61 protein-coding genes and 5 pseudogenes (1 of these 66 cut by a window edge) are annotated in these 57671 nt (G+C 31.2%); 48 read left to right on the plus strand and 18 right to left on the minus strand.

Annotated features, from left to right (window positions below):
* The 11 genes and pseudogenes from HMPREF3265_RS13010 to HMPREF3265_RS10515 all read left to right on the plus strand — a co-directional run.
* Positions 1-285, plus strand: a pseudogene (locus HMPREF3265_RS13010) (pathogenicity island protein); the annotation flags it as partial.
* On the plus strand, positions 285-497 hold the full coding sequence (locus HMPREF3265_RS10475) for a hypothetical protein (protein ID WP_053020713.1): 213 nt from the start codon (positions 285-287) through the stop codon (positions 495-497). The pseudogene HMPREF3265_RS13010 and the gene HMPREF3265_RS10475, both read left to right, overlap by 1 nt.
* A gap of 51 nt (positions 498-548) precedes the next feature.
* Positions 549-986: a pathogenicity island protein gene (locus HMPREF3265_RS10480; protein WP_053020714.1), complete on the plus strand. Its 438-nt coding sequence runs from the start codon at positions 549-551 to the stop codon at positions 984-986.
* Positions 983-1321 carry a helix-turn-helix transcriptional regulator gene (locus HMPREF3265_RS10485; protein WP_070650034.1) on the plus strand — a complete coding sequence of 113 codons (339 nt, stop codon included), beginning with the start codon at positions 983-985 and terminating at the stop codon, positions 1319-1321. Before HMPREF3265_RS10480 ends, HMPREF3265_RS10485 begins: the two co-directional genes overlap by 4 nt.
* Position 1322: 1 nt before the next feature.
* Positions 1323-1895 (plus strand): terminase small subunit, encoded by a 573-nt coding sequence (locus HMPREF3265_RS10490; RefSeq protein ID WP_070853782.1) that lies wholly within the window; start codon positions 1323-1325, stop codon positions 1893-1895.
* A 279-nt stretch (positions 1896-2174) separates the two neighbouring features.
* Positions 2175-2684 (plus strand): Panacea domain-containing protein, encoded by a 510-nt coding sequence (locus tag HMPREF3265_RS10495; protein ID WP_002492698.1) that lies wholly within the window; start codon positions 2175-2177, stop codon positions 2682-2684.
* Positions 2677-3285, plus strand: coding sequence for a hypothetical protein (locus HMPREF3265_RS10500; protein WP_070861647.1), 609 nt, complete (start codon positions 2677-2679; stop codon positions 3283-3285). Before HMPREF3265_RS10495 ends, HMPREF3265_RS10500 begins: the two co-directional genes overlap by 8 nt.
* Positions 3286-3489: 204 nt before the next feature.
* The gene (locus tag HMPREF3265_RS10505) at positions 3490-3717 is read left to right on the plus strand and encodes a hypothetical protein (protein WP_002445380.1); all 228 of its coding nucleotides are present in this window, start codon (positions 3490-3492) and stop codon (positions 3715-3717) included.
* A gap of 77 nt (positions 3718-3794) precedes the next feature.
* Positions 3795-3905, plus strand: a pseudogene (locus HMPREF3265_RS13015) (hypothetical protein); the annotation flags it as partial.
* A gap of 254 nt (positions 3906-4159) precedes the next feature.
* The gene (locus tag HMPREF3265_RS10510; protein WP_002445383.1) at positions 4160-5074 is read left to right on the plus strand and encodes an iron-hydroxamate ABC transporter substrate-binding protein; all 915 of its coding nucleotides are present in this window, start codon (positions 4160-4162) and stop codon (positions 5072-5074) included.
* Positions 5075-5131: 57 nt separating this feature from the next.
* The gene (locus tag HMPREF3265_RS10515) at positions 5132-5962 is read left to right on the plus strand and encodes a class I SAM-dependent methyltransferase (protein ID WP_002445384.1); all 831 of its coding nucleotides are present in this window, start codon (positions 5132-5134) and stop codon (positions 5960-5962) included.
* Positions 5963-6512: 550 nt separating this feature from the next.
* Here HMPREF3265_RS10515 and HMPREF3265_RS10520 read toward each other — a convergent pair.
* Both HMPREF3265_RS10520 and HMPREF3265_RS10525 read right to left on the minus strand, forming a co-directional pair.
* Positions 6513-6812 carry a hypothetical protein gene (locus tag HMPREF3265_RS10520; RefSeq protein ID WP_070582071.1) on the minus strand — a complete coding sequence of 100 codons (300 nt, stop codon included), beginning with the start codon at positions 6810-6812 and terminating at the stop codon, positions 6513-6515.
* Positions 6813-6927: 115 nt separating this feature from the next.
* The gene (locus tag HMPREF3265_RS10525) at positions 6928-7323 is read right to left on the minus strand and encodes a hypothetical protein (protein ID WP_141764282.1); all 396 of its coding nucleotides are present in this window, start codon (positions 7321-7323) and stop codon (positions 6928-6930) included.
* Between the two features lie 348 nt (positions 7324-7671).
* On the opposite strand from HMPREF3265_RS10525, the pseudogene HMPREF3265_RS13155 reads away from it, so the two are divergent.
* Together HMPREF3265_RS13155 and HMPREF3265_RS10530 are read left to right on the plus strand one after the other, a co-directional pair.
* Positions 7672-7850: pseudogene (locus tag HMPREF3265_RS13155) on the plus strand (hypothetical protein); the annotation flags it as partial.
* A 104-nt stretch (positions 7851-7954) separates the two neighbouring features.
* A pseudogene (locus HMPREF3265_RS10530) lies at positions 7955-8491 on the plus strand (ClbS/DfsB family four-helix bundle protein).
* A gap of 369 nt (positions 8492-8860) precedes the next feature.
* Here the strand turns inward: HMPREF3265_RS10530 and HMPREF3265_RS10535 are convergent.
* Complete coding sequence (locus HMPREF3265_RS10535) at positions 8861-10147, minus strand: aminotransferase class I/II-fold pyridoxal phosphate-dependent enzyme (protein WP_070861649.1); 1287 nt, start codon at positions 10145-10147, stop codon at positions 8861-8863.
* A gap of 466 nt (positions 10148-10613) precedes the next feature.
* On the opposite strand from HMPREF3265_RS10535, the gene HMPREF3265_RS10540 reads away from it, so the two are divergent.
* The 6 genes from HMPREF3265_RS10540 (at position 10614) to HMPREF3265_RS10565 (ending at position 14533) form a co-directional block, all read left to right on the plus strand.
* A complete protein-coding gene (locus HMPREF3265_RS10540; protein ID WP_141738631.1) occupies positions 10614-10790 on the plus strand; it encodes an SE1626 family protein in 177 nt (58 codons plus the stop codon).
* Between the two features lie 188 nt (positions 10791-10978).
* Positions 10979-11359 carry a PSM export ABC transporter transcriptional regulator PmtR gene (locus tag HMPREF3265_RS10545; protein WP_011275327.1) on the plus strand — a complete coding sequence of 127 codons (381 nt, stop codon included), beginning with the start codon at positions 10979-10981 and terminating at the stop codon, positions 11357-11359.
* Positions 11356-12255 carry a phenol-soluble modulin export ABC transporter ATP-binding protein PmtA gene (locus HMPREF3265_RS10550; protein ID WP_070582073.1) on the plus strand — a complete coding sequence of 300 codons (900 nt, stop codon included), beginning with the start codon at positions 11356-11358 and terminating at the stop codon, positions 12253-12255. Before HMPREF3265_RS10545 ends, HMPREF3265_RS10550 begins: the two co-directional genes overlap by 4 nt.
* Positions 12252-12935 carry a phenol-soluble modulin export ABC transporter permease subunit PmtB gene (locus HMPREF3265_RS10555; RefSeq protein WP_053025114.1) on the plus strand — a complete coding sequence of 228 codons (684 nt, stop codon included), beginning with the start codon at positions 12252-12254 and terminating at the stop codon, positions 12933-12935. The genes HMPREF3265_RS10550 and HMPREF3265_RS10555 overlap by 4 nt, the downstream gene beginning before the upstream one ends.
* On the plus strand, positions 12932-13804 hold the full coding sequence (locus HMPREF3265_RS10560; RefSeq protein WP_011275330.1) for a phenol-soluble modulin export ABC transporter ATP-binding protein PmtC: 873 nt from the start codon (positions 12932-12934) through the stop codon (positions 13802-13804). The genes HMPREF3265_RS10555 and HMPREF3265_RS10560 overlap by 4 nt, the downstream gene beginning before the upstream one ends.
* Positions 13805-14533 carry a phenol-soluble modulin export ABC transporter permease subunit PmtD gene (locus tag HMPREF3265_RS10565; RefSeq protein ID WP_053025112.1) on the plus strand — a complete coding sequence of 243 codons (729 nt, stop codon included), beginning with the start codon at positions 13805-13807 and terminating at the stop codon, positions 14531-14533.
* A 79-nt stretch (positions 14534-14612) separates the two neighbouring features.
* Here HMPREF3265_RS10565 and HMPREF3265_RS10570 read toward each other — a convergent pair whose 3' ends face one another.
* A complete protein-coding gene (locus HMPREF3265_RS10570) occupies positions 14613-15173 on the minus strand; it encodes a thioredoxin family protein (protein WP_070441509.1) in 561 nt (186 codons plus the stop codon).
* A 211-nt stretch (positions 15174-15384) separates the two neighbouring features.
* Between HMPREF3265_RS10570 and HMPREF3265_RS10575 the strand changes: the two genes are divergently transcribed.
* From HMPREF3265_RS10575 to HMPREF3265_RS10585, 3 genes are all read left to right on the plus strand, one after another.
* Positions 15385-15870 carry a hypothetical protein gene (locus tag HMPREF3265_RS10575; protein WP_053025110.1) on the plus strand — a complete coding sequence of 162 codons (486 nt, stop codon included), beginning with the start codon at positions 15385-15387 and terminating at the stop codon, positions 15868-15870.
* Between the two features lie 84 nt (positions 15871-15954).
* The gene (locus HMPREF3265_RS10580) at positions 15955-16512 is read left to right on the plus strand and encodes an HAAS signaling domain-containing protein (RefSeq protein ID WP_070861650.1); all 558 of its coding nucleotides are present in this window, start codon (positions 15955-15957) and stop codon (positions 16510-16512) included.
* Entirely contained in the window at positions 16509-17351 is an 843-nt protein-coding gene (locus HMPREF3265_RS10585) for a DUF4097 family beta strand repeat-containing protein (RefSeq protein WP_070582075.1), read from the plus strand. The genes HMPREF3265_RS10580 and HMPREF3265_RS10585 overlap by 4 nt, the downstream gene beginning before the upstream one ends.
* A gap of 71 nt (positions 17352-17422) precedes the next feature.
* Here HMPREF3265_RS10585 and HMPREF3265_RS10590 read toward each other — a convergent pair whose 3' ends face one another.
* Entirely contained in the window at positions 17423-18463 is a 1041-nt protein-coding gene (locus HMPREF3265_RS10590; protein ID WP_070441515.1) for a C45 family autoproteolytic acyltransferase/hydrolase, read from the minus strand.
* A gap of 336 nt (positions 18464-18799) precedes the next feature.
* Between HMPREF3265_RS10590 and HMPREF3265_RS12495 the strand changes: the two genes are divergently transcribed.
* Positions 18800-18973: a hypothetical protein gene (locus HMPREF3265_RS12495; RefSeq protein ID WP_011275337.1), complete on the plus strand. Its 174-nt coding sequence runs from the start codon at positions 18800-18802 to the stop codon at positions 18971-18973.
* Positions 18974-19114: 141 nt separating this feature from the next.
* Positions 19115-20149 carry a 6-phosphogluconolactonase gene (locus HMPREF3265_RS10595; protein WP_070861651.1) on the plus strand — a complete coding sequence of 345 codons (1035 nt, stop codon included), beginning with the start codon at positions 19115-19117 and terminating at the stop codon, positions 20147-20149.
* 52 nt (positions 20150-20201) lie between these two features.
* On the opposite strand, the gene HMPREF3265_RS10600 is transcribed toward HMPREF3265_RS10595, so the two are convergent.
* From HMPREF3265_RS10600 to HMPREF3265_RS10610, 3 genes are all read right to left on the minus strand, one after another.
* Positions 20202-21584 (minus strand): aldehyde dehydrogenase, encoded by a 1383-nt coding sequence (locus tag HMPREF3265_RS10600; RefSeq protein ID WP_070839460.1) that lies wholly within the window; start codon positions 21582-21584, stop codon positions 20202-20204.
* A 166-nt stretch (positions 21585-21750) separates the two neighbouring features.
* Positions 21751-22680, minus strand: coding sequence for a manganese-dependent inorganic pyrophosphatase (locus HMPREF3265_RS10605; protein WP_070861652.1), 930 nt, complete (start codon positions 22678-22680; stop codon positions 21751-21753).
* Positions 22681-22730: 50 nt separating this feature from the next.
* Positions 22731-23291 carry a cysteine hydrolase family protein gene (locus HMPREF3265_RS10610; protein ID WP_053025103.1) on the minus strand — a complete coding sequence of 187 codons (561 nt, stop codon included), beginning with the start codon at positions 23289-23291 and terminating at the stop codon, positions 22731-22733.
* Positions 23292-23459: 168 nt separating this feature from the next.
* On the opposite strand from HMPREF3265_RS10610, the gene HMPREF3265_RS10615 reads away from it, so the two are divergent.
* Positions 23460-24542: a glycosyl hydrolase family 28-related protein gene (locus HMPREF3265_RS10615; protein ID WP_053025102.1), complete on the plus strand. Its 1083-nt coding sequence runs from the start codon at positions 23460-23462 to the stop codon at positions 24540-24542.
* Positions 24543-24699: 157 nt separating this feature from the next.
* Here HMPREF3265_RS10615 and HMPREF3265_RS10620 read toward each other — a convergent pair whose 3' ends face one another.
* Positions 24700-25500 (minus strand): prephenate dehydratase, encoded by an 801-nt coding sequence (locus tag HMPREF3265_RS10620; protein WP_070861653.1) that lies wholly within the window; start codon positions 25498-25500, stop codon positions 24700-24702.
* Positions 25501-25529: 29 nt separating this feature from the next.
* Entirely contained in the window at positions 25530-26597 is a 1068-nt protein-coding gene (locus HMPREF3265_RS10625) for a nitric oxide synthase oxygenase (RefSeq protein WP_053025100.1), read from the minus strand.
* 179 nt (positions 26598-26776) lie between these two features.
* Here HMPREF3265_RS10625 and HMPREF3265_RS10630 point away from each other — a divergent pair, with 179 nt between their 5' ends.
* The 10 genes from HMPREF3265_RS10630 to HMPREF3265_RS10675 all read left to right on the plus strand — a co-directional run bounded on the left by HMPREF3265_RS10630 (position 26777) and on the right by HMPREF3265_RS10675 (position 38261).
* Positions 26777-28246, plus strand: a complete 1470-nt coding sequence (locus HMPREF3265_RS10630) for a nicotinate phosphoribosyltransferase (RefSeq protein WP_070441532.1) — start codon at positions 26777-26779, stop codon at positions 28244-28246.
* Positions 28239-29060 (plus strand): ammonia-dependent NAD(+) synthetase, encoded by an 822-nt coding sequence (gene nadE, locus HMPREF3265_RS10635; protein ID WP_053025098.1) that lies wholly within the window; start codon positions 28239-28241, stop codon positions 29058-29060. The genes HMPREF3265_RS10630 and nadE overlap by 8 nt, the downstream gene beginning before the upstream one ends.
* Positions 29061-29143: 83 nt before the next feature.
* Positions 29144-29752 (plus strand): DUF2179 domain-containing protein, encoded by a 609-nt coding sequence (locus HMPREF3265_RS10640; RefSeq protein WP_053025097.1) that lies wholly within the window; start codon positions 29144-29146, stop codon positions 29750-29752.
* Positions 29733-29903 carry an NETI motif-containing protein gene (locus HMPREF3265_RS10645; RefSeq protein ID WP_070861654.1) on the plus strand — a complete coding sequence of 57 codons (171 nt, stop codon included), beginning with the start codon at positions 29733-29735 and terminating at the stop codon, positions 29901-29903. Before HMPREF3265_RS10640 ends, HMPREF3265_RS10645 begins: the two co-directional genes overlap by 20 nt.
* Before the next feature lie 276 nt (positions 29904-30179).
* A complete protein-coding gene (purB, locus tag HMPREF3265_RS10650; protein ID WP_070861655.1) occupies positions 30180-31475 on the plus strand; it encodes an adenylosuccinate lyase in 1296 nt (431 codons plus the stop codon).
* Positions 31476-31569: 94 nt separating this feature from the next.
* A complete protein-coding gene (locus HMPREF3265_RS10655) occupies positions 31570-31872 on the plus strand; it encodes a YerC/YecD family TrpR-related protein (protein ID WP_011275350.1) in 303 nt (100 codons plus the stop codon).
* A 276-nt stretch (positions 31873-32148) separates the two neighbouring features.
* A complete protein-coding gene (locus HMPREF3265_RS10660; protein ID WP_070861656.1) occupies positions 32149-32844 on the plus strand; it encodes a heptaprenylglyceryl phosphate synthase in 696 nt (231 codons plus the stop codon).
* Positions 32841-35036 (plus strand): DNA helicase PcrA, encoded by a 2196-nt coding sequence (gene pcrA, locus HMPREF3265_RS10665; RefSeq protein ID WP_070861657.1) that lies wholly within the window; start codon positions 32841-32843, stop codon positions 35034-35036. The genes HMPREF3265_RS10660 and pcrA overlap by 4 nt, the downstream gene beginning before the upstream one ends.
* Positions 35037-35039: 3 nt before the next feature.
* Complete coding sequence (ligA, locus tag HMPREF3265_RS10670) at positions 35040-37043, plus strand: NAD-dependent DNA ligase LigA (RefSeq protein WP_070582078.1); 2004 nt, start codon at positions 35040-35042, stop codon at positions 37041-37043.
* Positions 37044-37055: 12 nt separating this feature from the next.
* Positions 37056-38261, plus strand: coding sequence for a CamS family sex pheromone protein (locus HMPREF3265_RS10675; RefSeq protein ID WP_070861658.1), 1206 nt, complete (start codon positions 37056-37058; stop codon positions 38259-38261).
* Positions 38262-38320: 59 nt separating this feature from the next.
* Here the strand turns inward: HMPREF3265_RS10675 and putP are convergent, their stop codons facing one another.
* The gene (putP, locus tag HMPREF3265_RS10680; RefSeq protein WP_053025091.1) at positions 38321-39859 is read right to left on the minus strand and encodes a sodium/proline symporter PutP; all 1539 of its coding nucleotides are present in this window, start codon (positions 39857-39859) and stop codon (positions 38321-38323) included.
* 465 nt (positions 39860-40324) lie between these two features.
* Between putP and gatC the strand changes: the two genes are divergently transcribed.
* The 7 genes from gatC to dinB all read left to right on the plus strand — a co-directional run bounded on the left by gatC (position 40325) and on the right by dinB (position 48101).
* A complete protein-coding gene (gene gatC, locus HMPREF3265_RS10685; protein ID WP_011275356.1) occupies positions 40325-40627 on the plus strand; it encodes an Asp-tRNA(Asn)/Glu-tRNA(Gln) amidotransferase subunit GatC in 303 nt (100 codons plus the stop codon).
* 1 nt (position 40628) lies between these two features.
* On the plus strand, positions 40629-42086 hold the full coding sequence (gene gatA / locus HMPREF3265_RS10690; RefSeq protein WP_070582079.1) for an Asp-tRNA(Asn)/Glu-tRNA(Gln) amidotransferase subunit GatA: 1458 nt from the start codon (positions 40629-40631) through the stop codon (positions 42084-42086).
* Between the two features lie 12 nt (positions 42087-42098).
* Positions 42099-43526, plus strand: coding sequence for an Asp-tRNA(Asn)/Glu-tRNA(Gln) amidotransferase subunit GatB (gene gatB / locus HMPREF3265_RS10695; protein ID WP_053025090.1), 1428 nt, complete (start codon positions 42099-42101; stop codon positions 43524-43526).
* 248 nt (positions 43527-43774) lie between these two features.
* Positions 43775-44767 carry a diacylglycerol kinase gene (locus HMPREF3265_RS10700; RefSeq protein ID WP_037537988.1) on the plus strand — a complete coding sequence of 331 codons (993 nt, stop codon included), beginning with the start codon at positions 43775-43777 and terminating at the stop codon, positions 44765-44767.
* Positions 44768-44869: 102 nt separating this feature from the next.
* Positions 44870-46234: a 23S rRNA (uracil(1939)-C(5))-methyltransferase RlmD gene (rlmD, locus tag HMPREF3265_RS10705; protein WP_070861659.1), complete on the plus strand. Its 1365-nt coding sequence runs from the start codon at positions 44870-44872 to the stop codon at positions 46232-46234.
* 126 nt (positions 46235-46360) lie between these two features.
* A complete protein-coding gene (locus HMPREF3265_RS10710) occupies positions 46361-46909 on the plus strand; it encodes a DUF3267 domain-containing protein (protein WP_053025088.1) in 549 nt (182 codons plus the stop codon).
* 115 nt (positions 46910-47024) lie between these two features.
* Positions 47025-48101: a DNA polymerase IV gene (gene dinB / locus HMPREF3265_RS10715; protein ID WP_070441554.1), complete on the plus strand. Its 1077-nt coding sequence runs from the start codon at positions 47025-47027 to the stop codon at positions 48099-48101.
* Between the two features lie 55 nt (positions 48102-48156).
* Here the strand turns inward: dinB and HMPREF3265_RS10720 are convergent, their stop codons facing one another.
* Both HMPREF3265_RS10720 and ftnA read right to left on the minus strand, forming a co-directional pair.
* Complete coding sequence (locus HMPREF3265_RS10720; RefSeq protein WP_070861660.1) at positions 48157-48708, minus strand: 3'-5' exonuclease; 552 nt, start codon at positions 48706-48708, stop codon at positions 48157-48159.
* Between the two features lie 256 nt (positions 48709-48964).
* The gene (gene ftnA / locus HMPREF3265_RS10725; protein WP_011275365.1) at positions 48965-49465 is read right to left on the minus strand and encodes an H-type ferritin FtnA; all 501 of its coding nucleotides are present in this window, start codon (positions 49463-49465) and stop codon (positions 48965-48967) included.
* A gap of 195 nt (positions 49466-49660) precedes the next feature.
* Here ftnA and HMPREF3265_RS10730 point away from each other — a divergent pair, with 195 nt between their 5' ends.
* On the plus strand, positions 49661-50971 hold the full coding sequence (locus HMPREF3265_RS10730; RefSeq protein WP_053025086.1) for a lipid II isoglutaminyl synthase subunit MurT: 1311 nt from the start codon (positions 49661-49663) through the stop codon (positions 50969-50971).
* A 2-nt stretch (positions 50972-50973) separates the two neighbouring features.
* Positions 50974-51693, plus strand: a complete 720-nt coding sequence (locus tag HMPREF3265_RS10735; protein WP_053025085.1) for a lipid II isoglutaminyl synthase subunit GatD — start codon at positions 50974-50976, stop codon at positions 51691-51693.
* A 64-nt stretch (positions 51694-51757) separates the two neighbouring features.
* Here HMPREF3265_RS10735 and HMPREF3265_RS10740 read toward each other — a convergent pair whose 3' ends face one another.
* Positions 51758-52747, minus strand: coding sequence for an FUSC family protein (locus HMPREF3265_RS10740; protein WP_070441561.1), 990 nt, complete (start codon positions 52745-52747; stop codon positions 51758-51760).
* A gap of 151 nt (positions 52748-52898) precedes the next feature.
* Between HMPREF3265_RS10740 and map the strand changes: the two genes are divergently transcribed.
* The gene (gene map / locus HMPREF3265_RS10745) at positions 52899-53651 is read left to right on the plus strand and encodes a type I methionyl aminopeptidase (protein WP_053025476.1); all 753 of its coding nucleotides are present in this window, start codon (positions 52899-52901) and stop codon (positions 53649-53651) included.
* A gap of 112 nt (positions 53652-53763) precedes the next feature.
* Here map and HMPREF3265_RS13025 read toward each other — a convergent pair whose 3' ends face one another.
* The 4 genes and pseudogenes from HMPREF3265_RS13025 to HMPREF3265_RS10755 form a co-directional block, all read right to left on the minus strand.
* Positions 53764-53889 carry a hypothetical protein gene (locus HMPREF3265_RS13025; protein WP_256262273.1) on the minus strand — a complete coding sequence of 42 codons (126 nt, stop codon included), beginning with the start codon at positions 53887-53889 and terminating at the stop codon, positions 53764-53766.
* Positions 53890-53901: 12 nt separating this feature from the next.
* Positions 53902-54489 carry an SDR family NAD(P)-dependent oxidoreductase gene (locus tag HMPREF3265_RS10750; RefSeq protein ID WP_256262274.1) on the minus strand — a complete coding sequence of 196 codons (588 nt, stop codon included), beginning with the start codon at positions 54487-54489 and terminating at the stop codon, positions 53902-53904.
* The gene (locus tag HMPREF3265_RS13030; protein WP_256323934.1) at positions 54486-54623 is read right to left on the minus strand and encodes an SDR family NAD(P)-dependent oxidoreductase; all 138 of its coding nucleotides are present in this window, start codon (positions 54621-54623) and stop codon (positions 54486-54488) included. Before HMPREF3265_RS13030 ends, HMPREF3265_RS10750 begins: the two co-directional genes overlap by 4 nt.
* Before the next feature lie 71 nt (positions 54624-54694).
* Positions 54695-55700 (minus strand): annotated as a pseudogene (locus HMPREF3265_RS10755) (HoxN/HupN/NixA family nickel/cobalt transporter).
* Between the two features lie 213 nt (positions 55701-55913).
* Between HMPREF3265_RS10755 and HMPREF3265_RS10760 the strand changes: the two are divergent.
* The 3 genes in view from HMPREF3265_RS10760 to HMPREF3265_RS10770 are tightly spaced (at most 24 nt apart) and all read left to right on the plus strand, a layout consistent with a single transcriptional unit that may run on beyond the window.
* Positions 55914-56300: a hypothetical protein gene (locus tag HMPREF3265_RS10760; protein ID WP_053025474.1), complete on the plus strand. Its 387-nt coding sequence runs from the start codon at positions 55914-55916 to the stop codon at positions 56298-56300.
* Positions 56301-56324: 24 nt separating this feature from the next.
* Positions 56325-57026, plus strand: coding sequence for a cell wall-active antibiotics response protein VraT (gene liaF / locus HMPREF3265_RS10765; RefSeq protein WP_053025472.1), 702 nt, complete (start codon positions 56325-56327; stop codon positions 57024-57026).
* Positions 57023-57671: the 5' portion of a sensor histidine kinase VraS gene (locus tag HMPREF3265_RS10770; protein WP_053025471.1), read on the plus strand. Its footprint extends 398 nt past the window's final position; 649 of the gene's 1047 nt are visible here — the first part of the coding sequence; its start codon is at positions 57023-57025; its stop codon lies beyond the right edge, outside the window. Before liaF ends, HMPREF3265_RS10770 begins: the two co-directional genes overlap by 4 nt.

Genomic DNA, 57671 nt, shown 5'->3' on the forward strand with positions numbered 1-57671 from the left:
CATTTGTACAAAAAGGACAAAGAACGTATATTAGCAAAATTTGAGCCAATCGTTGAGGAATATAACAAAGTGGTAGATGAAATCGCAGCATTAAATGACGAATACGAATATGAGTTTTACAGATTCGTCGGGCCTTATGACAAAGAAAACTTTGAGAAGGATAAGGAAGTAAGAGCAGAAATCAAAAATCATTTCAGCCCTAATAAATATTCCAATTATGTGAGTGGAGACGAACTACCATTCATTGATATAAGAAATAAAATGCAATTAAGAGGTGCTAAATAATGGCTAGAAAATACAATTTAGATAAGGTTAGCAATTATCTTTTAACAGAAACAACATTGTCGGCAGAAGAATGTCAAAAAGTATTAGATGTCGTAGAAGAACAATTTTCTCAAAATATCCGAGAACAGAAAAAAGACGAATTGTCCCAAAAATCACAAAGAGATGTAAGACTTATGAGAATGGCCGAAGAAAATCGCATAGTTAAAAAATAAATATCTTGCCTATCCTTAGTGATAGGCTCATTTTATTTGTGAGGTGCATACATGAACCTTAGAAGAGTAAACTACTCACTATCATATTATGAAACTAAAATATCTGAATATACTTTGCTAACAGAATATAACCCTAAATTTATTAATACCAAGATTAAGGCCATCACTATACAAATAGAGATGATGTATCACTTAAATATCTCACATATGACTACCAATGAGGTGTATGGTGTTGTATCAATATCCTACCCACTAGAAAAGTTAGTGATTGATATTATAAGTGAAAAAGAGAAGTTAAAACATTTCAAAATGAAATCGAACAAGAACATGCAGCAATTGAAACAAGTCATTAAATCATATACGCCAAGTGAGCAAAAGGAAATTATGTATTATATGCAGTCTAATGGTTCAACGATAGATTATAGCCTCATAGAACGCTTACAACGTGATTTATACGCTTATAAGCATAAAGTAAGTGTTGCTACATGATATACGATAAACAAGCTATTAAACGGTTTATAATGGACTATCACAAAGAGAAAACGTCAAATGTTGTAAGCTATGATAATACTAATATAGATGATTTCTTTTCACTGACTGATGAAGTCGAACCCTTTGAACTAAGTGAGAATACTAGTAATCAAGTGTTCTTCAATGAACTAGATCAGCTTATTTATACAGTAGGGACTAGAAGGGAATACTACATATTTTTCTTGCTATGTGAAGGGAAATCTATAAATGAAATCGCAAAGATATTTGAGTTAAGTAGAGAAAGAATACGTCAACTATGGAATAGTTTATTAGACAAATTAGAGGAGGGATAACATGAGTGATTTAAACCCTAGACAAGAAAAGTTTATATCTGAATACCTAAAGACGTTGAATGTAACACAAAGTGCAATTAAGGCTGGTTATAGTCCTCATACTGCAAGTGTACAAGGTAGTAGATTGCTAAAGAATGAAAAAGTGGCTAAGTACATTGATGAGCAACGTAAGAAAGTGATTGATGAGGGCGTACTATCAGCTAACGAACTACTTCATATCCTAAGTAATGCAGCAGTAGGTGACGAGAGCGAAGTGAGAGAGGTCGTTGTTAAGCGTGGGGAGTTTCAACGCAACCCAGACACCGACAAAATGAACTTAGTTTACAATGAACATGTAGAAATGGTGGAAATACCTATTAAGCCTAGTGATAGATTGCGTGCTAGGGATATGTTAGGTAAGTATCATAAGTTATTTACTGATAAAAAAGAATTATCCACTGACACGCCTATTATTGTAAACATTGGTGATTGGCCGGATGATGAGGAAGAAGAAAAACAGAAAGCACTAGATGAACTACATGAGCAACACCCTAACAGAACAATGATTGTTGATGATATACCGTTAGAGGATTAATGTGAAACCATTACCTTCAAATAGGTGGTGGTTTATTTTATCTAAATTCTTTCCGCAATTTCAGATTAAGTTGACAAATTTGAGTGGATGTATGGTAAAAAATGTTGAAATGCTCTATATTATAAATAAGAGTTGCAAATGCGTAACACATCTTAGCGAATACACACAAAGATATATACTGTTTTTGTGTACCAATTATAGAAAGTATACACAGTGACAGTGTATAGTCACTGTTATTTTTATGTTCAATATGATGTGTTGATTATGGAGGAGTTTATCATGGCTGAGCAAAAATACCTGACAACAGTTGAAAATATAATTGGTTTAATGAAAGAAGAAATAAAAAACATTTCTCCTTTAAGACTACAAAAAACATTATACTTTTTATTTGCATATTATGGTGCTTCATATGGGCAACTATCTAAAAGTAAAGAATATGAAGTTACAAAAAGTGAAAGTTTAAACTTGCCTGAATATTTATTTGACGCTCAATTTGAAGCTTGGCAATACGGCCCTGTTATTCGAGACGTATATAAGAACAATAAATATAGTCTTGGCTATAATGACATAGACTTTTCAATGAGTAATTTTGAAATAGAAGATAAAACAATGCAGCAGGAAATTACAGAATATTTGAGAGAAATTATTAAGAGTACTTTAAAAATTAGTGATTTTGGTTTAGTAGAACGTTCTCATGAAGATGAAGAGTGGAAAAATAAAATTACTCAGCAAGAAATTATGAATAACGATTTAATTATTAAGGAATATATAGGATTGGTAAATGCCTAGATTTAATAGTAATGTTACTTCTAAAAAAAGAAAAAAGAACGTTCACGTTGAAATAGTTAATAAAGATTTTTTACCAACTAGAAATGAATTTGAAACTGACAAAGTAGAAATCGAGTTAAGAAATGCTGAAGTAAAAGAAGTTGTTTTTTTTAATGAAGAAGTAAAGTATTCAAAACAAAATAATGATCTGAAATTTACTAATTTTATTTCTGATTTTACACAACAAAATCAAATCAATGCTATAACCCATTTCAGTGAAAATATAAGCATAGTCAAAAATAACCCCGATGAAGCTACGAATATAAATTATGATGAGAGAATGTTATCAATTTTATCTTTATATACTCAACAAGATATTAGAAATATAAAGGGCTTAATGAAAACAGATATTAGAGGGTTACTTGATGTTCAAGAGGGTTTAAGAGTATATTGGTATTACGATTTGATTGATAACGAAATAAAAATAGTTTGTATTGATACACAACATTTAGTTTTACCAAGTCAGCATGGTAAAATGAATAAAGATAAAATGATGATTACAACCTATCAATCAGTTACTAATAGCAAAAAACATTGTATTAGTCGGTATTTTATTAATTAGCATACGGGTAAGTTAAATATATCGTTTCAAGCGTCACTTACGAGTGACGTTTTTTGTATTTTAGGACGCTGAGAAACGCCCTGTGTTGCAGTGGGGAATGAGTTTTAATAACTATGTATGCAAAATGTATATATTACATTGTTAAATTCGACATCATCAAAGGCTGGTTAATCGATTTTCGAGATTGGTCGAAGATTGAAGCATGTGAAAGAAAATGACCTAGCACATGGAGAATTGGGTAATTGGTTGAAAAATATCAACTTAGATAGAACACAAGCTCATCGTTTCATTAAAGTTTCTGAAGAAATTAAAGATGTTGGTACATACCAACATTTAGGTCTGAGAGCTTTATCGGAAATAGCTAACTTACCTGTACCAGAACGCACCAAAATACACATAACATCAAACAGCAAAACTAAAATTCCATACTAAATGTTTATGAATTTAACTGCAGAACTCAATTTTGAGCCTTGTAAAATTACATAAATTAGTTATATAAAAATTATTTATGGGTATTATATAAACGGGAGGGGCAACGTTATTACTTGCCTATTAGAACATGGAATAGTTCTGTTCCAACTAGTCAGGTATTAAGTGACTTATGGGGAAAAATCAGTTAGAATATAAAAAGTGAATGATCCTTTTCTAGGCAGGTACTTCGGTACTTGCCTATTTTTTATTCACAAACTTCTATATCAAAAAGCTTTCATGTGATAATAAAAATTCTCTCACACGTTAAAAACAATGTATAAGTTAATTATGGCTTAACGAAATACATTCATATCATCGAGTAGGATAGGTATAAGTATTGACTATTATTTTTAAAAATCTATAATTGAAAATGAATATCAATTAAAAACGAAAGGATGATATTATGAAAGGATTAATTGGAATTTTATTATGTAGTTTATTTATTTTGACTGCGTGTTCAGCGTCTGTCGATAAAACAAGTGACTCGACAAAGACTATAGACTATAAAATTGAAAATGGTAAAACACTGAAAGTACCAGAGAAACCTAAAAGAGTTGCTGTATTAACTGGATTTTATGTTGGTGATTTTATAAAGTTAGGAATCAAACCAATTGCTGTTTCAGATATAACTAAAGATTCTTCAATCTTAAAACCTTATTTAAAAGGGGTTGATTATATTGGAGAAAACGATGTTGAAAAAGTTGCTAAAGCAAAACCAGATTTAATAGTTGTAGATGCTATGGATAAAAATATTAAAAAATATCAAAAAATAGCGCCAACAGTCCCATATACATACAATAAATACAATCATAAAGAAATATTAAAAGAAATAGGCAAGTTGACTAATAATGAGGATAAAGCCAAAAAATGGATTGAAGAGTGGGAAGATAAAACTAGAAAAGATAAAAAAGAAATTCAAAGTAAAGTTGGTCAAGCAACAGCATCTGTGTTTGAACCAGATGAAAAGCAAATATACATATATAACTCTACATGGGGTCGTGGTTTGGATATTGTTCATGATGCATTCGGTATGCCAATGACAAAGCAATATAAAGATAAATTACAAGAAGATAAAAAAGGTTATGCTTCCATTTCAAAAGAAAATATTAGTAAATATGCTGGTGATTATATATTTTTAAGTAAACCTTCGTACGGAAAATTTGATTTTGAAAAAACACATACATGGCAGAATATTGAAGCTGTAAAAAAAGGACATGTAATTTCATATAAAGCAGAAGATTATTGGTTCACAGATCCTATTACATTAGAACATTTGAGAAGTAAATTAAAAAAAGAAATTTTAAATAAATCTCACTAGAAATAAGTTATAAAAATTTCTAATGTATTAATAATAATATTTTTAAGGAGTGATTAAATGAAACGACTGGATGGAATTCCCGAATCAATGTTAATTCCTTTGATAGCTCGAGCAAAAGAGTACGAATACGAAAAACCAATAATAAAAGACGCACTATCTAAAAAAATATTTGATGGTTTAGATGATATGTACAAAAATGTTACATGTGATGACATGTCTCAAATTGGAATTAGTATACGTTCTGTGATAATAGATAGTGTTACTAAAAGACTTATCAAGGATAATAAAAATTTGATTGTGGTCAATATAGGTTGTGGCTTAGATACAAGGTTTCAAAGATTTAATAAAGAAAAAATATCGTGGATAGATTTAGATGTACCTGAATCAATAGAAATACGAAAAACATTTTTTAAAGAAACAGATAGTTATAAGATGATAGCTAAATCAATGCTGGATTACAGTTGGATTGAAGATGTTAAAAATTATAAATTTTTTAATAGTAAGTCAAATATATTGTTTATCTTTGAAGGTGTATTGATGTATTTTGATGAGAGTGTAATGACTAAATTATTACATACTATTATTAAAAAGTTTGGAGATCATAATTTGGCCTTTGCGATTGAATTTTGCTCAAAAACAATTGCAAATAATACAAAAAGACATAAATCTGTATCAAAATTATCCTCACAACCTGTTTTTAAATATGGATACAATGATTTAAATGAATTGGATAAAGTTTTACCAAATAAAATGAAAGTTATAAATGAATATAATTACTTTGACTACCATAAGAAAAGGTGGGGGCTCTTTGGGTATTGTAGATATATACCTTATCTGAAAAAAAGGCTAAACAATAAAATAGTAATTATGGAATATAAACCAGCTTAAAAATTTACTGATAATTGAGTATTAAAATAAAACATTTCAAAAAAGATGTAGCTAGAAATTTATTAAAAGTAAAGTGCACAAATATCTTGTGTTTTTTCAATTTTAACGTTTTACACTTAACTTTGTTAGGTGATATAAGATGCTGAGAGAAGCATTATATTGCAACGAGAAATCATTCTATGGATAAACATATTAATTATTGTAAATATATTTATAAAGGTTTGTGTGTGAAATAATTGGTGGTCATAACTTGGTCATAATGAAATGAAAAAATTAAAAAAAATGAATGTTTAAAGAATGCAAAATGCTGATTTAATAGGCTTTTTGTATGTGATTTATATCTATTTCATACTGCCCTTAATGCCAGGTATGATGTAAAACGATATATATATTATGATAGAGTATGAAAAGGGTAGCTGAAGTAGCTACCCTTTTATTGTTCATATGAAGGTTCGATATTTTTAAGTTTTACTTAATAATGTTATCTAAAATATGACTAAAAAAACAAGTAAAAATGGCTTTGAAACAAATTTAAAGGATTTTTGGGTGATTATTGCTTTCTAAATATAGCATTATGACCTTCTCCGCCATCTAATTTGATAGTTTCGCCATTTTCTTCAACTTTATAATTTATACTTTCTTTATCATTACCATCAGTAAATATCATTTTTCCACCTTTTATTGTAAGTTTTAATGTTTCGCCACCATATGTTAATTTAGCTGTATTGGCATTATCTTTTGGAACTTCTAAAACCATGTCGACATTTAAATAGTCAATACCACTACTCTGTGCAAAATTATATTTTCCTTTTTTTAGTTCATTACCACATGCAGCAAGTAATAATACCAAGCCAGTAATTGAGATAAAATAAATTAATTTACGTTTTATAAATGATCCCCCGAATAAGTATTGTTAATATCTTATGATAATAATTAATTAGTTTTAGAAACTCTCCCATATGCTATTAATGAACCAGCTGCAAATAATATAGAAGCGAAATTGAAATTAAACCAGAATTAGATTGCTTACCTGTTTCTGATAAAGATTTACTATTTGATTTAGATTCGTTTAATGAAATGTTATTTTTATTTGTTATATTACTGATGTCATCAGTTGATGTAGTTTTGTTAGTAGTATTTTGAACTGATTGATAATTATCGTTAGATAGCTTTTGGCTATACAAAGATTTGTCCAATTCATATTTACCATTATAAGTGAAGTTACCTTTATCAATAGTAGCATTGTATCCACTCTCTGTAGTTATATCACCGTTTTTATAAACCCTTATAGCTCCAGTTCCAGCACCAGATTTATTTCCATACTGAACTAAAATAGTAATTTCCTTTATTTTCTGCATCATAATAATTTTCTAATCTAGGGCCATCCTTACCATTTTTATTCATAACTTCAACAGCGATATTAGTAGCATTGTTAGCATTTACTACGCTATCAGTAGCATGTACATGTTGACTTGCTCCGACCCCTGTAAATAATAATGTTCCGGCTAATACTGATGTTACTAAAACTTTAGATTTCCTCCTTGATAATTATTAAAAACCACTTTTTTAAGTGGTACTCAATACAAATTAACAAATAGAAAGGACATATTATGTCTATAAATAAGGTTTTTGTATAATGTTTGTAGGAAATAAGATGAGATTAATAAACTGAAGCCCTATATTAAGAATATTATTGAAAAAATAGTAATTTTGATTTTGAAAAATCAAATACAAGGAAAACATTAATGCTACTAAGCATTGACTTGTTATTTCTTACAAAGCGGAGGTTTATTGGTTCACAAATCCTATCACAATAGAAAATTTAAGAAGTAAATTAAAAAAGAAATTTTATTATATAATCGGTTTTAGTGGGGGTGAAGCTTTTTAACAATAAATATACCAATAATTTAAGTTCTAATATAGTTGATAAATACATATTTTAATTTAATGAAATATTATATAATAAATATATAAATGTTAGGCGGTGATAACATGCATACTTATTCAAATAAAGATGATTTAATATTTGAAATTAGTAAGAGGGCTGAACTTTTTATTAATGAATTTAGTGATGTATCAGAATCAGATAAGGATGTATATAAAATTGGTGTCGATAGAACACCTGCACAGATGATCGCATACCAGCTTGGATGGTTAAATTTAATTCAATCGTGGGAGAATGATAATAAAAAATATACCAGTTGTAACCCCAAGTCCTGACTATAAGTGGAATAATTTAGGAGGATTATATCAAGAATTCTATAAAACGTACTCAAACTACACATTAGAACAACTTATTAATCAGTTCAATAAGGAAGTAGATAGCATTATTAATTTAATTAAAAGTTTAGATAATGTAACATTATTTGAGAGCGGAAAAGGCAATGGGCTTCATCAACGCCTTCCAAATGGCCAGTTTGGAAATGGATTCACATTAACATCGTAGCACCATTTAAGTCATTTAGAACTGAAATTAGAAAATGGAAGAAACAGAAATATAAAGATAACTTAACTTTCGAAAGATTATAACAATTTGAAAAACCATATTATCTAAAATAAAGACGAGTCTAGGAATTAAACCCAAGACTCGTCTTTTAATTAAGAACTATAATCCGAAAATTTATAATAAATCTAATAACCATGCTCCAAATAAGATAAATAGGATGAGTGATACTATGAACAAATATAAATTTTTGGGTACATGTCCTTTCGAAGTAAAAGCGTAAAGATACAAATAATACGAAGTGGAGATTAATGTAATAATAAGCAATATTGAAAAAATAATTACCATTTATATCACAGCTTTCGAGTTATTTTTAATTTCGATAGATTGAATAAATCGAATATAAATACTTCTTCAATGTCATCCTAATTACTTTTTTTATTTATATCAATCTCTTACTTTAAATCATCGATTGCTTTTGCGATTGATTCAAAAACATGTGGGATGTCATCTTTTTCAATGCAACTGAAAGCAATACGGATATCTGAGTCATTTAACGCTATAATACCGATTGAATATTCGTTAATTAAATGCGTACGTAGTTCTTCAGGATTTACTCCATTGACTTTGACTGCCATGAAATAACCAGAATTGAAATCATAGGCTTGCCAATGATTTTTGTATTTATCGTCATAAACAACAGTTTTTGTAACTTCATATCTTTCTTGTAATGTATCTATATTTTGTTGGATTTCTTTATCAAATTCATCATTATTTTCTAAAACGTATTTAATAGCACTTTGAGAAGGCATTGGTCCACTTGAAATATTACTTCTTATTAAACCTTTAACTTTCGCTTCTAGCACTTCTTTAGCAACATTATTATTTAATCCAAATGTAAGGAAACCAACACGTAGCCCCCACGCAAAGAATTCTTTAGTAGCACCATCTAAACGAATTGGTAAAATATTGCTTGATTCAATTTGATTTAGTGCAGTAAAAATAGACTGACGATAAACATCTTCATAGAATAAACCATAATATGCATCATCTACTACAGCTATCACTTTTGTTCCTTTTTCAGCTAGTGAACGAACCGCTGAAACTATAGTTGTAACTTCATCATTGTTCGGTGTATAGCCGGTAGGGTTGTTTGGATAATTTAAAATTAAAATGACTTTGTCTTGATTGAAATTTTCTAAAGTAGTAACTAAATCATTTGTTGTGTAATGTCCTTCTTGGTTAAAGATTGAATATGTCTCAATATTTGCAGAATGACGTGTTTCATAAATTAATTTGTAGTTACCCCAATTATGTGTTGGTACTAAAACAGTATCTCCACTCTCTACAAATAAATCAGCAATTAAAGATAACCCATGAGTTAACGCATTAGTGACAATAGGTCTAGTAATTGTCTCTTTCGATAAATCAGGGTTTTCTTTTAGCATTTTGTCTTGCCATAAATCTCTTAAAGCTTCTAATCCTTGAGGTGGGGCGTACGGAAAGACTTCATCTGGAGATAAATGATTATAGACATCAAATAAAGTATCAGCATACATTTTCCCGTTTTTATTAGTAGCCATTCCAATTGTAGCGTTATATTTAGTTTTTTTAGCATCAGCAGATTGAGATAAAATGCCTTTTGGATAATACATTGATTGACCTAAATTTGATAGCATACTTAATATTTCTGGACAATGATCAACAAGTTGATTATTTAAATTTTGTGCTAATGGGTTCATTTATTTAACCTCACTTTATTTTAGTGTTTAATAATATATTATCTTTAAATCACTTAAAGATAAAGTGTTCTTATAATGATTACATAGAATTGAGAATTGAGTTTTTAAAAAATGCGAACATTTGTTCGTATTTTATGTTAGAATAATGTCAGGTCATCATAAGATATGACACTTTTCATTTGGAGGTGTAGTGTAATGTCGTGGCTATTAGATGGTATGGTGACATTAATTTCGGGTGGTATACTCGTTATATTTCGTGTTTGGTTAGAATCTAAGTGTAAAGATAAATAGATGACCATACACAAAAACCCCTAACTTGCCGTTACAAGTTAGGGGTTGTGTAATGTAATTCGTGGATACAATTAAATTGTAACACATGGATTAATATTTTCAATTTTAAATGTATTTAGTAAGCAAATTTATAATTTTAATTTGTTATAATACATGTATTGAGGTGTTGATTATGATGAAACATTTAACTAAGATTTTCGTTAGTTTGGCAATTATCTTATTTCTTATTGGATATTATTTACAGGCTACAGGACACGAGAATCAAGGTGTTAAATTATTATTAGCAGCAATTATGTTTATCATATGTGCTTTTATTAATCGTAATAATGATAGAAAGAAAAACAGAAAATAACATTTTTAAACTCTATACTAGCGTTTGACGTTAGATATAGAGTTTTATTTTTAAAAATAATTGTATCTATAATGTATATACAATTTGTAGCTTTAATACCAATAATTATAAGTGTTTACATTATTTCCTTTACAAACGTGTATATAGTGTGTATATTATTTATATACAGTTATTAAAGGGGGACATCAATGAAAATTATATTGAAGAACACCAGTGAACAACCCATTTATGAACAAATCAAACAACAAATAAAAGAGAATATTTTAAAGGGTTATGTTGAAGCTGGTAGCCACTTACCTTCGATGCGTGAGCTTGCAAAGGATTTACAGGTGAGTTTAATTACAACTAAAAGAGCTTATGAAGATCTTGAGAAAGAAGGATTCGTAACAACTGTTCGAGGAAAAGGTACATTTGTTAAAGAACAAGATAGTTCCATATTAAAAGAAAAGCAATTCTTTGTAATTGAAAATCTTGCTCGATTAATGATTAAAGAAGCAAAAACAATAGATATGCCTCTCAAGGAATTAAAAGAAATACTAGCTTTAATTTATGAGGAGGAAGAAGAATGAATGTCATTGAAGTAAAAGATGTCTCGTTACAAAGTAGTGCATTTTCAATAAACAATCTTTCATTCAGTATTCCTCAAGGATTTGTAACTGGATTCATTGGGGCTAATGGGGCAGGGAAAACAACGATAATTCGTATGATAATGGATATTATAGAACCTAATCATGGTCATATATCAATATTTGGTGAACAAATAGCAAACAAACCGAAATGGATAAAAAATAAAATAGGTTTTGTTTATTCAGAAGTTTATTTTAACCAACAATGGACTGCAAAAAAACTTGAAAAAATGGTTTCACCATTTTATACCGATTGGGACTCACAAGCATTTAAAAATTATTTAGAAAAATTCAATTTACCTTTCAATGAAAAAATAAAACATTTTTCTACAGGTATGAAAATGAAATTGTCTTTAGCACTAGCTTTGAGTCACCATGCTGAATTGTTTATATTAGACGAACCAACTGCGGGGTTAGACCCTATTGTTCGTAATGAAGTGTTAGAAATTTTACAAAGTGAATTACTCGACGAACATAAGACTTTATTTATTTCAACCCATATTATTTCGGATTTAGAGAAAATTGCTGACTATCTTGTACATATAAAAGATGGAGAAATTATTATGCAAGGTTTTCGTCATCAACTTCAAGAACAATACTCAATTGTACAAGGTGATAATCAAGATTTAGACGAGGAATTAAATCGCTTGTTCCTTTATAAAGAAGTGAAGTCGACAGGTTTTGTTGGTTTTACTAAACAGGCACAAGTGTTTAAAGAATTGTTCGGAAAAAAAGTTAATATTAAACAACCTACGATTGAAGAACTTATGATCTACATCGAAAAGTCTAAAAGTAATGACAATCAACAGGATTTTCAGCAAAGTAGGTTGATAAAATGAAACAATTACTAATTAGAAATTTTAAATGTAGGAGTATAACGATTGCCATTTATATCTTATTACTTCTATTAAATCCGTTATATGCTTTCGTATTTTCTAAAACAGAACTTTATTTTTTATTCTATGCACCGATTGCAATCACATTAATGGCGGTTAGCATATTAGACTCTGGACACTTGTTTAGACTACATAGAAGATTAGGAGGTAAAAGTTCATATTTGTTTTACGAAAGTTTACCTGTCTCTAAAAAAGACATGCTTAATGCGAATTACCTTACCTGTATCGTATTAACACTTTTTGGTGGTGTTATTATCGCTTTGTACAATTTTCAATCTTCTAATATTGATTTTGGGGATTTAAGATACTCAACTGCGATTGCTTTTATATTTGTAAACTTTTTAAGTATTCCAATTGCATTTAGTAGGAATACTGAAAAGAAACGCGAAGGGATATCATATGCACCTTATATCTTGATAATGATGTTAGTTTTTCCATTCGCTATTACAATGGTTTTTACACTAATTAATGCATTCGTTTTTCATCATCATATTTCTTATAATATCTTTGGCATATATTACAATTATGGTTTATTAAGCTTAAGTATTGTTTGGATGGTTATAAATTATTTGATTCAATTAAGACGTATAATTCATCGTGAAAATAAAGGAGGGCCTATATGAAATTAGAAAATATTACAAAAACATATGGAGATAACAATGTTTTAGATAATATCAATTTTGATTTTGGAAATAGCAAAATTGTAGGTTTAATTGGTAAAAATGGTGTTGGTAAAACAACATTAATGAAAGTCATGAATGGCAATATTATTAATTTTAAAGGGAAAGTTCAATTAAATGATAACGAGAACGTTGGCTATCTTATTGAACATCCGAAATTATATGATAATAAAACAGGATTAAATAACTTGAAATTATTTGCTCAAGTTCTAGGCAAAGGTTTCGACAAAGAATATACAGATAAAATCATTGACGCATTTGGTATGAGACCATACATTAAGAAAAAAGTAAAAAAGTATTCAATGGGTATGAAACAAAAACTTGCGATAGCAGTTTCATTAATGAACAAACCCAAATATCTAATTCTTGATGAACCGACAAACGGTATGGATCCAGATGGCTCAATTGATGTATTAGAGACTATTCAATCATTAGTGAATGATTTAGAAATGAAAATTCTAATTTCAAGTCATAAATTGGAAGATATTGAATTGATTTGTGATAGAGCTGTCTTTCTACGTGATGGAAATTTTGTACAAGATGTCAATATGAAAGATGGTAGTGCACAAGATCATACATCGATTAAATTTGAAGTTAGTGAATTTAATACAGCACTAGACTATTTAACAGAACATTTTAACGTGCTTCAATCACACAAAGATAGTGGAGAAATAATGATTAAAGCACAAAAAGATTATAAACAATTACTCAAATCTTTAGCACAAAAAGATTTATATCCTAAGTATATTGAAACAAGAAAAAGTTCGCTTCGTGATACGTACTTTAATATTAATCAAAGAGGTGACAAATAAATGAGAAGTTTACAATTAGTTAAATATGATATATTGAGTTTTTGTAAAAGCTATTTAACATATATAGCACTAATTTTAATCTGGTTAGTTTTAGGATTAATAACGTTCTTAATGGCACGAAATAATGATCAAGTAAATTATTCATCTATTTTATCTATGGCAAATTGGATGTTCTTATTCTTTGGCTTGTTAGTAGTGATTAAGACAATTACACGTGATTATTCACAAGGTACGATTCAACTTTATATGAATAAAGTGAAAAATAGAATTGGATATATTATTGCTAAAACAATTTCAATTATTTTATTTTCATTCATTTTTGCACTCATCACATATATCACATTAATGTTAGTACAAGCATTTACTGATGGAAAAAATTTAGACGGAGATAAGTTCTTAACGAACATATGGTTCTATCTTATCTTCTTACTGTTCTTTGGTTTACTCTTATTCTTAGTTACATTAATTGTTCAAAAACCGGCAGTAATCTTTACACTAGGTATATTCTTAGTATTTATAGTTCCATTTATTCAACCTTTTATTGGTTTGATTCCTGACTGGGGAGAAAAAATTCAAAAATCATTAAAGTATATTCCGTTTAGTTACTTAACTGAGAAATCTCAAACGGATAGTATTAAATTTTCAAATTGGCAATGGTTTATTTCTTTAGCATCAATTGTTGTTTTATTCATTGCTAATATTGCTTATGCAGCTAAACGGGATATATAATATATGCCAAGAAATTGATATCCAAAAAAGAGGGTAGTAAAACAAAATTTGTTTTATTACCCTCTTACTTTATATACTTTTATAGCATTAACTTACTGATTATAGAGTCATAAACTTGATTCCATAACTCAGTATCTGATTTATATTTAGAAGCGATTTCATGATGTACTTCTTTTTCTTTATCCTCATAATTGTGTGCATCTTTAGGTGGTAGTTTTTCAGCTCTAAGTTGAGTAACAAATTCTTGAGCTTCACGAGCTCTAGGGCCCCAAACATTTACCTGTTCAAATTGATCATTCATAAAGATAAAGATTGGAATCGAGCGTGCTGTACCATTTGTTAAATATTGATCAATGAGATTTGTGTCTTCATCTCTATGGAATACGCGTACTTCTAGCTGTAGTGATTCACTTATACGCTTTAATATAGGTAAGTTCATCATAGCGTCGCCACACCAATCTTCACTTATAACCAAGACTTTAGAATAAGAACTATCTTTAAGTTGATTGATTCTATCGTCAGATGAAGGTAGTGTGAATGCATTGTAAATTGTTAATACATTATCTTTATTCAAAGTCATGCTATCGATATATTCATCAAGTGGCTGACTATTATTAAAATATGTTTCTAAATTAGCCATAAATAAAACCTCCCCGTTAAATTTATATCATTATAACAATTTTTACTAAGAAAGAATAATTATAAAACTTAAAATATATTAGTTTTATCACAATAATAAGAACGTTAAAGCAACGTTACAATTCTATAAGAAATGATTGTAGTGGTTTAGATGTTTCTCAGTAAGTGGTTATGATATATTTAAGTTAATAAGAATAGAAGTGGTGGTACGTTTGCGCATTCAAAATCGATGGATAATCTTTAGTATTTTTACAATAATAGCTATTATAGTGGTTACGTGTCTTACAATCTATAAAAATGAAAAAACTATTGATCTTACTGAAGTGAAGATAAATGATATTCAATTGAATGGACCATTTAATGAAAATGATTATGAGATAAATCATCACATAAAGTTGGATAGATACAAATTCTATAACGATAAAAATCATAAAGATTTAACTGTAAAAGTAAAAAATAAACACCAAACAGTAAAAGGGATCGTATTGATTAATGATCATGATGTAACAACCAACTTCGGTGTTAAAATTGGAGATAGAGTGGATCATGCAATCAATTATTTAGGTGATAATTATCGTAAAGATAAAGTAGGTAAAGGATATGATGCGTTAATTTATGTTGATAAAGAGCACCATATGAAGCTGTCCATTTTATATAAAGATAATGTGGTTAAACGAATTGAATTTTTTAGTCGTTAAAAAGTGATACTTTTACAATGCACATCAAAATAAGCTACTTTTCGATAAGATAGAGATAATTCAATTAAGAAAGTAAGTGAGATAATGGATAAGATTACCTTTTTAAATGAACTTGAATTAGAACTTGATGAATTACCAAGAGAAGAAAAAGATAAACTCATGGATGATTATGAAAATCATTTCTATGAACAAGAATCGAAAGGGAAATCAGAAAAAGATATTATATCGGATTTAAAAGAACCACATGATATAGGTAATGAAGTTAAAGCCAAAGAAGCAATATCCAATGCTAAAGTAACTCCCAACCTACGGAATATTATTAGGGCTATAATGGCTTCATTAAGTCTTGGCGTGCTTTCTTTTTTCTTCATCATCATCCCTATTGTAATATTTATAGCGTTATTGTTTGTTGTGTTTATATTCTCTGTTTTTTTAATTTCTCTTCCATTAATAATAATATCAATGAGTATCATTAAAGGGATTGTTGATTCGTTTAGTAATTTCTTATTTAGCCTTTCATATGCCGGATTAGGTATCGTCTTATTTGTAGTTACCATGAAAATTACACAAAATTTATATCGACTTGTATTAAAATATTTAACTTGGTATATCCAAACGGTTAAAGGAAGAATTAAACAATGAAGAAAGCAATGATAACAGGCATAGTAATATTTGTAGGATTTTTCTTAGCAGCAACTTTAGTCTGGTTTGTGCATGATAAAGATGAATTTAAAAAGCTAAAATATGATAGAGCATACAGTGATGTGAAAATGAATAATTTAGATATTTACAACTATAATTCAGAAGTCACAATTAAGCAAGGAGAACATTGTGGTGTTAAATATTATGGTGATAATGATGTTAAGGTATATCGCAAAAAAGATACATTAAACATAAAAGAGCATAAATCTGACAAGAGGGGTTATAGCGTTAATATTAATCCTTTTAATCAAAGTAAATCAAAAATTGAAGTTACACTTCCAAATAAAAGTATTAATAATTTAGATGTATATTCAGGATTTGGAAATGTGAATCTTAATGGCATTAACGTTAAGAAAGGTTCGATTTATCAAGACAACAAATATTTAAAAATTCAAAATTCAAAATTTGATAATCTTTCCTACAAGAGCGATGCTGGTGGAGTAAAAATTAAAAACAGTTATATCATTAATAGTGAATTTAAGACAGGGGTAGGTAACGTCGAAGTAAATAATTCAAAGATAAAAAAATCGTTATTTGTAAGTGAACTTGGTTATCTTAATTTCACAAACATGAATAGTGAAACAGATGTAAAAGGATCAAGTAAGCATGATTATATTCATTTGGACTATAAAGATGAACCTAAAAATACTTTATTAAAATTACACCCAGGTACAGGAGAGGCAAAAGTTGAAAATAAATCTTTTAATAAAGGTAAGGTAGGAAATAGTAATAATGTAATTGAATTTTATACGGTAAAAGAAGATATCACAATAAAGTAAAATGATTGCCTACACAATAAGAGGCAATCACTTATATAAGACGACGAACGATTTTAAAGTTCGTCGTTTTTTTAATGATTTGCGAATGTTAAATCAGTATCAATTAGACCACTAAATTGTTGGATAGTTAACTCATTTCCATCTAACCAGGATTGAAAATTTATTGATGTGGGTGTTTGATTTTCACCTAGTGTCATCCAAGCGGTTAAGTTTTGCGGTTCATACATTGAAGTGTGTATCGTACCTGACCAACTTTTAAATAATTTGCTATATATTTCGAATTTTGGATTATTAAATAATTTAAAAGCTGTATGTTTATCTAAGCTTTGAGAGGTTTGTGAGACAGTACGTTCTAAACGTTCACGTGATTCTTTTGTGTAATTACGATTTTCATGCGTTAAGATTTCGAAATGATTTGTACATACTTTATCATATCTGACATCAAATGAACGTGGTGTAACCTCAACGATTGCGTGATTAAGCTTTTTATCCATTAAAATATAACTGAATGAGCTTCTATGAGGAAGTTCTTTCAAGAATCTAACGGCTTCATCAACGTCTTTGCAATATTCTAAAACAAGACGACCAATCATATAACATACAAAGCCATTAGCGGGGTGTTTACGATGCATAAAGTTATAGCCCATCGTCAAGCCAGCTTCATTCATACCATCCATACGACCTGTCACTCTAGACGTAGGCCCAATTTGCGCTAGCCCACCGTCATTAGGTTGGAATAATAAATATCTCCCATCGTATGTGGCAGGATGATAATCATAATTGCGCACCATAAAATCCTTACCTTGAAATACAGTACATCCACTCTCTTGTAAATCTGTGAAACGGTAATGTGCAAAATTTAATATCATTTGTTTTGTAGGTAAGTTCAGTACTTCTTGCATACCCATTAACTCTTCCCATATTTCTGGAGCGTATGTTTGAAATACTTGATACGTTTCGTTAACATCTATATCAAATCGGGGCATACGTTTTTTCCATTCACGTTCACGATTTTGCAATAAGGGTGTTTGTTTTAGCCATAGCGCTGTTTTGACCCCTAAATCATAATGTGATCCTTTAAACGTCATAATATCTGATTTCACTTGTTGCATGAGAAGGCCTCCTGAAAATTCTAAATATTGTAAAATAGCACTAATTGAAAACGAATATAATTATTATTATACTGAACATGATAGCAAGAAAAATTTAAAAAACAAGGAGGGGTACTATGTTTAAGGACGCATATTTAAAAGTATATAACAAAGTAAAAGCTTGGTGGTTGTATTAAACTAATTTACAATTGAAAGTTTATGAAGTTTTTGAATTTTGAAATTTATTTTATAGTTATTATTATAAGACGTAAAAAGGTATCTATTTAACCATAACAGTAAGTATGATAATATATAGTATTGTAAACATACTTATATCTATTTAGAGGTGAAACATACATGTGGGATTTAATTAAAGGTTTATTCAAATTCTTATTAAGCTTAGTAGTTATTACATCAGTAGTAGTTGGTGTAGGTGTTGTAGCATTTGCTTACATCTTCAAGAAAGACTTTGAAGATATCGAAAGAAAAACTAAAGAAATCGTTTCAGATATCGAAAGTAATAACGCGTAATAATATTAATTTAACCAGTGACTTCAGTTTTGGAGTTACTGGTTTTTTATTTCAATAAATTCAAACAATGATTAAGAATAATTGTCATAGACACCAATCTTTTAATAAAATAAAGGTAATTAGAAAATAGGAGGTATTCTGATGACGACGAAGGGTTATATCGGTTCATACACAAAAAAAGAAGGTAAAGGTATTTACTTATTCGAATTAAATGAAGACAGTGGACAAATTAGTTCTGTTAATACTGGTTATGAGATTGAAGCATCTACTTATCTTGCTCAAACAGATGATTATTTATACGCAATCACTAAAGAAGGCGCACACTGCGGGGTAGCTGCTTTTAAAAAAGAAGCTTCTGGTTCGTTAACATTAATTAATAAATGCTTAGAATCTGAAGAGGGTACAGGTTGCTATATATCGGTATCATCAGACCAAAATTTTTTATTTGAAGCAGTATACGGCGCTGGTATCGCTAGAATATATCAATTGAATAAAGATACAGGTGAGATTATTAAGTTAATTCAAGAATTAAATCACGACTATCCACATGGAAGTCATGAGCGTCAAGAGCATTCACATGTCCACTATATAAATGAAACACCCGATTGCAAATATGTTGTAGCTACTGATTTAGGTACAGACAGTGTTGTAACTTATGAATTCAGTAATGAAGGTCTTAAAGAATACAAAGTTTCTAAATTTAAAGATCAAGATGGTCCAAGACATATTGCATTTCACAATAATGGTGAATATGCCTATATTGTTCATGAATTATCTAATTATGTTAGCGTAGCTAAATATAAAGATGGTCAATTTGAAGAACTAGAACGTCATTTAACTGTTCCTGAAGATTTTAATGATGACACTAAATTAGCGGCTGTTCGCTTATCGAATGATCAACAAACTTTATATATTAGTAACCGTGGTCATGACAGTATTGCGGTATTCACGATTACAGAGAATGGCGCGGGACTAAACCCTGTAGAAATCGTTAAAAGTGGGGACCAATTCCCAAGAGATTTTAATATTACTGAATCAGATGACTATCTAGTTTGTGCCCATCAAGAGGGTAATTATGAAATTACAGTTTTTAAAAGAGACACAAATACAGGTAAATTAACGCCAACAGATAATCAGCAAATTGCACCTGAAGGTGTACATGTTAGTTTTATTTAAGTAAAAATACAAAGCCACGGCAGTGTAAAATGTCGTGGCTTTTTACAAATTTTTACAAATTTTTAAAAAATGTTCTAATATATTTAAATTTACCTTTATAGGGCGGATACATAACACTTGAATCTAATCGGGTAGACTTAAAGATGTATGACTTGCTATGGCTAAAGGTTTGGAAAGTATATTTACCATGATATTGTCCCATGCCAGACATTCCGACACCACCAAATGGTAAATTAGGATTAGCAAGATGCATTAAAGTATCATTAATTGCACCGCCACCGAAAGATAATTCGTTTAATACACGGTGTGTAGTATTCTCATCTTCACTAAATAAATATAAACTTAACGGTTTAGCTTTACTCTGAATAATATCTACTGCCTCATTAAAATCATCATAAGTAATAATAGGTAAGATAGGTCCAAAGATTTCTTCTTGCATGATTTTAGAACTTGACGTAATACCATCTAAAATAGTTGGTTCTATATAGCGTGTTGTAGCATTTGCATTACCACCGAAAATAACATGGTTTTGATGCACATTAAGTAATTCATTTAAGCGATTAAAGTGTTTATCATTGACTATGCGACCAAAATCTGGACTTTCATCTATGTTAGTACCGTAAAATTCTTGAATACTTTGTTTAAGTGCTTCAATCAATTCGTTTTTAACCTTCTTGTTAACTAATATATAATCTGGAGCCACACATGTTTGTCCTGCATTAGTAAATTTACCGAAACTAATACGATCACTAGCAACTTTAATATTAGCGGTATCATCTACAATAACTGGAGATTTTCCGCCTAATTCAAGGGTAACAGGAACTAAATTTTTGCTTGCTGCTTCATACACGATTTGACCAACCTTGTCACTACCTGTAAAGAATATGTAATCAAATGGCAGCTTAATTAATGTTTGTGTTTCTTCTATACCCCCCTCGATAACATCTATATAATCCGTAGTAAATACGTCTTCAATAATTTGACGAATGACCGTGGCAACGTGAGGTGTTAATTCAGATGGTTTTATAATAGCAGTATTTCCAGCTGCAATAGCTCCAATTAGAGGTTCAAATAGTAACTGTACGGGATAATTAAACGGACCAATGATTAATACTGTGCCATATGGTTCTTGTTTGATATAACTTTTTGCAGGAAACATAAATAGAGGTGTATCAACTTGTTTTGTTTTAGACCAATTTTTAAGTTCTTTTCTTGCAGTTTTAATACTTTTTAGTGTGATACCAATTTCTGTGGCATATGCTTCAACAGGACTTTTTCCTAAATCAGTCTTTAGAGCATCTAGTAAATCATTTTCATGATTTTTAATACTTTTACTTAGAAGTTTTAATTGATGTTTTCGAAATTTTAAATCTTTCGTTTTATGTGTTTTGAAAAAAGCTTTACTTTCTTCAAATTGTTGCTCAATGCTTGGCAATGTGTGATACCTCCTAAATAGTAAAATCTATATTAAAGAATTAAATTAAAATAAATGATGTAATTCATCATATCTATACCCTAAATATTTTTCAATAAAAAACAGTTGAATGAAAAGATTCATTCAACTGCGTATATAAAGGCGATAACTAAATTGCCAATATGTTTTATTTAGTTAAAGCTTCAGTAATTTGAGGTACCACTTGTTTTTTACGTGACACAACGCCTGATAAGAATGCCATGCCATCATCTAATTGAACTTTAAATGCCTCGCCGACTTTATCTTTTTCTGCACCTACTACTAAGATTTTAGAATCACTATTAATAATGTCAGTAACTACTAATACAAATAAATCATACTTTTCATTAGAACTTGTTTCTAACATTGCTTTTTCAAGATCATCTTTACGGTTTAATACTTCAGCAATGTCGACAGTATTTACTTGGGCAATGCGTGTAACATAGTCGCCCATATTAAATGATTTAGCATCCATGTCTAATAATTCCTCTGCAGATTTATCAGTAGTTGATGCACCAGCTTTTAACATTTCTAAGCCATACTCATCTAAATCAACATTTGCTAAATCTTTTAAAGCTTTAGCTGCATTTACATCTTCATCAGTACAAGTAGGAGATTTGAATAATAAGCTATCAGAAATAATTGCTGAAATCATCAAACCTGCGATATGCGGTTTAATTTCAAAGCCACGTTCTTTGTACATTTTGTAAAGAATAGTAGCAGTACAACCAACTGGTTCTGCGCGGTACCAAAGCGGTGAAGCAGTTTCGAAATTAGCGATTCTATGATGATCCACAACGTGTTTAATCTCTGCGTCAGAAATTGTTTCTGCACTTTGTTGGAACTCATTGTGATCGACTAAGATTACTTCTTGACCATCTAAATTATCACTTAATAATTCTGGTGCTTTAACTTCAAAATAATCTAAAGCAAATTTAGTTTCAGGATTAATATCTCCTAAACGATATGGCGTTGCTTCAGAGTTACCAGTTAATTGTTCAAAATCAGCCATGATGATAGCTGAAGCTATTGCATCTGTGTCTGGATTTTGATGTCCAAAAATATAAGTTTTTGCCATTGTTATTATCCACCCTTATCATTTAATTTTTCATCTTATTTTATCATGTTTTATTTAGCTACATCTACCTCTGCGCCTAATGAGTTTACAAAATGTCCTAATGCCCATTTATGACCACTCTCATTGAATGAAGCAACACCATCTTTAGGAATTGTAATGTTATACCCTAAGTTATAGGCTGAAACAGCAGTGTGTAGAATACAAATATCAGTACAAACACCTACTATTTCAATATCCTTTATATTTCTCTCTTTCAATAGACTATCTAGAGGTGTACCATAGAATGAATCATAACGGCGCTTATTTAAGTAATGAATATTACTGTTTCCACTAAAGTTATTATAAAAGGCTTTAATCTTACCATATAATTCACGTCCTGCTGTGCCCTCAATATTATGAGGGGGGAATAATTGTGTCTCAGGATGGAACATATCGTTCTCATAATGTAAATCCATCATAAAGAAAATGTCATGGCCTTCAGACTGATATGTCTCTAAACGCTTCAGTATAAAAGATTCAATATCTTGCCCAGGTTTACCACATGTTAATCGACCATCATCTGCAATGAAGTCATAAGAATAATCTACTACTATTAGTGCTTTTCTAGTCATGATCAATCTTCCTCTCTATTAAATGTTTGAGGTATTTAAAAATTGTATAATTATATAGAAACGATTAAATTATTACCTCATTAATCATTATATATATTATAGCTAATCTCATTCTAAAATGGTATATAACAATATAATAGGTTTGAAAGTTTAGATAGGGGATACGTTATGTTAATAAATGCTCAAGATTATGGATTAAAAGGATGTAATAAACGCAAAGACACTAAAGCAATACAACGAGCACTGAATAAAGCAAGATATGGTGAACACACTGTACTTATACCTAGCGGTACATATTATATTTCGAAAGCACTCATCATTTATGACTCAACAACTTTATTACTAGAAGATGATACGACATTAATAAGATGTGGTAAAGATGCACTTTTAAAAAATGGCCATCGTTTCGGTTTTTATAAAGGGTATCAAGGTAATAGTCATATTTATATCAAAGGTGGTACGTTTGATATGAATGGCTCTAAATATCCATACAATAATACTGCGATGTCAATTGGACATGCAGAAGATATTCAATTAATAGGTGTAACAGTATTAAACGTAGTTGGCGGACACGCTCTAGACGCTTGTGGTATTAATGGTTTGTATATCAAGAATTGTAATTTTAAAGGTTTTAATGATTTTGATGGGGATCGTTCATTTTCTGAAGCAATTCAATTAGATATTCAAGTACCTGGTGCGTTTCCTAAATTTGGGACGACAGACGGAACCATCACTAAAAATGTAGTCATTGAGAATTGTTATTTTGGGAATTCAGATGACCATCAAATGCGTCCATGGAATAGAGCAATTGGCTCACATGCAAGCAGGTATAACAAGTTCTACGAAAATGTGCATATAAAAGATAATTGTTTTGAGGGAACTCAAGACTATGCATTAACACCTCTAAAAGCTAAAAATATGATTATTTCACGCAATAAATTCAAAAATTGTAAAGGTGGTATTCGATTTTTAGGGGTAAAAGATGGAAAAAATGCTGCTGACCCTGTTACTGGCAAAGTTATGGAATCTCAAGCTGGTGAGAATTTCAGTGTGATTGGTAATCACTTTATTGGAGAAATGAAAAAAGATGCCATTCACATTAGAAGCTATAATAATATAAAACATCAGCAAGTGTTTATCGCCGGTAATACTTTTGATAAAGCATCACAAACCATACATTTAGAAGATATAGAAGATTTAACCCTAAACCAGGGTGAAGACGTTACTATTAAAAAAATTAATGTAGACTGAGTAGAGATAATGTTTTCGAACACAACCCAACAATAAATAGCCAGTAAATACGTTTTGAAGACGCATTTACTGGCTATTTAATTTCGATACATCAGTGTTAAATAAGGGCAAGACAACAATTTTTTATAATTTCGTCATAATGCCTTACGATACTTATCTAATGGCGATTAAATGCACCTATAATTTTAACTTCAAACTCTAAAGTCTGTAATATTGTGATAACCTTATTGAGTTTTTCATTTTTCCCAATATCGGTTTGAACAAAAAATCTGTACATACCTAACTGCGTCTTAAGAGGTCTAGACTCAATCCATGACAAGTTAATGTCAAATAATGCAAATGTGTTAAGTATACTAGCTAATAATCCAGCTTTATCATGTTTAGGTGTTATCAGTAATAGCGTACTAGAAGCAGATTCATTGTAGTGCTCGTTACTTTTTACTACCAAAAAACGAGTGACATTATGTGGATAGTCTTGTATATGTGTGTCTATCGGTTCGAAACCATATGACTCTCCGCTTCCTAATGGTGCAATAGCAGCGATATGTGTGTCAATTTTCTCTAAACTTTGAATAGTACTATCAACATAATCATATAAGAAATGATGTCGATGGATATATTGACTCGTTTGACTTATTGCAGGTGCAATGGAATAAACCTTTTCAATATCATACAGTGAAGTACCTTTATTAGCGTATAAACCAAAATTAATATCTAAATGGATTTCGCCATGAGCGTATATATCTTCTTGTGCAAGTGCATCAGCTACAATATTAATAGTACCTTCAATTGAGTTCTCAATAGGTACGATACCAACAGCATCACTATGACTATTAACGGCTTTAATTACTTCATAGAGATTTGATTTAGGTGAATATGTAACTTCTTCCTCAGATAAATAAGTTTTTGCAGCTAAATAAGAAAATGTTCCCTTAGGGCCTAAATAATATAAACGCATCTTTGTTCGTCACCTCGTATTATCGAACACTAGTGAAATGGACATTTCATTGACTGTTTCATTTTATAATGAAAATTAGGATCCTTGATTTCATTATTATAGCCATGATGATAATTTGAGGTTAGGGTCGGTGAAAGTGGTGGGGCTAACCACGACCATTTACCCGTGACATCACGGTTATTTGCTAATTCCTTTTCTTCAAATAATTGAAATTGTTTTGATGCAGTTAGGTGATCAACAATAGAAACACCTTGAGATTTAAATGAATGGTATACCGCATAATTAAGTTCAACGAGTGTTCGATCTTTATTAAAAGAATTATTTTTTAGTGTACCAAATTCAAACGCTTCTGCAATACTTTCTAATAAATTATAGCGGTAAGAGTCAGTGAAATTGCGTACTGCTATTTCGGTTACCATATACCATCCATTAAACGGGGCAGTTGGATAAGTAATGCCACCAATTTTCAAATCCATATTAGAAATGATTGGAACACCATACCATTTTAAATTTAAATCTTTTAATTTTGGATAATGTTCATGTTCTATTTCAACTTCTTTTATTAATTCATGGGGTAATTCATACCATTTTATAGAATCATTAGGTAATTGATAAATGAGTGGTAGTACATCGAAATCAGTACCTTTGCCTTTCCAACCTAAATGCTCCGCTAATTGTGTGATTTCACGTTCAGATGGATCACCGGCATGTTCATAACCAGCATATCTAATAAGTTGATTATTATAGATACGAGGTGCTTGATTAGGTGAAAAAATCGTTATATAAGGCTTGATCTTACCATTATTCGTCGCATGTTTAAGATGATGATTGATTGTATCTATAAAATCACGCTCATTATCAACATTCCTAGCATCTTCTACATATAAAGAATCCCAAAATAAGCGTCCAATACAGCGATTAGAATTACGCCAAGCAAGTTTAGCACCATACGTCAATTCTTCCGAAGTATGCGTATATGTACCAGTATGTTCAATTTCTTTTCCTATCTCTTTTATTCTTTTATCAAAAATAGATGGATTGTAATTAAGTTCACGATACATCGTTTCGATAAAACTTCTTGCTTCTTCCAATAACATATAACCACCTCGGTTCATATTATAATCTAGACATTGAATTAACTCATTCAATTACATAGATTGTCACGAATTTGTCTTATTGGTACTTATTTAAATTTTAATTGTATCAATGGTATGTGAATACGCACTTCTACTGAATTATGATAAAATGTACTAAAACATCGTTAGGAGAGATTGTGGTGTATCGTTACGAAGATGACAGTTTAATGTTACATAATGACTTATACCAAATTAACATGGCAGAGAGCTATTGGAATGATGGTATTCATGAACGAAATGCAGTATTTGATTTGTATTTTAGAAGTATGCCATTTGAGAGTGGATATGCAGTTTTTAATGGTTTAAAAAGAGTAATTCAATTTATTGAACATTTTCATTTTAGTGATTCTGATATTGAATATTTACAGTCAATAGGTTATAAAAATGATTTTTTAAACTACTTAAAAAATTTAAAGTTCACTGGTAATATTCGCTCAATGCAAGAAGGTGAATTGTGTTTTGGAAATGAACCCTTACTTAGAGTGGAGGCACCATTAATTCAAGCGCAACTTATAGAAACCGTATTACTTAATATAATCAACTTCCATACATTAATTTCGACTAAAGCAAGTAGAATTCGTCAAGTAGCACCTGATGATACATTAATGGAATTTGGAACTCGCCGTGCTCAAGAGTTAGATGCTGCGCTCTGGGGTGCTAGAGCTGCTTATATCGGTGGTTTTGATTCTACTAGTAATGTGCGTTCTGGTAAATTATTTGGTATACCTGTTTCTGGTACGCATGCACACGCTTTAGTTCAAACATATGGTGATGAATATAAAGCTTTTAAAATTTATGCAGAACGCCATAAAAATTGTGTGTTCTTAGTTGATACGTTCCACACGCTTAAATCAGGTGTTCCTACAGCTATTAAAGTAGCGAAAGAACTAGGGGATAAAATCAATTTCATTGGTATCCGTTTAGATTCTGGAGATATTGCTTATTTATCTAAAGAAGCACGCAGAATGCTAGATGAAGCGGGATTCAAAGATGCTAAAATCATTGCATCTAATGACTTAGATGAACAAACGATAATGAGTTTGAAATCTCAAGGAGCTAAAGTTGACTCATGGGGTGTAGGTACAAAATTAATTACTGGTTATGATCAACCAGCACTTGGTGCAGTATATAAACTAGTAGCAGTTGAAGATGATAACGGTCGATATGTTGATAGAATTAAACTGTCCAACAATGCAGAAAAAGTGACAACACCTGGTAAGAAGAAAGTGTATCGCATCATCAATACTAAAACAGGTAAAGCAGAAGGTGACTATATTACTCTAGAACATGAGAATCCAAATAATGAAAAACCTTTAAAAATGTTCCATCCAGTTCACACGTATAAAATGAAACATATCAAACACTTTGAAGCGATTGATTTGCATCATTCAATCTTTGAAAATGGGAAACTTGTATACCAATTGCCGAGTGAAAAAGAGGCACAAGAATACTCTAAAAATGCATTATCTAAATTATGGGATGAAAATAAACGTTATTTAAATCCTCAAGAATACCCTGTGGATTTAAGTACAGCTTGTTGGGATAACAAACATAAGCGTATTTTCGAAGTTGCAGAACACGTAAAAGAGATGGAGGAAGACAATGACTAATATACAAGATATTGTAGTCAATGAAATGAAAGTGAAGAAACATATTGATAGTGAACAAGAGTCACGTGAAATTATTCAATTTATTAAAAGCTATGTGCAATCACATTCATTTATTAAATCTTTAGTGTTAGGTATTTCTGGTGGTCAAGATTCTACTTTGACTGGTAAATTAGCGCAGCTAGCAGTTGGGGAATTACGTAATGAAGGGCGAGATTGTCAATTTATCGCTGTGAAATTACCATATGGTGTGCAGAAAGATGCAGAAGAAGTTGAAGACGCATTAAACTTTATTCATCCTGATGAAATCATTACTGTCAATATTAAACCTGCTGTTGATCAAAGTGTTAAATCTTTAAACGAGGCTGGTATTGAATTAACGGATTTTCAACGTGGTAACGAAAAAGCACGTGAACGTATGAAGGTTCAATTTTCAATCGCATCAAATCGTAGTGGTATTGTTATTGGTACGGATCATTCTGCAGAGAATATTACAGGATTTTATACTAAGTACGGTGATGGTGCTGCTGATATTGCACCTATCTTTGGTCTAAATAAAAGACAAGGAAGACAGCTACTTAAATATTTAAATGCACCAAAGCATTTATACGAAAAAGTTCCCACAGCAGATTTAGAGGATGATAAACCACAATTACCTGATGAAGAAGCTTTGGGTGTTACTTATGATCAAATTGATGACTATTTAGAAGGAAAACACATATCTAGTGAAGCCCGTGATACGATTGAAAATCACTATGTCAAAAATGCACATAAACGTGAATTAGCCTATACGCGTTACACTTGGCCTAAAAATTAAAAAAGATTTTCTAGTGACAAAATAAAAATTCACTGATAAAATTATCTCGATTTTAGATATCCATGTAAGAAAAGGGGATTAGTATGTCAGTGATAACTTCAAATCCATGGTCAATGGTATTAGCGATATTCGTCATCAACGTTTTTTATGTTACATTTTTAACAATGCGTACAATATTAACGTTAAAAGGTTATCGTTATATGGCGGCTGCAGTAAGTTTCCTTGAAGTGTTAGTATATGTAGTTGGTCTTGGTATGGTAATGTCTAGTTTAGACCAAATTCAAAATATCTTTGCTTATGCGTTTGGTTTTTCGATTGGGATTTTAGTAGGTATGAAAATTGAAGAAAGACTCGCATTAGGGTATACAGTCGTAAATGTAACCTCATCAGAGTATGAAATTGATTTACCAAATGAGTTAAGAAATTTAGGTTATGGTGTTACACACTATGCAGCATATGGTCGCGATGGTAGTCGAATGGTAATGCAGATTTTAACGCCAAGACGTTATGAACGTAAATTAATGGAGACAGTACGAAATTTAGATGAGAAAGCGTTTATTATAGCATATGAGCCAAGAGCAATTCACGGCGGTTTCTGGACTAAAGGCGTTCGAACTCGAAAAGTAAAAGCATACGAAGTAGAAGAAATAGAAAGTGTTGTGGAGCATGATGATGAAGTTCAAAGTAAATGAAAATGAAACAATCTCAGAATGTTTATCACGTATGCGTGAAGAAGGCTATATGCCAGTTAAACGAATTGAAAAACCTATATACACTGAAGATGAAAAAGGTAATGTAGTAGTATTAAGACAGGATATTCAATTTGTTGGTAAAAAGCTTTGATTTAATAATGTGAATTACAACTTAAATTAATTTTATCAAGAGTGAAAAGAAGCTAAAGTACAACTTCTTTTTACTCTTTTTATTATCGGATTATTGTTAGATAAGTGTATTATTTAGATAAAATCCATTATACTAAGTTTGTAAAAAAAGATTTATACATTTGATTAATTATCTGTTAAAATAAAAATGAAGTTTTAAAAACGAACCTTTCTTGATAATTTACGTTTAATGTACAGTTTTGAATTATAAATTTATACATAGAATAGGAGTTTAGAAATGATTGATCGTTATTCAAGAGAAGAAATGGCAAATATTTGGACTGATCAAAATAGATATGAAGCTTGGTTAGAGGTTGAAATCTTGGCCTGTGAAGCTTGGAGTGAATTAGGCCACATTCCTAAAGAAGATGTAAAAAAAATTAGAAAGAATGCTAAAGTAGATGTGAAACGTGCGCAAGAAATAGAACAAGAAACAAGACACGATGTTGTGGCATTTACTAGACAAGTATCGGAAACGTTAGGTGACGAACGTAAATGGGTTCACTATGGTTTAACTTCTACAGATGTTGTTGATACAGCGCTAAGTTATGTTATAAAGCAGGCCAACGAAATTATTGAGAAAGATATTGAACGTTTCATAAAAGTTTTAGAAGAGAAAGCTAAAAATTATAAATACACATTGATGATGGGGCGTACACATGGTGTACATGCTGAACCGACTACATTTGGTGTTAAAATGGCATTATGGTATACAGAAATGAAACGTAATCTAAAGCGTTTCAAAGAGGTACGTAAAGAAATAGAAGTTGGTAAAATGAGTGGTGCAGTTGGTACATTTGCTAACATTCCTCCTGAAATAGAACAATATGTATGTGACCATTTAGGTATTGATACTGCACCCGTTTCTACTCAAACATTACAACGTGACCGTCATGCATACTATATCGCTACACTAGCCCTGGTAGCTACATCTCTTGAAAAATTTGCGATAGAGATACGTAATTTACAAAAAACAGAAACACGTGAAGTTGAAGAAGCGTTTGCAAAAGGTCAAAAAGGGTCATCAGCTATGCCTCATAAAAGAAATCCTATTGGTTCAGAAAATATAACAGGTATTTCAAGAGTGATTCGAGGTTACATTACAACGGCTTATGAAAATGTGCCTTTATGGCACGAACGTGATATTTCTCACTCTTCAGCTGAACGTATCATGTTACCAGATGTTACAATTGCTTTAGATTATGCTTTAAATAGATTCACTAATATTGTTGATAGACTAACTGTTTTTGAAGACAACATGAGAAATAATATCGATAAAACATTTGGACTAATCTTCTCACAACGTGTATTACTAGCGTTAATTAATAAAGGCATGGTTCGTGAAGAAGCATATGATAGAGTGCAGCCTAAAGCAATGGAATCTTGGGAAACTAAAACACCATTCCGTCAATTAATAGAAAAGGATGAGTCTATCACTAATGTGCTTTCTAAAGAAAAATTAGATGAATGTTTCAACCCTGAACATCATTTAAATCAAGTTGATACAATCTTTAAACGTGCAGGTTTAGAGTAATAAGTTAACGGTTTTCAATAAAAATACTACACTTTAACTATTTAATGCGTTAAAATGAGATTATATTGAAAACGGATTATAGGGGTTGTTTGAGATGCAAATAGAGAAATTACGAGGACAAGCGTTAGATGAACTTTTTGATGCAATTCTTACACTTGAAAATAGAGAAGAATGTTATCAATTCTTTGATGATTTATGCACTGTCAATGAATTACAATCATTATCTCAAAGATTACAAGTTGCTAAGATGATTAAACAAGGGTATACTTACGCAACAATCGAAAAAGAATCTGGTGCTTCTACAGCAACAATATCTAGAGTAAAACGATCATTACAATGGGGTAATGACGCATATACAATGATATTAGAACGATTAAATATAGAAACAAAAAAATAATAATACGTTTAATATATATTTATAAATTGAAATGCTCCCTTCAAAATTGACAATAATTTGGATATTTTGATGGGAGCATTCTGTTTTATATTGAATTTATACAGGCTAATAGTAAGTAAACAACTTTTAATTTACTTAATTTTTAACAAATAAACTTATAAGATATTAGGTCTTTCGTTCTTTAAAAGACAGTATAGATTCTAATGATTCTGTTTAGAATTGGTACAACAAAAATGATATAATTTAGTGTATGTTAAAAAAAGGAGTTAAAGGAATATGTATGACATTAAAGCGTGGCAACATGTGTTTAAATTAGATCCCGCCAAAGAAATAAGTGATAATGATTTAGATTCACTATGTATGTCAGATACTGATGCTATCATGATTGGTGGCACAGATAATGTTACCGAAGATAATGTCATTCATTTGATGAGTAGAGTAAGAAGATATCCATTACCATTAGTCCTTGAAATATCTAATATTGAGAGTATTATTCCTGGTTTCGATTTTTATTTTGTACCAACAGTTCTAAATAGTAAGGATACTACATATCATAATGGAATGATGCATAAAGCTCTAAAGCAATTCGGATTCATGGTTAATTTTGATGAAGTCGTATTAGAAGGGTATTTAGTTTTAAATCCTGATAGTAAAGTAGCAAAATTAACGCAATCAAATACTAATATAGATATTGAAGATGTAGAGGCATATGCGCAAATGGTTAATGAGATGTACAAACTACCGTTGATGTACATAGAATATAGTGGTCAGTATGGCGATATTGAAAAAGTGGAAGCCGCATCCAGATTATTAACGAATACACAATTGTTTTATGGCGGTGGCATTACATCTATAGAACAAGCCAGAGAGATGGCACAATATGCTGACACTATTATAGTAGGTAATATTATTTATGACGATATTAAAAAGGCTATTAAAACAGTAAAAATAAAAAAGGAGTCTAATAAATGAATTCATTAGTTAATAATATGAATAAAGAGCAAAGTGAAGCGGTAAGAACTACAGAAGGTCCATTACTAATTATGGCCGGCGCTGGTTCAGGTAAAACGAGAGTATTAACACATCGTATCGCCTATTTATTAGATGAAAAAGACGTTTCTCCTTACAATATATTAGCAATTACTTTTACAAATAAAGCAGCTAAAGAAATGAAAGAACGTGTTGAACAATTAGTAGGGGAAGAAGCACAAGTGATTTGGATGTCTACATTCCACTCTATGTGCGTAAGAATATTAAGACGTGATGCAGATAGAATAGGCATTGAACGTAATTTTACTATTATTGATCCTACTGACCAAAAATCCGTCATAAAAGACGTTCTAAAAATTGAAAATATTGACAGTAAACGCTTTGAACCAAGAATGTTTATTGGGGCGATTAGTAACTTAAAAAATGAACTTAAAACACCAGAAGATGCAATTAATGAGGCTAATGACTTCCATTCGCAAATGGTAGCTACTGTTTATAGTGGATACCAACGTCAATTGACTCGAAATGAAGCACTTGATTTTGACGATTTAATTATGAAAACAATTCAGTTGTTCGAACGCATTCCAGATGCACTTGAATATTATCAAAACAAATTCCAATATATTCACGTAGACGAATATCAAGATACAAATAAAGCACAATATACATTAGTAAAGTTGTTAGCTAGTAAATTTAAAAATCTTTGTGTAGTTGGTGACTCAGATCAGTCAATTTATGGTTGGAGGGGTGCAGACATTCAAAATATCCTATCTTTTGAAGAAGATTACCCTGATGCTAAAACGATATTTTTAGAACAAAATTATCGTTCTACAAAGACCATCCTGACTGCTGCAAATGAAGTCATTAAACATAACTCAGAAAGAAAGCCTAAAGGCCTGTGGACTGCAAATACAGGTGGCGAAAAAATTAAATATTATGAAGCAATGACTGAGCGTGATGAAGCTGAGTATGTGGTTAGAGAAATAATGAAACACCGTAAAGCTGGAAAAGATTATAGTGATATGGCAATACTTTATAGAACCAATGCACAATCACGTGTTTTAGAAGAAACATTTATGAAATCTAATCTTCCTTATACGATGGTTGGAGGCCAAAAATTCTATGACAGAAAAGAAATTAAAGACTTATTAAGTTATTTGAGAGTAGTAGCTAATAGTAATGATGAAATTAGTTTACAACGCATAATCAATGTTCCAAAACGAGGTATAGGACCTTCATCAGTTGAGAAAATTCAACGCTATGCGAATGATAACAATATAAGTATGTTTGACGCATTGGCAGAAGTAGATTTTATTGGTCTTTCAAAAAAAGTAACTCAAGAGTGCATTAAATTTTATGAACTAATTCAAAACTTAATTAAAGAACAGGAATTTTTAGAGGTAAGTGAAATTGTTGTTGAAATATTAGATAAATCTGGGTATAGAGATATGCTTGAACGCGAACAAACACTGGAATCACGTAGTAGACTTGAAAATATAGATGAATTTATGTCAGTACCTAAAGATTATGAAGAGAATACACCATTAGAAGAACAATCCTTGATTAACTTTTTAACGGATTTATCACTAGTAGCAGACATCGATGAAGCTCAAATTGAGAGTGGCGTAACCCTTATGACAATGCACTCGGCGAAAGGTTTAGAATTTCCAATTGTATTCCTTATGGGAATGGAAGAATCGCTATTTCCACATATTCGTGCAATTAAGAGTGATGATGACCACGAAATGGAAGAAGAACGTCGGATTTGTTATGTAGCAATAACAAGAGCTGAAGAAGTTCTATATATTACGCACGCGACGTCTAGAATGTTATATGGACGCTCACAATCTAATATGCCTTCAAGATTTTTACGTGAAATCCCGGAAGAGCTATTAGAGACACCATCTAAGCAACAGCGTCAAACGATTACCCCAAAAACATCATCCAAACAACCTAAGCGTGGATTTAGTAAACGTACAACGTCTTCTAAAAAACAAGTCTCTGCTTCTGATTGGAAAATAGGAGATAAAGTTACGCACAAATCATGGGGTGAAGGCATGGTAAGTAACGTTAATGAGAAAAATGGCTCAGTTGAATTAGATATTATATTTAAATCAGAAGGACCAAAGCGCCTATTAGCTCAATTTGCCCCAATCGAGAAAAAGGAGGATTAATTTATGGACAATATCCAAAGTCGTGTGAATGAATTACATGATTTATTAAATCAATATGGTTATGAATATTATGTGCAAGATAATCCTTCAGTGCCAGATAGTGAATACGATAAATTATTAAGAGAATTAATAGATATAGAAGAGGCACATCCTGAATTTAAGTCACCTGATTCTCCTACTGTACGTGTAGGAGGAGAGGTGCAATCATCTTTCGAAAAAGTCAATCATGATACACCAATGTTAAGTTTAGGTAATGCTTTCAATGAACACGAATTACGTCGTTTTGATCAACGTATTCGTGAACAAGTCGGTAGTGTTGAATATATGTGTGAATTGAAAATTGATGGATTAGCTGTGTCCCTTAAATATGTAGAAGGTCGCTTCGTTCAAGGTTTAACTCGAGGGGATGGTACTACAGGTGAAGATATCACTGAAAATTTACGCACCATTCATGCTATTCCATTAAAGATTAATGAACCATTAAGTTTTGAAGTTCGTGGCGAAGCTTACATGCCTCGTAGTTCTTTTATAAGACTAAATGAAGAAAAAGAAAAGAATGAAGAACAACCATTCGCTAATCCACGAAACGCAGCAGCGGGATCGTTAAGGCAACTTGATCCCAAATTGGCAGCTAAACGTAAATTAAGTGTATTCTTATATAGTGTTAATGATTTCACAGATTTTGATGCAACTACTCAGAGTGGTGCGTTGGATGAATTAGATCGTTTAGGATTTAAGACAAATCATGAACGTATGCGCGTGGGTGATATTGAAGGTGTATTAGAATATATTGAGAAATGGACAAAACAACGTGAACAATTATCCTATGATATTGATGGCATCGTTATAAAAGTGAATGACATTGAACAACAAGATGAAATGGGATACACTCAGAAATCTCCAAGATGGGCGATTGCATATAAATTTCCTGCCGAAGAAGTGGTAACAACATTACAAGATATTGAGTTAAGTATTGGTAGAACAGGTGTTGTAACACCAACTGCGATTCTTGATCCTGTAAGAGTTGCTGGGACAACTGTATCTAGAGCTTCTTTACATAATGAAGATTTAATACATGAGAGAGATATCAGAATTGGGGATAGTGTAGTAGTTAAAAAAGCTGGCGATATAATTCCAGAAGTAGTGAAAAGTATTATGGAACGCCGAACTGAAGGTACATTACCGTATTCAATGCCAACACATTGTCCGAGTTGTGACCATGAGTTGGTAAGAATTGAAGGGGAAGTTGCATTACGTTGTATAAATCCAAAGTGTCAAGCTCAACTTGTAGAGGGGCTGATTCACTTTGTATCACGTCAAGCCATGAATATTGATGGCTTAGGAACTAAAATCATACAACAACTCTATCATCACAATGTGATTAAAGATGTGGCCGACATCTTCTACCTAACGGAAGACGATTTATTACCTTTAGAGCGTATGGGTTCCAAAAAAGTTGAAAATTTACTAAAAGCGATTGAAAATGCTAAAACCAATTCACTAGAGCATCTATTATTTGGTTTAGGAATACGTCATCTAGGAGTTAAAGCAAGTCAAGTTCTAGCTGAAAAATACGAAACAATGGATAGATTACTTCAAGTAACCGAAGAAGAACTTATTAGTATTCATGATATTGGAGATAAGTTAGCTCAATCTGTAGTGACATATCTAGAAAATGAAGATATTAAAGCATTAATTGAAAAATTAAAATATAAAAATGTCAATATGGTTTATAATGGAATTAAAACTTCTGATATAGAAGGACACCCTGATTTTAAAGATAAAACAATTGTTTTAACAGGTAAATTACAACAACTGACACGAAAAGAAGCATCTGCCTGGTTAGAATTACAAGGCGCAAAAGTTACAAGTAGTGTAACTAAAAAAACAGATTTAGTAATTGCTGGTGAAGATGCAGGTTCTAAATTAACTAAGGCAGAAAAGTTTGGTACTGAAATTTGGACAGAAGAGCAATTCGTGGCTAAACAAAATGAAATATCAAGTTAGAGGAGAACGGCAATGAAGCGGACCCTATTCTTAATTATAACGTCGATTGTGTTGTTAACGGCATGTGGCAATAACAATGATAATAAAAATAACCAATCTGTGAATAAACAAGAAACTAAAACTGACTCAAATAGTGTGAAAACAATAGCAACAGATAAAAACGTACAAGGTGATAATTACCGCACGATTTTGCCATTTAAAGAAAGTAAGGCCCGTGGTGTATTACAAGATAACATGGCAAATAGTTACAATGGTGACGATTTCGAAAGTGGTTTATTGACACTAAGCAAAGATGTATTTCCAACTGATGATTACCTTTATCAAGACGGACAATATCTAGATAAAGATACTCTTAATAGTTATTTAAATCCCAAATACACTAAAAAAGAAATAGATAAAATGAGTGAAAAAGAGAAAGAATCCAATAAAGCGAGTGAGAATTTAGGATTAAATCCATCACACAAAGGTGAGGATGATCCAGAAAAAATCGCAGAACAATCTCCAGCTTATTTATCTAATATTCTTGAACAAGATTTTTACGATAGTGGGGATACAAAAGGAAAAAATATTAAAGGTATGACAATTGGTTTAGCCATGAATAGTGTTTATTATTATCAGAAAGAGAAAGATGGAGAAACTTATAGCAAAGAACTTGATGATAAGGAAATTAAAAAACAAGGTAAACAAATGGCTTCAGAAATCTTAACAAGATTGAGAGCCAATGATGCTTTAAAAGATATTCCTATTCATTTTGCGATTTATAAACAATCCGATCAAAATTCAATTACACCAGGAGAATTTATTGCTAATACTACAGTTGATGATGATCAAACTAAAATTAATAAATGGAAAAAAATTGATCAAGTGTCAGCATTATTGCCATCTTCAACAGCAAAAAAATACAATGAAAATTTGAATAATAATTTTAAACAATTCAACGACAACCTACAATCTTACTTTACTAACTTCACTCAAGCAGTAGGTAAAGTTAAATTTGACGGTAAAAAACCAACACAATTAACTATAGATTTACCTATTGATTATTATAGTCAAGCTGAAACGATTGGTATTACTCAATATGTTACAGAACAAGCTAGAAAATATTTAGACAACATCGATAGCTATGAAATTCGAATTAAAGACGGAAATACACCAAGAGCCTTAATTAGTAAATCTAAAGAAGATAAAGAGCCTCAAGTTCATATTTATAATAATTAACATAAAAACTACGGATAACGCCTACAAATTGGGTTATCCGTAGTTTTTGTTTAATATTATTATTTTTCACGAACAATAGATTTAACTTTTTCAATATCTCTTTCAACAAAGTCACCTGGATGTTGAGTCAATAAACTCACTACATATGTAAAGATGACACTAACGATGAATCCTGGAATAATTTCATACATTCCGAAAATTTCATTTATACTCGCTAAAGGTTTTATCCAAGCAATCCATATAATTACAACAAGGGCACCTGCTACCATACCGCTGATAGCACCAGCTCGTGTTAGCTTTTTCCAATAAAGTGAGAATAATACTAAGGGACTGAAAGAAGCTCCAAAGCCGGCCCATGCGTTGCCAACTAAGTTAAGAATTGTATCATTTGGAGACCAAGCAATTGCAATTGCTACAATTGCCACAACTAATACCGACAATCTACCAACTAACACGAATTCTTTTTGATGTGTTTTCGCACGCTCTTCACCACGTATTAATTTATAAAAGTCTTCAGTTAATGAACTTGATGTTACTAATAGTTGTGATGAGATTGTGCTCATGATAGCTGCAAGAATGGCAGCCAATAAGAACCCGCCTACTAAAGGATGAAATAAAATTTGACTCATAATGATGAATAGTGTCTCAGGATCATCCATCTTAATATGATTATCTGGAATGAATGCGATACCAGTTAATCCTACGCCTACAGCACCAAGTAAACCTACAGTCATCCAACTTATACCTAAACGGCGAGCTTTAGGTAGCATTTTATGTGACTTAATAGACATAAATCTAACGATGATATGAGGTTGTCCAAAATAACCTAGACCCCATGCAAATAATGAAACAATACCTAGGAAGGTTGTGCCTCTAAATAAATCCATATTTGTTGGCTTCATTTCAGCAACTCGAGAAAATGTATCCCAACCATTAAGTTGTAACATTGCAACAATAGGGACCATAACCATTGCAATTAACATGATTACACCTTGGAAGAAATCAGTTATAGATACAGCTAAATATCCTCCGAAGAAAGTATAAGCGATAACGATAACTGCAACTAAAATTAATCCAAAATGATAATTTAGTCCAAACGCGCTTTCAAATAGTTTACCACCTGATACAAACCCAGAGTGCGTATATAGAGTAAAGAATATAACTATTATTAAACCAGAAATAATTTTAATAATATTTTCTTTATCGTTAAGTCGATTTTTAAAGAAATCTGGAAGGGTGATTGCATCACCTGCCACTTCAGTATAAACTCTCAACCTTGGTGCAACGACTAGATAGTTAACATATGCACCTAATGTGAGACCAATTGTTATCCATATTGCTGATAAACCAGTACTATAGACTGAACCTGGTAGCCCCATTATCATCCAGCCACTCATATCTGATGCACCTGCAGATAAAGCTGTGATGTATGGGCCGATACTACGTCCACCAAGCATATAATCACTTAAATTACCTGTAGCTTGTTTGTAGCCATAATATCCAATAATAAGTAAAATAATAAAATAAATCGCAATCATTATGTATGTTTGCCAATTGGTATTAACTTGACTAGGCAAGCTTGCTCCTAAAATAAGCATAAAGAAATACCCCCTTTTTTTATATGATGTAAAGACTTAGATGACTTATAAACATTGGTAAATTTCAATTGCATGAGTATGTAACTTTTTTAAATAATTTAGTTACATGTAATATTATACAATGTAGTGAATGGTTTAGAGAAGTATAAATTTTAATTTTTAAAAATATAAACACTTTTAAAGTAAGGTAGTAAGCGTTTACAAAATGTAAAAATATTTATTGATTTTATTATACGTAACATGCAAATTAAAGATTATAAATATTTTTGATATAAAATTTAGGTCATTATTATCGTTAAATTAATAATTGAGTTACATTATTTGTAAAGCATTTATTAATTACTTACCTATGAATTAATCATCAATAATGTCATGAAGTTATGTTGTCTCAATAAATATTTAGATTTTTAAGTGAAAATTTGATACAATTTTATGATGAATGAGTAATAAGGAGGCTTTTAATAAATGACTAAAGTTACACGTGAAGAGGTTGAACATATAGCACATTTAGCAAGACTTCAAATTTCTGAAGAAGAAACTGAAGAAATGGCTAATACACTTGAAAGTATCTTAGATTTTGCTAAACAAAATGACACAGCAGATACAGAAGGTATTGAACCAACTTATCATGTATTAGATTTACAAAATGTGTTACGTGATGATGAAGCAATCGAGGGCATTCCTCAAGAACTTGCATTAAAAAATGCTAAAGAGACAGAAAATGGTCAATTTAAAGTACCAGCTATCATGAATGAGGAGGAAGCTTAAGATGAGTATTCGTTATGAATCAGTTGAAAAATTATCAGAAATGATTAAAAACAATGAGATTAAGCCTTCAGAAGTTGTCAAAGACATCTATGATGCAATTGAAGAAACGGATTCTACTATTAAATCATTTTTAGCACTAGATAAAGATAATGCTATTAAAAAAGCAAAAGAATTAGATGAATTACAAGCAAAAGGCCAAATGGAAGGTAAATTGTTTGGTATTCCTATGGGAATTAAGGACAACATCATTACTAAAGATGTGGAAACAACATGTGCTAGTAAGATGTTAGAAGGTTTTGTTCCAATCTATGAATCTACTGTAATGAACAAACTACATGATGAAAATGCGATTCTAATCGGTAAACTAAACATGGATGAATTTGCTATGGGTGGTTCTACTGAAACATCATATTTCAAACAAACTGTTAACCCATTCGATCATACAGCTGTTCCAGGTGGTTCGTCAGGTGGTTCAGCAGCAGCAGTTGCTGCAGGTTTAGTACCATTCAGTCTAGGTTCAGATACTGGTGGTTCAATTCGACAACCAGCAGCATATTGTGGTGTAGTGGGTATGAAACCAACTTATGGGCGTGTATCACGTTTCGGTTTAGTTGCTTTTGCATCTTCATTAGACCAAATTGGTCCAATTACAAGAAATGTTAAAGATAACGCTATCGTTCTAGAGACAATTTCAGGCGTTGATAGAAATGATTCTACAAGTGCACCAGTTGAAGATGTTGACTTTACTTCAGAAATTGGTAAAGACATTAAAGGCTTAAAAGTTGCTTTACCAAAAGAATATTTAGGTGAAGGTATCAATGATGATGTTAAAGAAGCTGTTAAGAATGCAGTTGAAACACTTAAATCTCTAGGTGCAGAAGTTGATGAAGTATCACTTCCAAATACGAAATATGGTATACCATCATATTATGTTATCGCGTCATCAGAAGCATCAGCGAACTTAGCTCGCTTTGATGGTATACGTTATGGCTACCATTCAAAAGAAGCGCAATCATTAGAAGAATTATATAAAATGTCTAGATCAGAAGGATTTGGTGCTGAAGTTAAGCGTCGTATCTTCCTAGGTACATTTGCATTAAGTTCTGGTTATTATGATGCTTACTATAAAAAATCACAAAAAGTTAGAACATTAATCAAGAATGACTTTGATAAAGTTTTTGAAAACTATGATGTTGTTGTAGGTCCAACTGCACCAACTACTGCGTTTAACTTAGGTGATGAAATCGATGATCCTTTAACTATGTATGCTAATGACTTATTAACTACACCTGTTAACTTAGCTGGTTTACCAGGTATTTCTGTTCCTTGTGGGCAATCAAACGGTAGACCAATTGGCTTACAATTTATCGGTAAACCTTTTGATGAAAAGACGTTATATCGTGTGGCATATCAATATGAAACACAATTCAATTTACATGACGCATATGAAAAATTATAAGGAGTGGAAATAATGCATTTTGAAACAGTTATCGGACTTGAAGTTCACGTTGAGCTAAAAACAGACTCAAAAATGTTCTCTCCATCACCAGCACATTTTGGAGCTGAACCTAACTCAAATACAAATGTTATTGATTTAGCATATCCTGGTGTATTACCGGTTGTTAATAGACGTGCTGTAGACTGGGCTATGCGTGCATCAATGGCTTTAAATATGGATATCGCTACAAATTCTAAATTTGACCGTAAAAACTATTTCTATCCAGATAATCCTAAAGCTTATCAAATTTCTCAATTTGATCAACCAATTGGTGAAAATGGTTATATTGATATTGAAGTAGATGGTGAAACAAAACGTATTGGAATCACACGTCTTCACATGGAAGAAGATGCTGGTAAATCAACACATAAAGATGGATACTCTTTAGTAGACTTAAACCGTCAAGGTACACCATTAATTGAAATTGTATCTGAACCAGATATTAGATCTCCTAAAGAAGCTTATGCTTACTTAGAAAAATTACGTTCAATTATTCAATATACAGGTGTATCAGACTGTAAAATGGAAGAAGGCTCATTACGTTGTGATGCCAATATTTCATTACGTCCTTATGGACAAGAAGAATTTGGTACAAAAACTGAATTGAAAAACCTAAATTCATTTAACTATGTTAGAAAAGGTTTAGAGTACGAAGAAAAACGCCAAGAAGAAGAATTATTAAACGGTGGTACTATTGGACAAGAGACACGCCGTTTTGATGAATCAACTGGTAAAACAATTCTTATGCGTGTTAAAGAAGGCTCAGATGACTACCGTTACTTCCCTGAACCTGATATTGTACCTTTATACGTAGATGAAGAATGGAAAGAGCGTGTACGTCAAACAATCCCTGAATTACCAGATGAGCGTAAAGCTAAATATGTAAATGATTTAGGTTTACCTGAATACGATGCGCACGTATTAACACTTACTAAAGAGATGTCTGATTTCTTTGAAGGTGCTATTGAAAAAGGTGCAGACGTTAAGTTAACTTCAAACTGGTTAATGGGTGGCGTTAATGAATATTTAAATAAAAACCAAGTTGAGTTACAAGATACTAAATTAACACCAGAAAACCTTGCTGGTATGATTAAACTTATTGAAGATGGTACGATGAGTAGTAAAATCGCTAAAAAAGTTTTCCCAGAATTAGCTGAAAATGGTGGCGATGCTAAACAAATTATGGAAGATAAAGGTTTAGTTCAAATTTCTGATGAAGCTACTTTAACTAAATTCGTCACTGAAGCTTTAGATAATAACCCTCAATCTGTTGAAGATTATAAAAATGGTAAAGGGAAAGCAATGGGCTTCTTAGTTGGTCAAATTATGAAAGCATCTAAAGGCCAAGCTAATCCTCAAAAAGTAAACCAAATATTAAAACAAGAATTAAATAAACGTTAATTAAAGATTTAAACATAATGAATTAAAGCATCATTTAAGGTTTGTTTCCTATCATGGTTAGGGAACAAGCCTTTTAATTTTGGTGTGTGGTGTTTTTAGTTCAATTATTTTTAATGTTATAACTGCTATGATTATTTAATTGTAAATAGTGTAATAAATGTATTTTAAAGATTATTGATTTAAATACTTCCAACTCTCTTATAAATCATTTAATATAAGAATATGTATAAAAAGATGAGGGATAATTTATGAGAAAACGTGCAAGAATCATTTATAATCCAACTTCTGGAAAGGAACTTTTTAAAAGAACTTTACCAGATGTTTTAATTAAATTAGAACGTGCCGGGTATGAGACAAGTGCTTATGCAACTGAGCGTGAAGGCGATGCAACGCTTGAAGCTGAACGTGCACTTAAAAGAGATTATGATATTATTATAGCAGCTGGTGGAGATGGCACACTTAATGAAGTTGTTAATGGCATAGCTGAACAGCCCAATCGCCCTAAATTAGGTATCATCCCTATGGGGACAGTGAATGATTTCGGTAGAGCCTTGCACTTACCAAGTGATATTATGGGTGCTGTTGATGTTATTATTGATGATCACACGACTAAAGTGGATATAGGAAAAATGAATAATCGTTATTTCATCAATTTAGCAGCTGGTGGTCAATTAACTCAAGTTTCTTATGAGACGCCAAGTCGATTAAAGTCAATTGTAGGCCCCTTTGCGTATTATATTAAAGGATTTGAAATGTTACCTCAGATGAAAGCTGTAGATTTGCGTATAGAATATGATAATCAAGTTTTTCAAGGTGAGGCATTATTATTCTTATTAGGACTGACAAACTCAATGGCAGGATTTGAGAAATTAGTTCCAGATGCTAAGTTAGACGACGGGCATTTTACATTAATTATTGTAGAAAAGGCTAACCTTGCTGAACTAGGGCACATCATGACCTTAGCATCTCGCGGAGAACACATTAAGCATCCAAAGGTTATTTATGAGAAAGCTAAATCAATTAATATCTCATCCTTTACTGAAATGCAATTGAATGTAGATGGTGAATATGGTGGTAAATTACCAGCTAATTTCTTGAATTTAAAAAGACATATCGAAGTATGTACGCCAAAAGATATATATAATGAGGAATTAACTGAAGATCAACAAGTCGAAGATGGTATTATTGAAGAGAAGCCATCGAATGAAGAAATTATTAAAAACAATGAAATATCAGAGTAAATTATACAGTTGAAGAGGTTGAGCAATAGTTTTGATGTCTTAGGTATGAAAAACAAAACCAAGATTAAACTACTCTAACCTCTTTTTATGTGGGGTGAAATAATGGAAACCATAATTAAAAATGAAATAAAACAAGGTAACATTGTTGATTTAACACATGAAGGGCATGGCGTCATTAAAATCGACCGTTATCCGATATTTGTGCCAAATGCGTTAATTAGTGAAGTGATTAAATATAAAATTACAAAAGTAAAGAAAAATTTTGCTATTGGTAAACTACTTCAAGTTATTAAACCAAGTGAACAACGCGTGGAACCGCCATGTAAATACTATTGGAAGTGTGGTGGTTGTCAATTGCAACACATGACATATGATGCCCAATTAGCTATGAAGCAGTCACAAGTTACCAACTTATTCCATAGAAAAGCACAATTTAGTAATACAATCATTAACAAAACTATCGGTATGAATCATCCTTGGCATTACAGAAATAAATCACAGTTGCCAATTGGTAAAGATAGAGATGGAAAAGTAATTATAGGATATTATCGACAAAGAAGTCACGATATTATCGATATGGATAGTTGCTTAATTCAAGATGATATACACCAAGATATTATGAATCACGTCAAACAATGGATTATTGATTACGATATTAGTGTTTATAATGAGTGTACAAAAAAAGGACTTTTAAGACATTTAGTTATTCGCACAGGCTATTATTCTGATGATAAGATGGTCGTTTTTGTAACAAATGGTAAAAATTTCCAGCAAGCTTCAATTTTAGTTGAAAAATTAAAAGAAACTTTTCCTAACATAGCTAGCATTAAACAAAATATTAATAATAGTCATTCCAATGTAATTATGGGGCAACAGTCTGTAACGTTATACGGCAAAGATAAGATTGCTGATCAACTTAGTGATACTACATTTAAGATAAGTGACCAATCATTCTATCAAATAAATTCTTCTCAAACTGAAAAATTATATCAAAAAGCAATAGAGTATGCGCAATTGACAGGTGAAGAAACAGTTCTTGATACATATTGCGGTATTGGTACGATAGGTTTATATATGGCGTCAGTAGCGAAACATGTTTATGGTGTTGAGGTCGTGCCGTCAGCGATTAAAGATGCACAACAAAATGCGACTTTAAATGGATTTGAAAATACAACTTTTGTCTGTGGAAAAGCAGAAGAAGTCATTATAAAATGGAAACAACAAGGTATCAAACCAGATGTTGTTATGGTAGATCCCCCGAGAAAAGGGTGCGATGAAACTTTCTTACAAACACTGCTTAAACTAAATCCTAAGCGTATTGTCTACATTTCTTGTAATCCATCTACGCAACAAAGAGATGCTCAAATATTAGATTCACAATATGAATTGCAAGAAATTACACCAGTCGATATGTTTCCTCAAACAACACATGTAGAGACAGTTGCATTATTTGAAAGAAAATCTTAAACGTAAAATTTTAATACAAATATTAAGAAATGGTTACAGAGCATTAAATCTTATAAAAAAAATTTTTTCTTAACATCGACTGTGTATACTATGGTTGAAAATTAACAGAGATTGGAGGTCATTATTGTGCAGAAAATTGATTTTTCTCCAAATAGAATCAACTTACCTAAATTTATGGTAACTCAATTAGTAGTGATTTTATTTATGATAGTGTTTACTTATAAATGGGCATTCATGTTTACAACCATTCATGAACAAACATTTTTAGCTAACTTATTATATGGTATTTTAGGTTTTATAGTTATTTTAGGACTTCATGAACTGATTCATAGAATTTCATTTTTTATCTGTTCAAAAGGAGAACAGCCTCATTTTAAATATAAAAAAGGTTTTTTATTAGTACATATTTCTAAAAAATATTTTAATAAATGGCAATTTTGCACAATAATGCTAGCTCCAATGTTTATATTAACAGGAGTATTAATGTTTATATTCAGTATTTACGCATACTCCTCAATTATTATTATGTTAAGTATACATATTGGATATTGCTTAATTGATTTATATTTAGTAGGTATTACATTTACTAATAAATTTGAATATATACATCCATCAGATGAAGGTTTAATTATGTATCATCAAAGACCAATACAAGCTAATGACGAATTTGAATAAATTGTGAGTCTCAATATAATTATTTATGTGCACATTTCATGAGTTTTGTTGCTAGTCACATTATAATTATATTGAGGCTTATTTTATTTTGGTTTATTTTAAAAGAGGTGAGACGATGGCTGAAAGAAGGATTATTCATATAGATATGGATTACTTTTTTGCACAAGTAGAAATGCGAGATAACCCTAAATTAAAAGGTAAACCTGTAATTGTAGGTGGTAAGGCAAGTACTCGTGGTGTGGTTTCTACTGCTTCTTACGAGGCTAGAAAATATGGGGTTCATTCTGCAATGCCAATGTCTCAAGCCCATAAATTATGTCCTAATGGATATTATGTAAGAGCAAGATTTGACGCTTATAGAGAAGCCTCTGCCGTGATAATGTCTATATTTAAAAGTTATACAGATATTGTAGAACCTATGTCATTGGATGAAGCGTATTTAGATATTACTCACCTTGTTAGACCTGACTTGTCTGCATCTAAAATCGCAACGTTTATTCGACGCGACATATTTGAACAAACTGGATTAACTTCTTCTGCAGGTGTATCGTATAATAAATTTTTAGCAAAATTAGCAAGTGGTATGAATAAGCCTAATGGCATGAAGGTTATCGATTATAATAATGTAAACGATATTTTAATGAATCTTGATATTGGTGACTTTCCAGGTGTGGGTAAAGCATCGAAAAAAGTCATGCATAACCATGATATATATACAGGTAAAGATTTGTATGATAAAACTGAATTTGAATTAATACATTGGTTCGGAAAAAGAGGTCGTGGCTTATATCTTAAAGCTCGAGGAATTGATCATAGTGAAGTAAAAGCAACGAGAGTGCGTAAATCCGTGGGTACTGAACGAACATTTTCAACTGATGTGAATGATGATGAAGAAATTTTACAAAAAATATGGGAACTATCTGGCAAGACTGCAGAACGTCTATCTAAGTTACAAAAATCAGGTAGCACCGTAACAGTTAAATTAAAAACGTATCAATATGAAACATTTTCCAAACAAAGAAGTTTGAGAGAGGCAGTAAGTAGAGATATTGATATATATAACGTAGCTTATGATTTGTATAACGATTTGAAGGATCCTGATGTTCCAATAAGGTTAATCGGTGTAACGGTTGGCAATTTAGAACAGTCAACATATGAGAATATGACGATTTATGATTTTATAGAAAGATAAAGGTTCATGATGACATTAGCAATTAAACTAAACCAGTAATTGCGATTCATATGGGTTAACCTTTATCTTTTAAATTTTTGCCATAAATTTGTAGCATACTTTGTAAATTGTCATAGTGTTTTAATAATCTAAACGTAATCATTGCACAAGCTTTAGCATCGTTGAGTGCATCATGATGACCGTGAAAATCTAATTTATAATGTTTCATTAAATGTTTTAGTCCGTAGCGATATGCATCAATTGTACGTTTAGCAAGTTGATATGAACAGAAGTAAATCATGGAGGGTGTTTCTATATTTAACTGTTTTAAACTTTGATGAAGTACATTCATATCAAAAGCAGCAATGTGAGCAACAACAGGTAATTTACCAATAAATTGCATCATATAAGGGAATACATATTCAAAACTGGGAGCATCATTCACGTCTTCAGGTGTAATACCGTGAACCTCAATATTCGTCTGAGAGAAATAATCAAAAGGGTTAACTAAAGTATAAAAAGATTCCACAATCTCATTGTTAACTACTTTGACCATACCAACTGAACAGATACTTGTACGTTTACCATTTGCAGTTTCGAAGTCTAATGCTATAAAGGCATTTTCCATTCCTAACACTGTCCTTTCAAGTATTGATTCTTTTATTTTAGCTAAAAATATAAATTTATTTCCAGAATGTTGCATTCATAAAATAAAAAAAGAGTAGAAATGAATTCATTTCGAATTCATTATCCACTCCATTAATATTTATGAGTCTTGAGAATAACTAGCATTATACCTTTTTGTGTATGTTAGTTACTTACAATGTACTAGGCAAGCAATAAAAATAGTTTGTCTCAATCATAATTAAACCTTGAGATAAAAGTTATTCTTCATCAAATGAACGAGCTGCTAATTCTTTTTCATATAAATATAAAGTATTGCAGTCATCACCAATACGATTTAAATAATCAATATGTGTTTCAAATGTTGATTCTTCTTCAACTTGCTCATCTAAGAACCAGTTTAAGAAAGAAATCGTAGCATAGTCTTTATCTTTTTGAGCTATTTCAGATAAATTGTAAAAACGACGAGTAACATCTTGTTCCTGTGCTAATCCATCTTTAAATGTTTCAAGGATAGATTTAAATTCAGTTTTAGGCGCTGGTATTGATTTAAATTCAGCATGTTCACCACGATCATTGATATAATCATAGATTTTTTTACCGTGGAAACGTTCTTCTTTAGCTTGTTGGATATAGAAGTTTGCGAAACCTTCATATGAAGCATCATCGCAATAAGCTGCCATTGCCATATAAGCATGAGCTGCGAAATATTCATGGTTCATTTGATCATTAAGTGCTTCTAACAAGTCTTTACTTAGCATAATTAAGTCACCTCTATTTAAGATTTTATAATTGATTTTGTCTTTGTTCATTAAAAGTATAACAAATCTATTCTCATTAGTAAATAATAATTATTATAATCTAGAATGTGACTTGTTATTTTTAATTGAGAATGTTTTTTGTTATACCCTTTACGTGTTATAATTATTCAAGTGATTTATATGAGGAGGAAGCACATGAGACAATGGACTGCAACGTACTTAGCGAAATTGGCTCGTAAGGCTAGTATCGCTGCTGGGAAAAAAGGTACAGATTTACCTGGACAAGTTGCCCGCAAAGTGGATCAAAATATATTAAGAAAATTAGCTGCACAAGTAGATGACATCGTTTTTATTAGTGGGACTAATGGTAAAACGACGACATCTAATCTTATAGGACATACATTAAAAGCAAATCGTATTGATATTATACATAATAATGAAGGTGCTAATATGGCAGCAGGTATCACATCTGCCTTTATCATGCAAAGCACTAAAAATACTAAAGTAGCGGTTATTGAAATCGATGAAGGATCTATTCCTCGAGTTTTAAAAGAAGTCACTCCATCAATGATGATATTTACTAACTTCTTCCGTGATCAAATGGATCGCTTTGGCGAAATAGATATAATGGTAAATAACATAGCTAAGTCAATTAGTAATAAAGGAATTAAATTGTTACTCAATGCAGATGATCCTTTTGTAAGTCGACTTAAAATAGCTAGTGACTCTATCGTTTATTATGGTATGAAAGCACACGCACATGAGTTTGAGCAAAGTACTATGAACGAGAGTAAGTATTGCCCAAATTGTGGCAAATTATTAGCATACGATTACATTCATTATAATCAAATCGGTCATTACCATTGTTCATGTGGATTCAAACGTGAATTACCTAAATATGAAGTTTCATCATTCACAGTATCTCCGTTCTTAGTATTAAATATAAATGAAACAACATTTAACATGAAAATTGCCGGAGACTTCAACGCTTATAATGCATTAGCTGCCTATACTGTGTTGAGAGAATTAGGGCTCAATGATGAGTCTATTCGAATTGGTTTCGAATCATATACTTCAGATAATGGTCGTATGCAATATTTTAAACTTAATCATAAAGAGGCTATGATTAATTTAGCTAAGAATCCTGCAGGTATGAATGCTAGTTTATCAGTAGGAGAACAGTTAGAAGGTAAAAAAGTATATGTCATTAGTCTAAATGATAATGCTGCTGATGGTCGTGATACTTCTTGGATTTATGATGCCGATTTCGAGAAATTAAGCGAACAAAATATTGAAACGATCATTGTTACTGGGACTCGAGCTGAAGAATTACAATTACGTCTGAAATTAGCCGAAATAAATGTTCCAATTATACTTGAAAAAGATATTTATAAAGCAACTGCAATGACAATGAATTATGAAGGTTTCACTGTAGCTATTCCTAACTACACATCTTTATCTCCAATGTTAGAACAACTTAATCGTTCATTTAAAGGAGGGCAATAAATATGAATGAATTAACCGTTTATCATTTTATGTCAGATAAATTAAATTTATATAGTGATATAGGAAATATTATTGCACTCAAACAAAGAGCAAAGAAACGTGGTATTCAATTAAATGTAGTAGAAGTTAACCAAACTGAAGGTGTGACGCTTGATAATTGTGATATCTTCTTTATTGGCGGTGGCAGCGATAGAGAACAAAGTATTGCTACTAAGGAATTAAGCAAGATAAAGACTACACTTAAAGATGCTATTGAAGATGGTATGCCAGGATTAACGATTTGTGGTGGTTATCAATTTTTAGGAACAAAATATATTACGCCTGATGGAACTGAACTTGAAGGTTTAGGTATCTTAGATTTCTATACTGAATCACGAACTGAACGATTAACTGGTGATATAGTAATCGAGAGTGATACATTTGGAACGATAGTTGGCTTCGAGAATCACGGTGGTCGAACACATCATAATTTTGGTACGTTAGGACATGTTACGGTTGGTTACGGTAATAATGATGATGATAAACAAGAAGGTATTCACTATAAAAATTTATTAGGAACATATTTACATGGACCTATCCTTCCAAAGAATCATGAACTGACTGATTATTTATTAGAAAAAGCCTGCGAACGTAAAGGTATGCCTTTTGAACCTAAACAATTAGATAACACTGAAGAAGAAGCGGCTAAAAGAGTTATTATAGAAAGATCATCAAAAAAATAACAAATATAATAAGCAATTAAAAATGACGTACCGGATCTATAGAAATTTTCCAGTACGTCACTTTTTATTTGTCATTATATCTACTATCTAATAATTTATAGATTAGAAGTATTTCATAAATGACATGACTTTTGATTTGATTCTGATCAAATTCTTCTAAGAGTTTGACAGAAGATTTAAGTGTTGATGCAGATGAGAGGTGAGGCTCAAAATGATTGCTTTTGATAATATTATTGACACTATTACTAATTTTAATAATAGCTATTTTTTCCTCAGGTGTAAAAACTAAATGTATGTGTTTAGGTAAATATATAATATTTGATAGGTGAGTAGCCAGTAATCTATCGATATAGGAACGGTTCGAAATATTTTTTAATCGTTTCCATTCATCTTCTTTGTTTTTATGATAATGTAATTCGTCTTTTTGATAGCCAGTTAAAGTTTCAGTCTTGTTTATAACACCCATCAACTTATTTAAAAGATCGTTACTATGATCAGAATCAAATTTTCCTAATAATAATTCGTTACATCTTGAAGAGAACAACTCATACATTTTATATTCGGATTGCGTTAAATTATCTTCAATTTGCTGATAATATTTAGGAGGCAGAACTATAAAATTGACCAATCCTGCTGTAACCAAACCGATTAATGCAGTTAATAATCTTGAAAAAAAGTTGAATAAATAGGCGTCGTGTATGCCAGGTATCATGGCAACCGATGTTAACACCGCAACAGTAGTACCAACTTGCAGGTTTAATTTAGTACAAACTAAGATAGTAAAAAGTGCACTAAACGTATACGTTAAAGCCGATTGGTCACCAAAAATAAAAGTAAAAAGTACAGCAAATAATGCACCAATTACCGTTGCGGGCAATCTTCTATAACCTTTTTTTAATGACGCCTTTGCAGTAGGTTCGATAGTTACAATAGCAGTTAATATAGCGAAGATTGGAGTGAGATCAAGCATCAAACAAAATAGCGATGTTAAAAAGGTCGCTAGGCCAGTTTTGATTGTTCTCGCTCCTATAATTTTCTTGTACCATTTATCCATATGATAAATCCTCTCGTTGTACGAAAATAACAATTATAATTTTATCTTTTAAACAGAAATTATTTTGCGCTTCATTTTTTGTATGTTTAGTATATCAAAATTTTTTTGGTATAATAAGATGTAATCACAATTTAAAAAGGAACGGGATATTATGATTGTAAAAACAGAAGAAGAATTACAAGCCTTAAAAGAGATAGGTTACATTTGTGCTAAGGTTAGAGATACTATGCAAGAAGCTACTAAACCTGGTATTACAACTAAAGAATTAGACAATATAGCTAAAGATTTGTTTGAAGAACATGGTGCTATTTCAGCACCTATTCATGATGAGAATTTCCCTGGGCAAACATGTATAAGTGTTAATGAAGAAGTAGCGCATGGCATTCCTGGCAAACGAATCATTCGTGAAGGAGATTTAGTTAATATAGATGTATCAGCTCTAAAAAATGGTTATTACGCTGATACAGGTATTTCTTTTGTTGTGGGTAAAGCAAGTGACCCACTTAAACAAAAAGTATGTGATGTTGCACTAATGGCATTTGAAAATGCAATGGCAAAAGTTAAACCTGGAACTAAATTAAGTAATATCGGTAAAGCAGTACATGCAACAGCACGTCAAAATGATTTAACTGTCATTAAAAATCTAACTGGGCATGGTGTAGGTCAATCACTACATGAGGCCCCTAACCATGTTATGAACTATTATGATCCTAAAGATAAAACTTTACTTAAAGAAGGGGTTGTAATTGCAGTAGAGCCATTTATTTCTTCTAAAGCAACTTTTGTAACAGAAGGTAAAAATGAATGGGCCTTCGAAACTAGAGATAAGAGTTTTGTCGCTCAAATCGAACATACGGTTATCGTTACTAAAGATGGACCATTATTAACTACAAAAATTGATTAATTTCATATTTAATTACTATTAATTAAAAATTCGATATATATAAATTAACCAGTAAATGAGATGACAACGCTCATTTACTGGTTTTTAGTTTATACTAGTTAGTTTTATAAAGTTATTTACCTAATAATTTATAGACTTGTTTCTGCTGTTGTTTGCCATCTGGGTCTAGTTTGGTTTTAATTTTTGTGAAAGTTTCAGACCAATCAGACGTACGCGTTTTGATAGGTGGCTCTTTCATTTCAATTGTTTTTTAAATGACTTGCGCAACTTCATGTGAACTTTGAGAAGCATCATGCCCATAATTTTCTTTAATACCACTAATATATGAATTGTATAAGTGCGTATATTCATCTTCTTGTATGCCACCAGTTTGAGTTAAGTGTTTCATAATGTTGGGCATAAATTCAGATTGGATGCATCCGGGTTCAATAATAGTAAATTTAATATTGAATTCAGGTTGAATATAACTTGCTAAAGATTCTGTATAACCTTCAACACCAAACTTAGCGGCACAATATATTTCGTTGAAAGGTTGTCCAACTAGGCCTCCAACTGACGAAATATTGATCACACGATTTTCTCTTTGTGATCTCATGATTGGTAATACAGCTTTGGTCATTCGAATAACACCCATTAAATTTAAATTAAGTTGCCAATTTATTTCTTCATCGGTTGCTTGTTCTGTAGTTTTATTAAAGCCGGCGCCAGCATTGTTAATCAAAATGTCTATACGACCTTCTTCTTGTATAATGAATTCAACAGCAGATTTAATACTATCTAATTTGGTTACATCCAATTCTAAAATGGTTAGGTCTACATTTCTTTTTAGTCGCTTCATTTTTTACATCTATTTGTTTTTTTAAAATTACGCATCGTGGCATATACTTGAAATCCTTTTTCAGCAAGCATGAGCGATGTTTCAAATCCTAGTCCTGATGAAGCACCAGTAACTAGAGCAATAGTTTTAGTCATAACATAATCTCCTTTGTGAAAGTCAATAAAGTATTAACTATTCTACGAATAATGTCCAAGAAATGAATCTATTAAGACCATCGTTGTTCAACTTTGCCAAATTTCCAAATTAAAGTAGAAATGAGCCAACTGATAATAAATAAAATCACTAAAATATAACCTATATTATCAAATTGTATGTTTTCAATAAATTCCCAGATAGAACCTTTTAATTGAAGCTTATCAACTAGTATTTGTAGTAATTCAACAGTGTCAATTAATAGCGTAGCGATAACAGATATAGCAGTAATTGTAATATTGTAATAAATTTTTCGAATAGGATTGAAGAATGCCCAATTATAAGCAGAAATCATAAGTATATCGTCTAATGTATATAGCAAACTCATTCCGGAAGCAAACAATATAGATAAAGATATTATACCTACGAATGAAATTGCTTGCTGTGATGCACCTGAAGATAAAGCTAGCAATGAGATTTCACTAGCAGTATCAAATCCTAAAACAAATAGAAAGCCTGGTGGCAAGACATGCCAACTATGACTAATAAATTTAAAGTATGGTCCGACCATACGAGAAACAAAGCCACGTGTATCTAATAAATCATTTAACTTTTCATCATTAATTTTGTCTTTGCGAAACTTTAAAAATAAAGTTATTAAAGAAATTAATATCATTAGATTTAATATACCTATGATAAATAAAAATGTTCCTGAAACGAGAGTGCCAATAATTCCACCAATTTCTTGAAAGTGGGGTAATGCATTTTTAGCCCATTAATTGAAATGCCTAAAAAGACAGCCAAAAAAAAGACTACTGTAGAATGTCCAATTGAGAAGTAGGAACCTACACCTACTGGATTACGTTATTGTTGGATTAATTTACGCACTGTATTATCAATAGCATCTATATGGTCTGCATCAAAAGCGTATCGAAGTCCTAATGATGTATAAGCAAGTAATCTCATACCAAGTAGTAAATGATTAGTATTTGCTAAATAGAGGAGGCCAAACCCAGAATGTGAAGTGAAATCACAATAAGTACATAAGGAAGCCAATTAAGACGATGTGTGTTAATCATTGATGTTACTTTCGTTCAAAAATAAATATAATTAATCATACACCTGTTTAAGTTGAAAATAAAATTTGAGGTATAACTTACATGAATTTTATATAAATTCTATAGAAATAATAAACATCGTACTAAAGTATGAGAGTAAGATGGTCCTAGAGCCTATATGAGTTTGAGTCACTTTAAACTATAATTGAGCTTAATCAAGGACGAGGTGGTTCTATGAATTATATGGACTTATATTTACAACACTTTCTTAAAGTAGTTATTAAACGAAACATTAATGATTACAAAATCAGTTTAGATCAAAAATTAAAGAGTATTGAAAATTACATTGAATATTTAAAAGAAAAGAAAGCGCAAATGAATAAGTTAATTGACAGTTTAACTGCAACATTAGAAAATAAATATATTGATATTACTAATACGTATAATATTAAACATGCACAAGAAATTAATAATTATGAAATTGAAGGTCTTAAAAGACAGCTTGATCTATTTGAAGCCTATTGTGCAAAAATTGAAGCGGATATTCATCGTTGCTCTAAAGAAAAGATCACAACACAAGGCCAATGTGACATAATTGAACAAATGAGTGTAGTAGCTTAATTGAAAGGAATAGGAGGCGACACATTGACTCGAAAATATATATCGACAGAGTTATTAATCGTATTTACGGCATTAATGATTATTGCCAATTTTTATTACATCTTTTTTGAGAAAATAGGCTATCTATTTGTATTACTTTTAGGATGTATATTAGTTTATGTAGGCTACCTTTACTTTCATAAAGTAAGGGGTCTCTTAGCGTTTTGGATAGGTGCATTGCTTATTGCATTTACTTTATTGTCGAATAAATATACCATCATAATATTATTTGTCTTTCTAGTTATCGTAATCATTAGATATCTCATTTTTAAGTTTAAACCTTTAAAAGTGATTGCTTCAGAAGATGAAGTTACATCCCCTCAATTTATTAAACAAAAGTGGTTTGGAGAGCAACGCACACCAGTATATGTTTATAAATGGGAAGATGTACAAATCCAACATGGTGTTGGTGATATACACGTTGATATGACAAAAGCTGCAAATATTAAAGAGAATAATACAATAGTAGTAAGACATATTTTAGGGAAAATTCAGTTAGTGGTACCATTGAATTATAATATTAATTTACACATGGCTGCTCTATATGGAAATGCTTATTTAAATGGCCAATCGTATAAAGTTGAAAATAATCATATCCAAGTTGAAGAGAAGCCTAAAGAAGAGAATTATAATGTCAATGTTTATGTTTCGACATTCATAGGAGATGTTGAGGTGATTTATCGATGAACCACTACTTAAGAGCTATCGGTTCAATGCTTATACTAGTTTATAGCATGTTAACCGCGTTCTTATTTATAGATAAAGTATTTGTTAATATTATCTATTTCCAAGGTATGTTTTATACTCAAATTTTTGGGATACCTGTTTTTCTATTTTTAAATTTAGTCATCATTTTACTTTGTATTATTGTAGGTTCAATTCTCGCATATAAAATTAATCAACAAAATCAGTGGATTAAGTCACAAATTGAACATGCCATTGAAGGAGAAACAGTAGGTATTAATGATCAAAATATTGAGCTTTATAACGAAACCATAGACCTTTATCAAACATTAGTTCCGCTAAATCAAGAGTTGCACCGTTTACGAATGAAAACGCAAAACTTAACTAATGAAAATTACAATATGAATGATGTCAAAGTTAAGAAAATCATTGAGGATGAACGACAGAGGTTAGCTCGCGAGTTACACGACTCTGTAAGTCAACAACTTTTTGCAGCAAGTATGATGTTATCTGCAATAAAAGAAACAAAGTTAGAGGCACCGCTTGATCAACAAATACCAGTTTTAGAGAAAATGGTTCAGGAGTCTCAACTTGAAATGCGCGCATTATTACTTCATTTAAGACCTTTAGGTCTAAAAGATAAATCAC

It is taken from the genome of Staphylococcus sp. HMSC62B09, from assembly GCF_001839115.1.
Taxonomy (GTDB): domain Bacteria; phylum Bacillota; class Bacilli; order Staphylococcales; family Staphylococcaceae; genus Staphylococcus; species Staphylococcus haemolyticus.

Bases quoted from the DNA above. Each gene is read 5' to 3' on its own strand.
- HMPREF3265_RS10475 (WP_053020713.1), top strand. From the start codon at position 285: ATGGCTAGAAAATACAATTTAGATAAGGTTAGCAATTATCTTTTAACA.
- HMPREF3265_RS10480 (WP_053020714.1), top strand. From the start codon at position 549: ATGAACCTTAGAAGAGTAAACTACTCACTATCATATTATGAAACTAAA.
- HMPREF3265_RS10485 (WP_070650034.1), top strand. From the start codon at position 983: ATGATATACGATAAACAAGCTATTAAACGGTTTATAATGGACTATCAC.
- HMPREF3265_RS10490 (WP_070853782.1), top strand. From the start codon at position 1,323: ATGAGTGATTTAAACCCTAGACAAGAAAAGTTTATATCTGAATACCTA.
- HMPREF3265_RS10495 (WP_002492698.1), top strand. From the start codon at position 2,175: ATGGCTGAGCAAAAATACCTGACAACAGTTGAAAATATAATTGGTTTA.
- HMPREF3265_RS10500 (WP_070861647.1), top strand. From the start codon at position 2,677: ATGCCTAGATTTAATAGTAATGTTACTTCTAAAAAAAGAAAAAAGAAC.
- HMPREF3265_RS10510 (WP_002445383.1), top strand. From the start codon at position 4,160: ATGAAAGGATTAATTGGAATTTTATTATGTAGTTTATTTATTTTGACT.
- HMPREF3265_RS10515 (WP_002445384.1), top strand. From the start codon at position 5,132: ATGAAACGACTGGATGGAATTCCCGAATCAATGTTAATTCCTTTGATA.
- HMPREF3265_RS10525 (WP_141764282.1), bottom strand. From the start codon at position 7,323: ATGATGCAGAAAATAAAGGAAATTACTATTTTAGTTCAGTATGGAAAT.
- HMPREF3265_RS10535 (WP_070861649.1), bottom strand. From the start codon at position 10,147: ATGAACCCATTAGCACAAAATTTAAATAATCAACTTGTTGATCATTGT.
- HMPREF3265_RS10540 (WP_141738631.1), top strand. From the start codon at position 10,614: ATGAAACATTTAACTAAGATTTTCGTTAGTTTGGCAATTATCTTATTT.
- HMPREF3265_RS10545 (WP_011275327.1), top strand. From the start codon at position 10,979: ATGAAAATTATATTGAAGAACACCAGTGAACAACCCATTTATGAACAA.
- HMPREF3265_RS10550 (WP_070582073.1), top strand. From the start codon at position 11,356: ATGAATGTCATTGAAGTAAAAGATGTCTCGTTACAAAGTAGTGCATTT.
- HMPREF3265_RS10555 (WP_053025114.1), top strand. From the start codon at position 12,252: ATGAAACAATTACTAATTAGAAATTTTAAATGTAGGAGTATAACGATT.
- HMPREF3265_RS10560 (WP_011275330.1), top strand. From the start codon at position 12,932: ATGAAATTAGAAAATATTACAAAAACATATGGAGATAACAATGTTTTA.
- HMPREF3265_RS10565 (WP_053025112.1), top strand. From the start codon at position 13,805: ATGAGAAGTTTACAATTAGTTAAATATGATATATTGAGTTTTTGTAAA.
- HMPREF3265_RS10570 (WP_070441509.1), bottom strand. From the start codon at position 15,173: ATGGCTAATTTAGAAACATATTTTAATAATAGTCAGCCACTTGATGAA.
- HMPREF3265_RS10580 (WP_070861650.1), top strand. From the start codon at position 15,955: ATGGATAAGATTACCTTTTTAAATGAACTTGAATTAGAACTTGATGAA.
- HMPREF3265_RS10585 (WP_070582075.1), top strand. From the start codon at position 16,509: ATGAAGAAAGCAATGATAACAGGCATAGTAATATTTGTAGGATTTTTC.
- HMPREF3265_RS10590 (WP_070441515.1), bottom strand. From the start codon at position 18,463: ATGCAACAAGTGAAATCAGATATTATGACGTTTAAAGGATCACATTAT.
- HMPREF3265_RS12495 (WP_011275337.1), top strand. From the start codon at position 18,800: ATGTGGGATTTAATTAAAGGTTTATTCAAATTCTTATTAAGCTTAGTA.
- HMPREF3265_RS10595 (WP_070861651.1), top strand. From the start codon at position 19,115: ATGACGACGAAGGGTTATATCGGTTCATACACAAAAAAAGAAGGTAAA.
- HMPREF3265_RS10605 (WP_070861652.1), bottom strand. From the start codon at position 22,680: ATGGCAAAAACTTATATTTTTGGACATCAAAATCCAGACACAGATGCA.
- HMPREF3265_RS10610 (WP_053025103.1), bottom strand. From the start codon at position 23,291: ATGACTAGAAAAGCACTAATAGTAGTAGATTATTCTTATGACTTCATT.
- HMPREF3265_RS10615 (WP_053025102.1), top strand. From the start codon at position 23,460: ATGTTAATAAATGCTCAAGATTATGGATTAAAAGGATGTAATAAACGC.
- HMPREF3265_RS10620 (WP_070861653.1), bottom strand. From the start codon at position 25,500: ATGCGTTTATATTATTTAGGCCCTAAGGGAACATTTTCTTATTTAGCT.
- HMPREF3265_RS10625 (WP_053025100.1), bottom strand. From the start codon at position 26,597: ATGTTATTGGAAGAAGCAAGAAGTTTTATCGAAACGATGTATCGTGAA.
- nadE (WP_053025098.1), top strand. From the start codon at position 28,239: ATGACTAATATACAAGATATTGTAGTCAATGAAATGAAAGTGAAGAAA.
- HMPREF3265_RS10640 (WP_053025097.1), top strand. From the start codon at position 29,144: ATGTCAGTGATAACTTCAAATCCATGGTCAATGGTATTAGCGATATTC.
- HMPREF3265_RS10645 (WP_070861654.1), top strand. From the start codon at position 29,733: ATGAAGTTCAAAGTAAATGAAAATGAAACAATCTCAGAATGTTTATCA.
- purB (WP_070861655.1), top strand. From the start codon at position 30,180: ATGATTGATCGTTATTCAAGAGAAGAAATGGCAAATATTTGGACTGAT.
- HMPREF3265_RS10655 (WP_011275350.1), top strand. From the start codon at position 31,570: ATGCAAATAGAGAAATTACGAGGACAAGCGTTAGATGAACTTTTTGAT.
- HMPREF3265_RS10660 (WP_070861656.1), top strand. From the start codon at position 32,149: ATGTATGACATTAAAGCGTGGCAACATGTGTTTAAATTAGATCCCGCC.
- pcrA (WP_070861657.1), top strand. From the start codon at position 32,841: ATGAATTCATTAGTTAATAATATGAATAAAGAGCAAAGTGAAGCGGTA.
- ligA (WP_070582078.1), top strand. From the start codon at position 35,040: ATGGACAATATCCAAAGTCGTGTGAATGAATTACATGATTTATTAAAT.
- HMPREF3265_RS10675 (WP_070861658.1), top strand. From the start codon at position 37,056: ATGAAGCGGACCCTATTCTTAATTATAACGTCGATTGTGTTGTTAACG.
- putP (WP_053025091.1), bottom strand. From the start codon at position 39,859: ATGCTTATTTTAGGAGCAAGCTTGCCTAGTCAAGTTAATACCAATTGG.
- gatC (WP_011275356.1), top strand. From the start codon at position 40,325: ATGACTAAAGTTACACGTGAAGAGGTTGAACATATAGCACATTTAGCA.
- gatA (WP_070582079.1), top strand. From the start codon at position 40,629: ATGAGTATTCGTTATGAATCAGTTGAAAAATTATCAGAAATGATTAAA.
- gatB (WP_053025090.1), top strand. From the start codon at position 42,099: ATGCATTTTGAAACAGTTATCGGACTTGAAGTTCACGTTGAGCTAAAA.
- HMPREF3265_RS10700 (WP_037537988.1), top strand. From the start codon at position 43,775: ATGAGAAAACGTGCAAGAATCATTTATAATCCAACTTCTGGAAAGGAA.
- rlmD (WP_070861659.1), top strand. From the start codon at position 44,870: ATGGAAACCATAATTAAAAATGAAATAAAACAAGGTAACATTGTTGAT.
- dinB (WP_070441554.1), top strand. From the start codon at position 47,025: ATGGCTGAAAGAAGGATTATTCATATAGATATGGATTACTTTTTTGCA.
- HMPREF3265_RS10720 (WP_070861660.1), bottom strand. From the start codon at position 48,708: ATGGAAAATGCCTTTATAGCATTAGACTTCGAAACTGCAAATGGTAAA.
- ftnA (WP_011275365.1), bottom strand. From the start codon at position 49,465: ATGCTAAGTAAAGACTTGTTAGAAGCACTTAATGATCAAATGAACCAT.
- HMPREF3265_RS10730 (WP_053025086.1), top strand. From the start codon at position 49,661: ATGAGACAATGGACTGCAACGTACTTAGCGAAATTGGCTCGTAAGGCT.
- HMPREF3265_RS10735 (WP_053025085.1), top strand. From the start codon at position 50,974: ATGAATGAATTAACCGTTTATCATTTTATGTCAGATAAATTAAATTTA.
- HMPREF3265_RS10740 (WP_070441561.1), bottom strand. From the start codon at position 52,747: ATGGATAAATGGTACAAGAAAATTATAGGAGCGAGAACAATCAAAACT.
- map (WP_053025476.1), top strand. From the start codon at position 52,899: ATGATTGTAAAAACAGAAGAAGAATTACAAGCCTTAAAAGAGATAGGT.
- HMPREF3265_RS13025 (WP_256262273.1), bottom strand. From the start codon at position 53,889: ATGAAAGAGCCACCTATCAAAACGCGTACGTCTGATTGGTCTGAAACT.
- HMPREF3265_RS10750 (WP_256262274.1), bottom strand. From the start codon at position 54,489: ATGAAGCGACTAAAAAGAAATGTAGACCTAACCATTTTAGAATTGGAT.
- HMPREF3265_RS13030 (WP_256323934.1), bottom strand. From the start codon at position 54,623: ATGACTAAAACTATTGCTCTAGTTACTGGTGCTTCATCAGGACTAGGA.
- HMPREF3265_RS10760 (WP_053025474.1), top strand. From the start codon at position 55,914: ATGAATTATATGGACTTATATTTACAACACTTTCTTAAAGTAGTTATT.